The organism is Mycobacterium sp. SP-6446, assembly GCF_001954045.1.
Lineage (GTDB): Bacteria > Actinomycetota > Actinomycetes > Mycobacteriales > Mycobacteriaceae > Mycobacterium.
On the sequence record NZ_MBEM01000082.1, the window covers coordinates 1 to 42,763 of the forward strand.

The 42,763-nt window shown below is 67.5% G+C and carries 34 protein-coding genes and 1 pseudogene; 16 read left to right on the forward strand and 19 right to left on the reverse strand.

All coding sequences use genetic code 11. The features are described from left to right. Window positions 1-749, forward strand: a 749-nt coding sequence (locus A5736_RS06620) for a sensor domain-containing protein (RefSeq protein ID WP_139333169.1), incomplete at its 5' end; no start/stop codon positions are given. 30 nt (window positions 750-779) lie between these two features. On the opposite strand, the gene A5736_RS06625 is transcribed toward A5736_RS06620, so the two are convergent. Both A5736_RS06625 and A5736_RS06630 read right to left on the reverse strand, forming a co-directional pair. Then, window positions 780-1,349 (reverse strand): hypothetical protein, encoded by a 570-nt coding sequence (locus A5736_RS06625; protein ID WP_076245206.1) that lies wholly within the window; start codon window positions 1,347-1,349, stop codon window positions 780-782. A 303-nt stretch (window positions 1,350-1,652) separates the two neighbouring features. Beyond that, complete coding sequence (locus A5736_RS06630; RefSeq protein WP_254848304.1) at window positions 1,653-2,801, reverse strand: adenylate/guanylate cyclase domain-containing protein; 1,149 nt, start codon at window positions 2,799-2,801, stop codon at window positions 1,653-1,655. 25 nt (window positions 2,802-2,826) lie between these two features. On the opposite strand from A5736_RS06630, the gene A5736_RS06635 reads away from it, so the two are divergent. Continuing rightward, window positions 2,827-3,324, forward strand: a complete 498-nt coding sequence (locus A5736_RS06635; protein WP_076245240.1) for a DNA-deoxyinosine glycosylase — start codon at window positions 2,827-2,829, stop codon at window positions 3,322-3,324. On the opposite strand, the gene A5736_RS06640 is transcribed toward A5736_RS06635, so the two are convergent. After that, window positions 3,319-4,707 carry an amidase gene (locus tag A5736_RS06640; protein ID WP_076245207.1) on the reverse strand — a complete coding sequence of 463 codons (1,389 nt, stop codon included), beginning with the start codon at window positions 4,705-4,707 and terminating at the stop codon, window positions 3,319-3,321. The genes A5736_RS06635 and A5736_RS06640 overlap by 6 nt on opposite strands. A gap of 47 nt (window positions 4,708-4,754) precedes the next feature. On the opposite strand from A5736_RS06640, the gene A5736_RS06645 reads away from it, so the two are divergent. From A5736_RS06645 to A5736_RS06655, 3 genes are all read left to right on the forward strand, one after another. Then, a complete protein-coding gene (locus tag A5736_RS06645; RefSeq protein WP_076245209.1) occupies window positions 4,755-5,189 on the forward strand; it encodes an HIT family protein in 435 nt (144 codons plus the stop codon). A 4-nt stretch (window positions 5,190-5,193) separates the two neighbouring features. Beyond that, window positions 5,194-5,643, forward strand: a complete 450-nt coding sequence (locus A5736_RS06650) for a nitroreductase family deazaflavin-dependent oxidoreductase (protein ID WP_076245210.1) — start codon at window positions 5,194-5,196, stop codon at window positions 5,641-5,643. Window positions 5,644-5,757: 114 nt separating this feature from the next. After that, window positions 5,758-9,723 carry a bifunctional diguanylate cyclase/phosphodiesterase gene (locus A5736_RS06655; protein WP_083667215.1) on the forward strand — a complete coding sequence of 1,322 codons (3,966 nt, stop codon included), beginning with the start codon at window positions 5,758-5,760 and terminating at the stop codon, window positions 9,721-9,723. Between the two features lie 4 nt (window positions 9,724-9,727). Here A5736_RS06655 and A5736_RS06660 read toward each other — a convergent pair whose 3' ends face one another. The 3 genes from A5736_RS06660 to A5736_RS06670 all read right to left on the reverse strand — a co-directional run bounded on the left by A5736_RS06660 (window position 9,728) and on the right by A5736_RS06670 (window position 12,840). Next, window positions 9,728-10,759, reverse strand: coding sequence for an LLM class flavin-dependent oxidoreductase (locus A5736_RS06660; protein WP_076245212.1), 1,032 nt, complete (start codon window positions 10,757-10,759; stop codon window positions 9,728-9,730). A 138-nt stretch (window positions 10,760-10,897) separates the two neighbouring features. Further along, on the reverse strand, window positions 10,898-12,016 hold the full coding sequence (locus A5736_RS06665) for an FAD-binding protein (RefSeq protein ID WP_076245213.1): 1,119 nt from the start codon (window positions 12,014-12,016) through the stop codon (window positions 10,898-10,900). Then, on the reverse strand, window positions 12,013-12,840 hold the full coding sequence (locus tag A5736_RS06670) for a uracil-DNA glycosylase (protein WP_076245215.1): 828 nt from the start codon (window positions 12,838-12,840) through the stop codon (window positions 12,013-12,015). Before A5736_RS06670 ends, A5736_RS06665 begins: the two co-directional genes overlap by 4 nt. A 70-nt stretch (window positions 12,841-12,910) precedes the next feature. Between A5736_RS06670 and A5736_RS06675 the strand changes: the two genes are divergently transcribed. Together A5736_RS06675 and A5736_RS06680 are read left to right on the forward strand one after the other, a co-directional pair. Beyond that, window positions 12,911-14,152, forward strand: coding sequence for an MFS transporter (locus A5736_RS06675; protein WP_076245217.1), 1,242 nt, complete (start codon window positions 12,911-12,913; stop codon window positions 14,150-14,152). A 19-nt stretch (window positions 14,153-14,171) separates the two neighbouring features. Next, complete coding sequence (locus A5736_RS06680; RefSeq protein WP_076245219.1) at window positions 14,172-15,539, forward strand: FAD-binding oxidoreductase; 1,368 nt, start codon at window positions 14,172-14,174, stop codon at window positions 15,537-15,539. Window positions 15,540-15,626: 87 nt separating this feature from the next. Here the strand turns inward: A5736_RS06680 and A5736_RS06685 are convergent, their stop codons facing one another. Both A5736_RS06685 and A5736_RS06690 read right to left on the reverse strand, forming a co-directional pair. Continuing rightward, complete coding sequence (locus tag A5736_RS06685; protein ID WP_175611213.1) at window positions 15,627-16,439, reverse strand: class I SAM-dependent methyltransferase; 813 nt, start codon at window positions 16,437-16,439, stop codon at window positions 15,627-15,629. A gap of 2 nt (window positions 16,440-16,441) precedes the next feature. Then, window positions 16,442-16,912: a GbsR/MarR family transcriptional regulator gene (locus A5736_RS06690; protein ID WP_076245222.1), complete on the reverse strand. Its 471-nt coding sequence runs from the start codon at window positions 16,910-16,912 to the stop codon at window positions 16,442-16,444. A 100-nt stretch (window positions 16,913-17,012) separates the two neighbouring features. On the opposite strand from A5736_RS06690, the gene A5736_RS06695 reads away from it, so the two are divergent. The 3 genes from A5736_RS06695 (at window position 17,013) to A5736_RS06705 (ending at window position 19,611) form a co-directional block, all read left to right on the forward strand. Beyond that, window positions 17,013-18,254 (forward strand): cytochrome P450, encoded by a 1,242-nt coding sequence (locus tag A5736_RS06695; RefSeq protein WP_076245224.1) that lies wholly within the window; start codon window positions 17,013-17,015, stop codon window positions 18,252-18,254. After that, complete coding sequence (locus A5736_RS06700) at window positions 18,254-18,829, forward strand: TetR/AcrR family transcriptional regulator (RefSeq protein WP_076123763.1); 576 nt, start codon at window positions 18,254-18,256, stop codon at window positions 18,827-18,829. Before A5736_RS06695 ends, A5736_RS06700 begins: the two co-directional genes overlap by 1 nt. A gap of 236 nt (window positions 18,830-19,065) precedes the next feature. After that, a complete protein-coding gene (locus tag A5736_RS06705; RefSeq protein WP_083667217.1) occupies window positions 19,066-19,611 on the forward strand; it encodes a PPE family protein in 546 nt (181 codons plus the stop codon). A gap of 12 nt (window positions 19,612-19,623) precedes the next feature. On the opposite strand, the gene A5736_RS06710 is transcribed toward A5736_RS06705, so the two are convergent. Both A5736_RS06710 and A5736_RS06715 read right to left on the reverse strand, forming a co-directional pair. Beyond that, window positions 19,624-20,763 (reverse strand): acyltransferase, encoded by a 1,140-nt coding sequence (locus A5736_RS06710; protein ID WP_076123759.1) that lies wholly within the window; start codon window positions 20,761-20,763, stop codon window positions 19,624-19,626. After that, window positions 20,760-22,448, reverse strand: coding sequence for a DEAD/DEAH box helicase (locus tag A5736_RS06715; protein ID WP_076245226.1), 1,689 nt, complete (start codon window positions 22,446-22,448; stop codon window positions 20,760-20,762). The genes A5736_RS06710 and A5736_RS06715 overlap by 4 nt, the downstream gene beginning before the upstream one ends. A gap of 193 nt (window positions 22,449-22,641) precedes the next feature. Between A5736_RS06715 and A5736_RS06720 the strand changes: the two genes are divergently transcribed. Together A5736_RS06720 and A5736_RS06725 are read left to right on the forward strand one after the other, a co-directional pair. Then, window positions 22,642-23,235 carry an LppP/LprE family lipoprotein gene (locus tag A5736_RS06720; RefSeq protein ID WP_076245227.1) on the forward strand — a complete coding sequence of 198 codons (594 nt, stop codon included), beginning with the start codon at window positions 22,642-22,644 and terminating at the stop codon, window positions 23,233-23,235. A gap of 57 nt (window positions 23,236-23,292) precedes the next feature. Beyond that, window positions 23,293-26,697 carry a TM0106 family RecB-like putative nuclease gene (locus A5736_RS06725; RefSeq protein WP_076245229.1) on the forward strand — a complete coding sequence of 1,135 codons (3,405 nt, stop codon included), beginning with the start codon at window positions 23,293-23,295 and terminating at the stop codon, window positions 26,695-26,697. Here the strand turns inward: A5736_RS06725 and A5736_RS06730 are convergent. Next, the gene (locus A5736_RS06730) at window positions 26,694-28,526 is read right to left on the reverse strand and encodes a DHA2 family efflux MFS transporter permease subunit (RefSeq protein WP_076245230.1); all 1,833 of its coding nucleotides are present in this window, start codon (window positions 28,524-28,526) and stop codon (window positions 26,694-26,696) included. The genes A5736_RS06725 and A5736_RS06730 overlap by 4 nt on opposite strands. Before the next feature lie 251 nt (window positions 28,527-28,777). Between A5736_RS06730 and A5736_RS06735 the strand changes: the two genes are divergently transcribed. From A5736_RS06735 to A5736_RS06745, 3 genes are all read left to right on the forward strand, one after another. Beyond that, the gene (locus tag A5736_RS06735) at window positions 28,778-29,545 is read left to right on the forward strand and encodes a hypothetical protein (protein ID WP_369805050.1); all 768 of its coding nucleotides are present in this window, start codon (window positions 28,778-28,780) and stop codon (window positions 29,543-29,545) included. A gap of 173 nt (window positions 29,546-29,718) precedes the next feature. Then, a complete protein-coding gene (locus tag A5736_RS06740; RefSeq protein WP_076123747.1) occupies window positions 29,719-33,408 on the forward strand; it encodes a multifunctional oxoglutarate decarboxylase/oxoglutarate dehydrogenase thiamine pyrophosphate-binding subunit/dihydrolipoyllysine-residue succinyltransferase subunit in 3,690 nt (1,229 codons plus the stop codon). Between the two features lie 74 nt (window positions 33,409-33,482). Further along, entirely contained in the window at window positions 33,483-34,313 is an 831-nt protein-coding gene (locus A5736_RS06745; RefSeq protein ID WP_076245232.1) for an SDR family oxidoreductase, read from the forward strand. 3 nt (window positions 34,314-34,316) lie between these two features. Here the strand turns inward: A5736_RS06745 and A5736_RS06750 are convergent, their stop codons facing one another. The 3 genes from A5736_RS06750 to A5736_RS06760 are packed head-to-tail and all read right to left on the reverse strand — an operon-like array spanning window position 34,317 to window position 37,423. Continuing rightward, on the reverse strand, window positions 34,317-35,198 hold the full coding sequence (locus A5736_RS06750; protein WP_076245233.1) for a glycine betaine ABC transporter substrate-binding protein: 882 nt from the start codon (window positions 35,196-35,198) through the stop codon (window positions 34,317-34,319). Next, complete coding sequence (locus tag A5736_RS06755) at window positions 35,195-36,385, reverse strand: NADP-dependent malic enzyme (protein WP_076245235.1); 1,191 nt, start codon at window positions 36,383-36,385, stop codon at window positions 35,195-35,197. The genes A5736_RS06750 and A5736_RS06755 overlap by 4 nt, the downstream gene beginning before the upstream one ends. A gap of 48 nt (window positions 36,386-36,433) precedes the next feature. Further along, window positions 36,434-37,423 (reverse strand): malate dehydrogenase, encoded by a 990-nt coding sequence (locus A5736_RS06760; protein WP_076123740.1) that lies wholly within the window; start codon window positions 37,421-37,423, stop codon window positions 36,434-36,436. A gap of 195 nt (window positions 37,424-37,618) precedes the next feature. Here A5736_RS06760 and corA point away from each other — a divergent pair, with 195 nt between their 5' ends. After that, window positions 37,619-38,722 (forward strand): magnesium/cobalt transporter CorA, encoded by a 1,104-nt coding sequence (corA, locus tag A5736_RS06765; RefSeq protein ID WP_076123798.1) that lies wholly within the window; start codon window positions 37,619-37,621, stop codon window positions 38,720-38,722. 99 nt (window positions 38,723-38,821) lie between these two features. Here corA and A5736_RS06770 read toward each other — a convergent pair whose 3' ends face one another. The 5 genes and pseudogenes from A5736_RS06770 to A5736_RS06790 all read right to left on the reverse strand — a co-directional run. Then, window positions 38,822-39,424, reverse strand: coding sequence for a suppressor of fused domain protein (locus A5736_RS06770; protein WP_076245236.1), 603 nt, complete (start codon window positions 39,422-39,424; stop codon window positions 38,822-38,824). Continuing rightward, complete coding sequence (locus A5736_RS06775; protein WP_076245238.1) at window positions 39,421-40,590, reverse strand: ABC transporter ATP-binding protein; 1,170 nt, start codon at window positions 40,588-40,590, stop codon at window positions 39,421-39,423. The genes A5736_RS06770 and A5736_RS06775 overlap by 4 nt, the downstream gene beginning before the upstream one ends. A gap of 4 nt (window positions 40,591-40,594) precedes the next feature. Further along, a complete protein-coding gene (locus A5736_RS06780) occupies window positions 40,595-41,419 on the reverse strand; it encodes a carbohydrate ABC transporter permease (protein WP_076245245.1) in 825 nt (274 codons plus the stop codon). Continuing rightward, window positions 41,412-42,251 carry a carbohydrate ABC transporter permease gene (locus A5736_RS06785; RefSeq protein ID WP_076245247.1) on the reverse strand — a complete coding sequence of 280 codons (840 nt, stop codon included), beginning with the start codon at window positions 42,249-42,251 and terminating at the stop codon, window positions 41,412-41,414. Before A5736_RS06785 ends, A5736_RS06780 begins: the two co-directional genes overlap by 8 nt. A gap of 38 nt (window positions 42,252-42,289) precedes the next feature. Then, a pseudogene (locus A5736_RS06790) lies at window positions 42,290-42,763 on the reverse strand (ABC transporter substrate-binding protein); the annotation flags it as partial.

The window sequence follows — 42,763 nt, forward strand, 5'->3', positions numbered from 1 at the left end:
CCGGCCCCAACTGGGGCGCACCCCCGCCCCAACAATCCTGGAACCAACCACCCAAACCCAAACGCAACCCCTGGCCCATCATCGCCGCCGTCGCGGTTGTGCTCGTCGTCGCCGTCGCCGGCGTGGGTATCTGGCTGATGATCCGGCCCAAACCGGCGCCCCCGCCGCCCGACCCGATACCGGCCGACCGTCTGAGCGCGCTCCTATTGGGCCCGTCGGACATCAACTCCATCATGGGCTCGTCGACCATGGAGCCCGGCAAACCCATTCAGTCCATGGATACCTCGTCGGTGACGCTGTCGTCGCCGGACTGCCAGGGTGCGCTCTACACCAGCCAGGATCCGGTGTACGCGGGCAGCGGCTACACCGGAGTGAGCGGGCTGGTTTCCTCGGAACCGGGGGACAACTACGACCACTGGGTCAACCAAGCCGTGGTTCGCTTTCCGTCGGCCGATAAAGCCAAGTCGTTCATGCAGACCGCCGCCGGCAAGTGGAAAGGCTGTGCCGGCAAGACGGTGACTGTGACGAACAAGGGCAAGACGTACCGGTGGACGTTCGCCCAAATCAACGGCAGCCCACCGAAAATGACGGTGCTGGACACCCAGGAAGGCGCCGACGGCTGGGAGTGCGAGCGCGCGATGAGTCAGGCGAACAACGTGATCGTCGACGTCAATGCGTGCGGCTACCACATCACCGATCAGGGCGGTCAGATCACCGACAAGATCGTCGGCAAAATCGCCACCGAGTAGTCATAACGAAAAGTCATACGGCTGGGTCGATTACAGATCCGGCCCCTCCGCGCGCAGATCATCGACCGCCGACATCGCGTCCCGCAACTTGGCGAGCCACTCCTCGGTGTGCTCACCCACCAGCTTGACCGCCCAGGCCAGCGCGTCGGCACGGGACCGGGCGACACCGGCGTCGACCAACGTGTCGAGCACCTGGCGTTCCGGCTGCTTCAAGCGCGTCATCACGGGTACTGCGATGTGCGTGAACAGAATTCGCTCGCTGCCGGTCTTGGAGCCGACCTCTACGCCCCAGGAAACCTTGCGGCCGTAGCGATCCTGCGCTTCGTCGGCGATGTTCATCCGCTCGGACCGGGTCTCCTCGCGGAAGCGCGACACCCGGCCTTCGGCGCGGGCCTCGCTCTCGTCGCCCTCGGGTTCCGCCAGCTTGCCGATGACGGTGATCTCTTCCCGGTCGACGATGACGGTGGGATCGCCGTCGAACCAGCTTTCGGGTAGGCGTCCGGCGAACCATTCCGCGGCGCCGCTGGCATCCGGTTGCTGGGCTTGGTGCCAGCCCCCCGGCCGGCCGTAGCGCCGCCCGGCGGTGTGATGTGATTTCATGATTACATAATTACACGCTTACACATCTATGGGAACAGTGTTCACCCGGAGCGAACCTGAGCGAGGTTGCGGACGCCGGCGGAGGGCGGCGAGTAGCACCGACACGACGCGCTGTCCGCCGCGCGAACGATCGCGTCCCTGCGCGGGAAAAGCGTTGATATGCATCGTCGGGCGGCGTATTTTTGGGAGCGAAGCAGGCCCGGAAGCGACCATCTCGAAGCGCCGGAAGAAGGGGAAGAAACCGGCCGCGTAGGACATAGTCCAACGCCCCCCAAGAGTCGCCCGGGCCTGCCCCTATTTGCGCTATGTGCTTGAGGCTGCCCGGCTGCGCGAACGGTTGGGCTCACCGCCTCGGCGAATACGGAAGAGTTTGACCTCGTTCTTGATGCCCTTGAGGCGGCGCGCCCCGGCGAACGACCCCTCGAAATCACCGGCGTCGCCGATGGTCTCCCAGACCGAATCGGCGACCAGCACCGTGCCCGGTCGCGCCACTCCGGTGACGCGGCTGGCCACGTTGACCGGACTACCGAACCAGTCCCCGGCCCGGCTGACCGCCATCCCGGACGCCACTCCGGCCCGCAACCGGGGAAAGTCGTTGTCGGTGTCGACGGTTTCGACGAGCTTCACCACGACATCGAGCAATGGCGCCGGTTCGGGGCAGACGAACATCACCGCGTCGCCGATCGACTTGATGAACCGCACCGGCGGTGTGGTCACGTCGCGGGCGAGGTAGCCCAGCCGGGTGGCGAGCTGGCCCAGGTCTTCGGCCGGAATCGCCTCACCGAGCCGGGTGAACCCGACGAGGTCGGCGAAGGCGACGGTGACCTGGCGCGCTCCGGGCAGCGGCTTGCCCGCGGCCCGCTCCGCGGCGTTGACCGCCTCGGTTTCCATCGTGTGGCGCAGCTGCATGAACAGCATGTTCTCGACGAGCGGCCCGAGCAGCGGCGCGATCCGGCCGACCAACGCCTTGGACGCCTTGGCGATTTCCAGCTCGGTGGCGCCGGGCCGCATAATCGCCGACAGCGCGGTGAAGCGCATGACCTCGGCGGTGCGCGACAGGCCTTCGGCGAGCACCCGGACCACGAGCACCAGTTTGTCGGGATCCAGGCCTAGTTCGAGGAATCGCTGGGTCAAGGCTGCGGCCTCGCCGTCGGCGCGCATGTGCACGGCGGCGTCGGGGTCGTCGACCCGGGCCAGACCAATAGCGCGCTGCACCCGCTGGAGCAGATCCAGGTCGATGCCGTAGGTCTCGCTGATCTCCCGGGTGGACACGTACGTGCCGTCGTCGCCGATCAGGTGGCGGCTGGCCAGCAGCAGCGGCGGGTGGGCCGTCCGAATTTCTTCGGCGGTGATGCCCTGCTCGAGCAGCCACTCCACGAGCTCCGCACGCTCGGCCCGCGCGGTGCCCTCGAGACCGTCGAGCAGATCCTCGTCCACGTGGTCAACGTACAACGCCGCCGCGCGATGATGTGCGGTGATGAGTACACCGCTACTCCAGGGATTCCCGCCGGTTGTCGACGAGCGCGCCACGGTGCTGGTCCTGGGGTCATTTCCGAGTGTCCAATCGCTGGCGGCCGGCCAGTATTACGCGAACCCGCGAAACGCGTTCTGGCCAATCATCAGTGAGCTTTTCGGCGTCGACGCGACCGCGCCGTATGACTCGCGGCTGCGCGCGCTGCGATCACACGGTGTCGCGCTCTGGGATGTGCTGCACCGGTGCCGCCGGGTCGGCAGCGCGGACTCGGCGATCGACCCTAAAAGCTTGGTGGCCAACAACTTTGCCGAGCTCTTCGCCAAGTACCCGGCCATCGCGCGGGTCTACTTCAACGGTGCCAAGTCGGCCGATCTCTATCGCCGGCTGGTCCCTCCGGTCGCAGGGATCCACTACCAACGGTTGCCTTCGACCAGCCCGGCTCATGCCGTGCGCCCAGGCGTCAAACTTGCGGCCTGGCGGGTGATCTCCGCAACGTCATGAGAGCGGCGGGCGCCGGTGGGCCCACGGTCTGGCCGACTCGAGCTGGGCGGAGAGCGACAACAGCGTCGCTTCGTCGTACGGCCGGCCGACCAGTTGTATCGCCAACGGCAGTCCGTCGCCGTCGAAGTCCCACGGCACCGCCGCGGCCGGCTGGCCGGTCAGGTTCCACACCTGCTGATAAGGAACACGCTGCCCCGCCGCCAGCAGCGTCCAGGTGGCGCCGCGGCGTTGGTAGGCGCCGATCCGCGACGGGCCCGTCGCGTTGCCCGGCGTGACGACGACGTCGACATCGTCGAAGATCGACTGCACCCGATTGCTCAGCGACGCCTCCGCGGCGCGCAGCGCGGCCATCCGCCGATCGGAGAAGAACGATCCCGCCCGCGCCAGATTTCGGGTGCGCGCTTCGAGGCGTTCCGGGTGGGCCAGCGCGTCGGCGTCGTCGCATATGCCCCGCAGATAGCGCGGCAGGTAGTTCGCGTAAAGCGTCGGCGGATATTCGGGGTCGCGCGTGATGACCTCGTGGCCCAGCTCGCGAAGCAGCGCACCGGCCTCCTCGACCGCCGCGAGCTGTCGCTTCCCGACCCTGGCGGGGAACGGCGTTGGAACCTTGGTGCTCAAGGCGATTCGCAGCTTGCCGGGATCGCGAGCGGCCGCGGCCACGAACTCGCCTTCGGGTCCGGGCACGGTCGTCGTCGCGTCCAGAAACAGGGCGGCGTCCATGACAGACCGGGCGATCGGGCCGTTGACGCTCAGCCCGTACCAGGCGTCGTCATGCGGCTCCAGCGAGATCCGGTCGCGTTGCGGTTTCAGCCCGAACAGCCCACACCAGGTCGCCGGGATCCGGATGGAACCACCGCCGTCGGATCCAAGCGCGAGCGGCGCCAGCCCGGCGGCCACTGCCGCGGCGCTGCCACCGCTGCTGCCACCCGGCGTCCGCTTCAGGTTCCACGGGTTGCGGGTCGCCCCGAACGTCAACGACTCGGTGTAGGGAAACATCATCAGCTCGGGCACATTGGTCTTGCCGATGACGACCGCACCGGCGGCGCGTAGTCGGCGGACCACTTCCCCGTCGGACGTCACCGCGGGACGGTGTCCCCCGCTGCCGAAGGTCGTCACCTCGCCGGCGACGTCGACGTCGTCCTTGATCGCGATCGGCACCCCGAGCAGCGGCAAGCGCTCACCGGCGTCGAGGCGGTCCTGCGCCATCGCGGCCTCGTAACGCGCGGTGTCCGAGAGCACCACGCGGTAGCAGCGCAACTCGCTGTCCAGCCGCGCAATCCGCTCCAGGTAGACCTCGAGCAGCTCCGGGGCGGTCAGTTCACCGTCGGCCAGCATCCGGGCCTGTTCGGCCGCGCCGGCAAAGGCCACCTCGCGAGCGTCCACTGCGGCAGCGTATCGCCCCGAATGAGCCAGCCAGTACCGTAGGCGACATGTCCTGCGTGTTCTGTGCGATCGCCGCCGGGGAGGCCCCGGCCGACAAGATCTACGAGGACGACGACTACCTCGCGATCCTCGACATCCGCCCGTTCACCCGCGGGCACACCCTGGTGCTCCCCAAGCGCCACACCGTCGATGTCACCGACACCCCGCCGCAGACGCTGGCCGAGATGATCACCATCGGCCAACGAATCGCGCGCGCGGCCCGCGCGACCGAGTTGGCCGACGCGACGAACATCGGGATCAACGACGGCCCCGCCGCTTTTCAGACGGTGCGCCACATTCATCTGCACGTGCTGCCGCGGCGCAACGGCGACAAGCTTTCGGTCGCCAAGGGGATGCTGCTGCGCCGCGACCCGGACCGGGAGGGCACCGGCCGGATTCTGCGGGACGCCCTCGCCCGGATCGACGCAAGTCAGTCAGACTGAACCAATGGACAATCTGACAATGGTGGAGCGCCTGGTACTCGTCCCGTTCCTGCGCATTCACGACGCCGTCTACCGGAAGACCGACGGCCGCATCGGACACCGGATCCCGGGAATGCCGCCCAGCCTCCTGTTGCACACCGTCGGCGCGAAGACCGGTCAGCCGCGGAGCAGCACGCTGACCTACGCGAAGGACGGCGACTCGTATCTGGTCGTCGCGTCCGCCGGCGGCAACGACAAGTACCCCGGCTGGTACCACAACCTGCGGAAGCAGCCGAATGCCGAGATCAACGTCGGCTCCAGGCGACTCCCGGTCACCTCGCGCACGATCGCCCCTGACGACTCCGACTATCCGAGGATGTGGGAGCTCGTCAACAAGAACAACGCCAACCGGTACAGCGGCTACCAGAGCCGGACGTCGCGGCCGATCCCGGTCATCGCGTTGACGCCCGCATAAAAACTGCACGAGCTGCGGAAAAGCGTCAGCAAACCCTGCCGAGCGGTTTATTCTGCCCTAGCGCGGTGAAGCCGGGATGCGTTCACCGCAAAGCGCGGACCGGCTGGAGCGGCGATGACACGCTGGACGGGAAATCCCTGGCGGCGCCTCGGCCTGCCCGCGCACATCGGTTGGCTGGTCGCCGGAGGGTACGGTGTGGCGGCCCTGCTGGTCGCGGCCTCGTCGATCTGGCGCTGGCGCGGCGCGTATGCGACTCGGCCCGTCGACGAAGTCGTGTTCGCGCTGTGTCTGGTGGCGGCGGCGGCATGCGCCGGCTATGCGGCCCGTTGCTCGACGGAGCGGCGCCGCCGATTCGGCTGGCTGGCACTGGTGACCGCCCTCGTGGGCTGGGCGATCGGTGAGGTCCTCTGGTCGGTGTATGAGGTGCGTCCGGTAATCGAGCACGCCAGGCACCCCGCCGCGGCTGAGGCCGTGTTCACTTTGTATCCGATCGGGGCCCTGACTTCTTTGGTCCTGTTGTCCAAACTGTCTCGCCACAGTCCGCGCCGACTCGTGCTGGACGGTCTGATCGTGGCGACCTCGCTGTTCGTCATCTCGTGGGTATTCGTCCTCGACAAACAGCTGCGCGAGGACACCGGCTCACGGCTGGCCACGCTCGTGGAGGTCTTTGCCGATGTCGTCATCCTGTCGACGGCGATCCTGATGCTGTCACGGGCCCGTCCCGGCGAACCCCCGAGCCGGACCCTGCTGGGCGGCGGGATCGGGACGATCGCCATCTCCGACATCGCGATGGTTTTCCAAACTGGGGTGGGCAGCTATCACCTGGGCGATCTGTCCGACCTAGGGCGGGTGGCCGGCTTCGCCCTGATAGCGCTGGCCGGCCTTACCAGCGTCCGCGAGTCGCCCGTGGCGTCGCCGCCAAATCAGACACCGTTGCGCGCCCTGCTCTGGCTGCCATACCTGCCGCTGCTGCTGGCAGCCGCGGTCGGGCTGGGCCACGCACTGGGCCAGATGGCGCACGGGCCGCTGCTCGCCGCCCTCGGCATCCTCGTCGCCGGCGTGCTCGTTCGACAATTCCTGGTCCTGGTCGAAAACCAGAGATTGTTGTCCGAAGTCGCGCGGGAAGCGTTTCGTGACAGCCTGACCGGTCTGGCAAATCGGACACAGTTCCTGCGCGAATTGGAACAGGCCGTCGCTCAACGCCTTCCCGACGCGACACCCATTGCGGTGTTGTGCCTCGATCTCGACAACTTCAAGTTGGTCAACGACGCGTTGGGCCACCCGGCCGGCGACGAACTGCTGATCCGCGTCGCCGGGCGGCTCACCGCCTCGCTCGGGGAGGACGGCACCGTGGCGCGCCTGGGTGGCGACGAATTCGCCGTCCTCATGGAGGGTTCGGTCGAAGAATTGCAAGAGGCGGCGCACCGGGTTCTGCAGGCCTTCACCGCGCCGATCGTGATCGACGGTGTGCCGGTGGCGGTCCGGCCGAGCATCGGCTTCACAATGGCCACCGCAGACTCCACTTGCACCGTCGACCAGCTCATCCGGCACGCCGACTTGGCAATGTATGCCGCCAAACGCGAAGGCGGCCAACGTATCCGAAGCTTCGTGCCCGATCTGCCCCTGTCCCAGGGGTTCCAGCAGTTCAGTGACCCGCCGATGGCGGCCGTCGAAGATCGGCTAGCCGCCACCGCCGTGCACCATGAAACGGAGCCCGCGGTCGAGCCTATGGCCGAAGTCAGGGTGACCACACCGGACCAACCGCACGACAGACCCGACGGCGTTCGGTGGCCGCCGAGGTCAATCCGAATTGCCCTGGGGCTGTTGCTGGTTGGTGTGATCGCCTTCGGCGCGACGAGCATCCTCAACCCGAGCGCCGGGCACAGCGTCTTCTCCAAATCCGCGTACGCGGCGTTGAACCTTTTGGCGGCCGCGGTGATTGCCTCTCGCGCGTATCGCGTGCCGGCCGACCGTTTGGGCTGGGCCCTGATCGCGGCCGGCATGGCGGTTTCGGCGCTGGGTGACGTCATCTACGACCTACGCGTGCCGGACGGTCAGTCACCCTCGGTGGCCGACCCGGAGTACGTCCTGTTTTACCCGTTGGTTTATGCCGGGCTCGTCGTAGTCATGCGGGCGCGCCTGACGCGGGTGCCGATCCCGATCCGGCTCGATGCGCTGGTGTGCGGGCTGGCCACCGCCGCGGTGGCCGTGGCGCTGTGGACGGGACCCATCCACGCGGCCGCGACCCGCGCACCGGCAACCGTACTCATGGGCCTGATCTATCCATGCGGCGACCTGGTGCTGCTGGCCCTGGTCGCCGGCATGCTGCCGATACTCGGGTGGCGCAACGGATTGCGTTGGGGCCTACTCGTTTTGGGCTTTATCGGTTTCGCTGTCGCGGATACGGCGTATTTATTTCAGACCTCCGAGGGCACATACCGGGTCGGCAGCGCGCTCGACGCCCTCTGGCCCGCTGCGTCGCTACTGGTGGCGACGGCGAGCTGGACCCCGAGGTCGTCCGTGGTGCCGCTGCCGCGACGCGGGCTTAGCTACTACGCCATGCCGGTGGCGTGCACGGTCGCGGCGCTTGCGGTCGTCGTCTTGAGTCAGCACTCCCGCCTGGCGGCCACCCTCGCCGCGCTGAGCCTGATCGCGGTCACCGCGCGGTTTTCCGTCACCTTCCGCGACGTCAGCATGCAGGCCGAAAGCCACAAGCTGGCGATGACCGACGAGCTGACGGCGCTGCCCAATCGGCGATCGCTGGCGACGGCCCTCACCGCGCTGGCCGACTCCGTGCGGACGGGACCCCAACCGACAAACTCACCGGAACTCTCTCCTGCACTGAGAACCCCCTCACGCCAAGCGCTTCTGATAGTGAAGCTCTGTGACTTTCACAAGATCACCGGCTCGATCGGCCGCCACTTCGGCGACGAACTGTTGTGCCGCGTAGCGGATCGAATTGAGAAGAGCGTCCGCCGCGAGGACGTGGTCGCCCGCACCGGTGATGACGAGTTTGCGATTCTGCTTGCCGATGGGCCCGACGTCATTGCCGTTCGCGCACAGGCAGGTCGCTTACTCGAGGCGTTGAGCGAGCAGTTTGCGCTGGATCCGATGACCGTGCAAGTCGACGCGTGCATCGCGATCGCGCTGTACCCGGACCACTGCGACCACCCACAGGAGCTGCTGAATCGGGCGGAAACGGCCATCCCGCAAGCCAAGACCGCCAATAGCAAGATCGCGGTGTATGAGCCGGCGTTCGAGCTGTATCGCGACAACGACCCCAACCTGATCGACGAACTACGCGCGGCGCTGTTCGACGGTGACGAACTGACGCTGTATTACCAGCCGAAGATCAATGCGCGCGACGGCAGCGTGCACAGCGTCGAGGCGCTGCTGCGCTGGCACCATCCCACCCGCGGATTACTGCTACCCGAGGAATTCCTGCCCGCCGCCGACCGCGCCGGCCTGATGCGAAAGGTGGCCAACCGCACGCTCAATCGCGCCCTCGAACAGATCCGGTCCTGGCGTGGGCAGGGCATCGCGCTCGCCGTCGCCGTCAACCTCTCGACAACGAACCTGCTCGACCTCGACCTGGTCGGCACCATCGAACGGCTGCTGCAGACCTACGGCTTGCCCCCCGACGCCCTCATCATCGAGATCACCGAGAGTGCGCTCGTCGATTCGGCGCGATCCCGAAACACCGTCGCCGAGTTGCAACGCCTCGGCGTTCGCATTTCGATCGACGACTACGGCACCGGGTGGTCGTCGCTGGCACGCCTGCAGGACGTCTCGGTCGACGAGCTGAAACTCGACCGGATATTCGTGGCGCGGCTGGCCCAAGACCCGCGATCGGTCGCCATCGTGCGCTCCACGGTGGCCTTGGCGCGCAGCCTCGGAGCCGACCTGGTCGCCGAGGGAGTCGAAGACGAGATCACGCTCAGCGCGCTGCGGCGGTATGGCTGCACGATCACGCAGGGCTTCGTCCACAGCCCGCCACTGCCCGCACCCGAATTGCGGCGGTGGATCGCCAGCCACGCACCCGGTTCGGATTCGAAATCCGAAGCGGGAGTGAGCGACTGATCGGCTAGAAGAGCTCCTTCGCCAGCAATTCCAGGGTCGCCACGCGCGCCGGCGCGGTCTTGGGATCGGTACCGCGATGGGCCGAGGCGACCGGGTTGACCATCACCTCGTCGACGCCGAACCGTTCGGCAAATGCCCGCACCTGTTCGGCGGCCTCTGCGGGCGCACCCAGCACGGCACGCTGCAGGCCGCTTTCCACGATGCGCTGCTGCTGCGGTGTCAGCTCCGCGACTTGAGCTTCCTCGACCAGGGGCACCGGCCCGAGCGGCTGCCCGGTCCGTAGCTTCGCCATCATCTGGAGGTTGGGCAGCATCAACGCCGTTGCCTCGTCGCGTGTTTCGGCGACCGCGGCGTTGACCGTCAGAAACGTCACCGGCTCCGCCGCGAGGTCGCTGGGCCTGAACCGGGAGCGGTAGAGCTCGAGCGCCTCTTCGGTTCCCTTGCCGGAGAAGTGATGGGCGAACACGTACGGCAGCCCCTTGGCGGCGGCCAAATGCGCCGAGTACATCGACGATCCCAGCAGCCACAGTCGCGGTTCGGTGGCGGCGGCCGGGGTGGCCTTCAGCGTGTAGTCCCCGGAACGCAGTGGCACCCGCACTCCGCGCGCACTCATCAGTGCCGCCACGTCGTCGAGGTATTCGGGGAAGTGCTCGATGTCTTCCTCGCCACGGCCGCCGCGCAGGGCATACGACGTCACTGGGTCCGACCCTGGCGCCCTGCCGATGCCTAAGTCGATCCGACCCGGGGCGGCCGCCTCCAGCAGCGCGAACTGCTCGGCCACCGCCAGCGGCGCGTGGTTGGGCAGCATCACGCCACCCGACCCGAGCCGCATCTGTGAGGTCTGCGCGGCCAGGTAGGCGATCAAGACCGGCGGGCTGGTGGCCCCCACCGACGGCATGTTGTGGTGTTCGGCGACCCAGTAGCGGGTGAAACCCAGACGATCGGCGGACTGCGCCAGCGCCACGGTGGCCGCCAGCGCATCGGAGGTCGTCTGATCGGTGCGCACCGGGACGAGGTCAAGGACGGAAAGTCGCACGATGGCGTCAACGCATGCGGGCCGGCGAACGTTCCCGGCTCAGGGCTGTTGGGTGTGAACACAGGGCGGGATTTTGGCCGATTTGTCGCCCAGGCTGCACACTCAACGCCGTCAGCGGAGATCGTTGACGTCGCACGCTCAGTAGTCCTTGAGGGTGAGCGAGTTCACGATGTTGTCGAAGACGTCCTGCGGGATCGGCGCACCGCCGGGGATGTTGTCGATCACCAGCCACTGGTTGCGCTTGACGTAGTCGTGAAACTCCTTGTGGTAGTTGGCAAAGCCGAGTTCGTAGTCCTCGCCCGCCGCGGCGAGCTCACCCGCCAGGACGTAGGCGCCCAGCAGCGCGACGCTGGTGCCCTGGCCCGACAACGGCGAGCAGCAATACCCGGCGTCGCCGACGAGGGCCACCCTGCCCTTCGACCAGCGGTCCATCTTGATCTGCGCCATCTCGTCGAAGTAGAAGTCCGGAGCGCTCCGCATGTACTCCAGCAGCTGCGGGCGCACCCAGCCGTCGTCGGCCATCCGCCGTTCCAACTCGACGAGCTGGGCCTCGGTGTCGCGGTAATCGATCCGCAGGTCGGGATCCATGAAGCCGACCATGGCCCGGGCCTCGGAGTTGTCGCGCGCGCTGTAGAGGCCGACCATGGTGGAGTCGCCGTAATGCCACCGCTGCCAGTAGTCGAGGTCCAGGAAGTTGGGCACGGTGAAGATCGCCGCGTGGGTACCCAGCCGCTCGATGAATTGCTCCTCCGGGCCGAAGGCCAGTCGGCGCACGTTGGAGTGCAACCCGTCGGCGCCGATCACCAGGTCGAAGCTGCGCGCGGCGGCGCGCTCGAACGTCACCGCGACCGAGGTGCCGTCGTCCTCCAACGCGACGATGCTGTCGTCGAACAGGTATTCGGTGTTCAGTTGGGTTGCCTCGTAAAGCAATTCGACGAGATCGTCACGCAGCAGTTCGATGTCGGGGTTGGCGATGAGCCCGCCGGTCGGCGTCGATTCGGTGTCCTGGGACAGCTCGTTGCCGTCGCGGTCGACGACGGACGCGCCCCTGATGCGGGTGCGGCGGTGATCGGCGGCGGCCCGCAGCGCCATGCGTTCGAGCACGCTCAGGGCCGGGCCCCGCACGTCGATGGCCTGACCGCCCGGCCGCAGCCCAGGATGGCGTTCCACCACGGTTACCGAATAGCCATGGTGCGCAAGCCAATACGCCGCAGTCGTGCCGGCCACGCTGGCGCCGGACACCAGAATATCGGTCACTTGATTCCTGCCAGCCTCTTCGCGTGGGTGAAGACGTCGTCGAGCATTACCGGAGTCAACCTACCGGTGAACATGTTTTGCTGGCTGGGGTGGTAGCAGCCGAGCAGACGCACGCCGGACGGCAGCGTCGCGACGGCCCCATGCCCGAACCGCGGTTTGCGCATTCCGGCCACGCCGGGTAGCCGCAGCGCGATCTGCCAGGCGAACCCGCCCAGGGCGACGACGACGCGCACATGGTCGGACACCAATCGCCATTCGGCATCCAGCCAGGGCCAGCAGGTGTCCCGTTCCGCGGTGGTCGGCGCGTTGGCCGGAGGTGCGCAACGCACGGGTGCGGCGATCCGAATTCCGTTGGCCCGCAAGCCGTCCGCGGCGTCGACGCTGGTCGGTGAATTCACCAGCCCGGCGCGATAGAGCGCCGCGTAAAGCTGATCCCCGGACCTGTCGCCGGTGAACATGCGGCCCGTCCGGTTGGCGCCGTGCGCGGCGGGCGCCAACCCGACGATCAACACCCGCGGGCGTTCGGATCCCCACCCCGGCACCGGGCGCCCCCAATAGGGCTGGTCGGCAAAGGCTCTGCGCTTGATGACGGCGACATCTTCCCGCCAACTGACCAGCCGCGGGCAGGCACGGCACACGCTGACCACCGCATCGAGCTCCGGTATCGAAGCGGCCCAGGCGGCCAGCGCCGAAACCTGCGCGGCGTCGGCGGCCACCGGGGTCTGCGGGGTGGCCGGGTCGCCCGGCCAACCGCTGCCGGGCGCGACGGGAGAGCCGAACGCCTGGCCGGTATTCGGATGGGCGAGCACATGAACATCCTGCATTCACGCGGTGCGACCGAAAAATTCGGTCGCCCTAAATGCGGCTTTGGCATAAATTCAGCCGCGATATCCCATGAAAAGCACCGGCCCCGCGGTTCTGATCCTGTTCGCCACGCTGATGGCGGCGGCGGGAACCGGCATCTCGATCGTCGCGTTCCCCTGGCTGGCGTTGCAACACAACGGCAGCGCGCGGGAGGCGTCCATCGTGGCGGTAGCGATGACGCTGCCGCTGGTGCTGTCCACGCTGGTCGCGGGCACGGCCGTCGACTCGTTCGGGCGGCGCCGGGTGTCGCTGGTCTCCGATTCGCTGTCCGGCACCGCGGTGGCCGCCGTGCCGCTGATCGCCTGGTTTTTCGGTCCGAGAGCGATCAACGTCGTCGACCTCGCGGTGCTGGCCTTCTTCGCGGCCGCTTTCGACCCGGCGGGGACCACGGCGCGGGAGTCGATGCTGCCCGAGGCCGCCGGCCGGGCGCGCTGGTCGCTGGACCGGACCAACAGCATCTACGAGGCGATTCAGAACCTCGGGTTCATCGTCGGTCCGGGTATCGGCGGTTTGATGATCGCCACGGTCGGGGGCGTCAACACGATGTGGCTCACCGCCGGGTTGTTCGGGTTGTCGATCCTTGCGATCGCGGCGCTGCGGCTCGAGGGTGCCGGCAAGCCACATCACGCGACCCGGCCCACCGGGCTGGTGTCCGGCATCGCCGAGGGGCTGCGATTCGTCTGGAACCTGCGGGTGCTACGGACGCTCGGGGTGATTGACTTGTTCGTCACCGCGCTGTACTTGCCGATGGAAAGCGTGCTGTTTCCAAAGTATTTCGCCGACCGCCACCAACCGGCGCAGCTGGGTTGGGCGTTGATGGCGCTGGCGATGGGTGGCGTGGCGGGCGCGCTCGGCTATGCGGTGCTGTCGAGATTCATGCGGCGACGCGCGGCCGTGCTGACCGCGACCCTCACCTTCGGTGCGGCAACGGTCGGAATCGCGTTCCTGCCGCCGTTGCCGGTGATCCTGGCGCTGTGCGCGGTGACCGGCGTGGTCTACGGGCCGATTCAGCCGATCTACAACTACGTGATGCAGACGCGGGCGCCGCATCATCTGCGCGGTCGAGTGGTCGGCGTGATGACGGGGCTGACCTATGCCGCCGGCCCGTTGGGCCTGCTGGTGGCGGGTCCCCTGGCGGACGCCGCCGGACTGAAGGCCACGTTCTTGACGCTGGCGGTGCCCATCCTGTTGATCGGGCTCGTCGCCTGCGGGCTGCCGTCGCTGCGCGAACTGGACCGCGCGCCGAAGTTCGCTGTCGAACCCCGACCTTGAAACGGCCTAGGATCGGGCCGTGAACTCGGATGCGCTGGCCGGCCTGATCGCCGGGCTGCCCGACGGGACCGTCGTCACCGACCCCGCGATTACCGAGGGCTACCGCCAAGACCGCGCCTTCGACCCATCGGCCGGCAAGCCGCTGGCCGTCGTCCGGCCACGCACCACCGAAGAGGTCCAGACGGTGTTGCGCTGGGCCACGACCAACCGGGTGCCGGTGGTGCCGCGGGGAGCCGGCAGCGGGCTGTCGGGCGGAGCGACGGCGCTGGACAACGGGATTGTGCTGTCGACGGAGAAAATGCGCGACATCACCGTCGATCCGGTCACCCGCACCGCGGTATGCCAGCCCGGGCTGTTCAACGCCGAGGTGAAGAAGGCCGCCGCCGAGCACGGCCTGTGGTATCCGCCGGATCCGTCGTCGTTCGAGATCTGCAGCATTGGAGGCAACATCGCGACCAATGCGGGCGGACTGTGCTGCGTGAAGTACGGCGTCACGACCGACTACGTGCTGGGCATGCAGGTGGTGCTCGCCGACGGCACCGCGGTGCGCCTGGGTGGCCCGCGTTTGAAGGACGTAGCCGGCCTCTCGCTGTCCAAGCTGTTCGTGGGCAGCGAAGGCACGCTGGGCGTCATCACCGAAGTGACGCTGCGGCTGCTGCCCGCCCAGAACGTGTCGAGCGTGGTGGTAGCCACCTTCGCGACGGTGGAGTCGGCGGTGGACGCGGTCCTCGGGGTCGCCGCGCGGCTGCGCCCGTCGATGCTGGAGTTCATGGATTCGGTGGCGATCAACGCCGTCGAGGACACCCTGCGCATGGACCTCGACCGCGGGGCGGCCGCCATGCTGGTGGCCGGCTCCGATGAAAGGGGGCGCGCGGCGTCCGACGACGCCGAGGTGATCGCCGCCGTGTTCGCGGAAAACGGTGCAACGGAGGTGTTTTCGACCGACGACCCGGACGAGGGCGAGGCCTTCGTCGCCGCTCGCCGGTTCTGCATCCCGGCGGTGGAGGCCAAGGGCTCGCTGCTGCTCGAAGACGTCGGCGTGCCGCTGCCGGCGCTGGGCAAGCTGGTCACCGGGATCGAGCGCATCGCCGCCGAACGCGAGTTGATGATCTCCGTGATCGCGCATGCCGGCGACGGCAACACCCACCCGCTGATCGTGTACGACCCCGCCGATGCGGCCATGACAGAGCGCGCGCACCTCGCATTCGGCGAGATCATGGACCTCGCCGTCGGCCTGGGCGGCACCATCACGGGTGAGCACGGTGTCGGCCGGTTGAAGCGGCCGTGGCTGGACGGCTACCTCGGGCCCGAGGCAATGGAACTCAACCGGCGCATCAAGAAGGCGTTGGACCCGCTTGGCATCCTGAATCCCGGTGCGGCGATTTAGCTTTCGGTGTACCGACTGTGAATCTGGCGACGCGTTCGCGGCGTGTCGCGTCGTGAAATTCACGCTCGGCGGTTGGGGCGGCGTGCCTTAGAACGCGAAGCGGTTCAGCACGTCGTAATTGCCCAGCGGCGTGGCGTTGACCAGCCGCCACAGCAGGCGCAGCGGTGCCGACGGTATGCGCTCGTAGAGCGCCCCCACGGCGGACTGCTCGAGGAAGCGCAGCCGCGGGTTCCAGCGCTCGAGTTCGCGGGCGTCGCGGATGCCCCACTTGGTGATGCCCTTGGTGAGCACCTTGGACAACCGCGGCCCCATCGGCGAGGTCGTGTCGAAGAGGAGCTCGCCGCTGCCGAACCGGTCCGTGAGGCTCTGCAGCAGCATGCGCACCTGGGGCTCGGTGAGGTACATGACGAGACCCTCGGCGATCATCAGCATCGGGCGATCCGTCGGTATCTCGCCGAGCCAGTCGTCGGTCACCGACGAGCCGATCATCCGGTAGCCGTCGCGGTCGTCATACAGCTTGCGCCGCAACGCGATCACGTCGGGCTGGTCGACGTCGAACCACCGCACGGTTTCCGGCGGGTGCAGCCGGAACGCCCGGGTGTCCATGCCGCACCCGAGGTGCAGCACGACCGCGTCGGGATGGCGGCGCAAGAAGTCGGCGCTCCAGTCGTCGAACTGTTTGGCGCGCATGGTGACCAGGTACTGATTCGATCCGGGGTGCATGGCGCGGCGCATGCGGGCCCAGTCGTATTCGATGCGGTCCATGGCCTCAGCGGCCGCCGTGTCACCCAGAATCGGTGCTGGCGAACGGCTTTCGTATGCCCGCAGGTACAGCGTGCACAGGTTCGTCCATTCCACCGACCCCCACCGCACGTCGCGGAAGTCGACTTTGTCCGTCATCGTCATGACTTTCTCTTTCCCTCCCGATACTCGGTCCACATCCGCATCAACTGGTCGCGATAGTCCCGGGTGCAGAACTCGCAGAAATCGCGGAAGTCCTCTACGCGCTCCCGCTGCTCGGCGCGGTCCTCCCCCAGCACCGACAGCGCGAACTCGGCCGGCTCGATACCCAGACGCATCAGTGATAGCTGCGTTTCCATCACGCTGGTGAACCCGCCCGGCGTGACCCGGTAGAGGTGTTGACGGTTGGGGCTTGGCAACCGCTCGACCATGCCGCCTTCGAGCAGCTGCCGGGCGACGGTACTGATCGAGGCCTTGCTCACCGACAACGCATCGGCCAGCTGGCCCAACGACTGCTGCGGTGGATCGCAGATCAGTAGCCATCCGTATATCCGGCCCATGGTGCGGGTGGCGCCGAGGAGCTCGAAGAACAGCCCCATGCGGTCGACGAACTCGGCCTCTTCCGGTGACATCGGACTCCTACTTTTGTTCAGTACGAACTGAACGTACTGTACATGGTTTGCCACTGACCGGCACGTTGACATCAGCGCTGGAATGCCTTACATATAAGACATGTCGCTTGATCTGTCTCATAACGCGCCCGCTGCGTTCCGGCTCGCCACCGCCGACACCTGGCCCAACCCCTGGCCGATGTACCGCGCGCTGCGCGACCACGACCCGGTGCATCACGTCGTCCCCGAAGGCAGACCGGATCGCGACTACTACGTGCTGTCCCGGCACGCCGACGTCTGGGCGGCGGCCCGCGACCACGAGACGTTCTCGTCGGCGCAGGGACTGACGGTCAACTATGACGACCTGGAAATGATTGGGCTGCAGGACAATCCACCGTTCGTTATGCAGGACCCGCCGGTGCACACCGAGTTTCGCAAGCTGGTGTCGCGCGGTTTCACGCCGCGGCAGGTCGAGGCCGTCGAGCCCAAGGTGCACGAGTTCGTCGTCGAGCGCATCGAGAGGCTCCGCTCCGACGGCGGCGGCGACATCGTCACCGAACTGTTCAAGCCGCTGCCGTCGATGGTCGTCGCGCACTATCTCGGCGTGCCCGAGGACGATCGGGCCCAATTCGACGGCTGGACCCAGGCCATCGTCGCGGCGAACACCACCGAAGGCGGCGTCAGCGGCGCGCTGGAAAGTGCCGGCGATGCCGTCGGGTCGATGATGGCCTACTTCACGCGGCTGATCGAACGGCGGCGGACGGAACCCGAGGACGACACCATCTCGCACCTCGTCGCCGCCGGAGTCGGCGCCGACGGCGACATCTCCGGCACGCTGTCGATTCTGGCCTTCACGTTCACGATGGTCACCGGAGGCAACGACACCGTGACGGGGATGCTGGGCGGGTCGATGCCCTTGCTGCACCGGCGCCCCGACCAACGGCGACTTTTGGTCGCCGACCCGGCGCTGATCCCCGACGCGGTGGAAGAACTGCTGCGGCTGACCTCGCCGGTGCAGGGGCTGGCGCGCACGGCCACACGGGACGCGGCGATCGGTGACACGACCGTCCCGGCCGGCCGCAAAGTGTTGCTTCTCTACGCGTCCGCCAACCACGACGAACGCCAATACGGTTCGGACGCAGGCGAACTCGACGTGACCCGCCGCCCACGCAACATCCTGACTTTCAGCCACGGGGCGCACCACTGCCTGGGCGCGGCGGCGGCGCGGATGCAATCGCGGGTCGCGCTGACCGAACTGCTGGCCCGCTGCCCGGATTTCGAGGTGGACGAGTCCGCAATCGTCTGGTCCGGCGGCAGTTACGTCAGGCGCCCGCTGTCGGTGCCCATCACGGTGAAATCCTGATGCCCGACTGGCTGGCCTCGCACCGCAGCGAGGCGGCGGCGGACCGGATACTCGATGCCGCCGAGGAGCTTTACACGGTGCGCGACCAGGCATCGATCGGCATGAACGAAATTGCCCGTGCCGCAGGCTGTTCCCGCGCGACGCTATACCGGTACTTCGAGAACCGCGACGCCCTGCGCACCGCCTACGTGCACCGCGAGACCCGCCGGCTCAGCCGCGCGATCGCCGACGAGATCGACGGCATCGAGGATCCGCGCGAACGCCTGATTGCGAGCATCACCGCCACGTTGCGGATGGTTCGCGACAGCGCGGCATTGGCGGCGTGGTTCGCCGTCACCCGCCCCCCGATCGGCGGCGAGCTGGCCGAAAAGTCGGAGGTGATCACCGCGTTGGCCGCCGCGTTCGTGAGCTCGCTCGGTCCCGAAGAGCCCGCCGTCGTCGAACGCCGGGCCCGATGGGTGATTCGGGTGATCACGTCGCTGCTGATGTATCCGGGCCGCGACGAGGCGGACGAACGGGCGATGATCGAGGAGTTCGTCGTCCCGATCGTCACGCCGGTCGGCGCCCGTCACTAGTCGTCCACCCACGCGAGGACGCGGCGCCGCGCAACTATACCTATGTCTACTAGGGCTTTTTCGTCCAAACCGCTTTCTTGGGCGGCGCCGCAGCGCTATGTTATGGCCCATCGAGTTGTCGCAGAGCGATCGGTGGGGAGCAGACCAGGAGTCGAAGCGCGGGTGTCCGTGTGCGCACACGACGACGCGCTGCTACCGATAGCCAGCCAGCCGGCGCCACTCAGGAAGGATCGATAGTGACTTACCCGTGTTTGCCGCCCGAAATCAATTCGGCACGGATGCAAACCGGTGCGGGGCCGGGGCCCATGCGCGCGGCCTCATCGGCCTGGAGTGGGCTCGCCGGCGAATTGCGGTCGGCGGCGGACTCGTTTGCGTCGGTGACGTCGAACCTGTCGAGTGAGACGTGGCAGGGACCCGCGGCCGCAGCGATGGCGGCCGCAGCCGCGCCCTATGCCGCGTGGCTGAGCGCGGCGGCCGGGCATACCGAACGGGCCGCCGCCCAGGCCGCGGCAGTGGCGGCCTCGTTCGAGACGGCACACGCCGCCACCGTGCCCACGCCGGCGATCGCGGCCAATCGCGCTCTATTGGTGACGCTGGTGAGCACGAACTTTTTGGGGCTGAACACCCCGGCGATCGCGGCTACCGAATCCCATTACGACGAGATGTGGGCCCAGGACGTGACCGCCATGGCCCATTACCACGCCGGTGCGTCGTCGGCCTGGGCCGGGATGGCTCCGCTCACGCCGCTGCAGGCGAGGCTCCCGCAACTCGTCGCCACCTAATACCTAACCCGGTCAGTCGCGCACCCGGGTGAAACGGTGCAGCAGCCAGGCCAAGGGGATGGTCAGGGCCAGCGTCGCGACGTAGAGATACAGCATCGAGCCGGTGTAGACGTGGGCCCGCACCACATAGTCCATCGCGAACTCCATGGTCACCAGGTGGATAAGGAAGATCTCGTAGGAGATCTCGCCCAGCCACACCATGGGCCGGCTGGCCAGCAGCCGCGCATACAACCCCTGGTTACCGAGGGCCAACGGTGCCACCGCCAACACCGCGATCACGGCGTAGAAGCACGTCTTGTACAGCGCCTCCCCCAACGTTGCCGGTGAGGTGGTGGGCGCCCCCGCGATCGGGGTCGAGACTATGAAGTAGCAGATGACCGCCAGCGGTATTGCCACGAACGCATAGCACCGCACACCCATCCGCTGCAGCACCGTCAGCAGCATGCCGCCCAGGAACCAGGCCAGGTAGGTCGGTAGCCACAGCCGGGCGCCGTCGGGAAACCAGTGATCGGTATGCACCAGGACCAGCCATGCCGGGCTGAGCAACGCCATCGCCGCCAGCGCGCCGACAACCAGCCTCGGCTGCCAGCGCCGCCGCGAGACGAGCACCAGCAGCACGTAGGCCAGCAGGGGCAGCACCACGTAGAAGGCCGCCTCCACCGCCAGGCTCCACATCTGGGTCAGGCCCTGATGCAGGTACTTGCCGAGGTAGCCGTCGGTGTAGATCTGCGTCAGGGTGAGATTGCGCACCAGGCCCGTCCACGAGTGCCCGGGATTCGGTCCCGCCTCCCGGAAGTGGTACAGCACATAGGCAATCAGCACGGTGATGACGTAGGCGGGCATGATGCGCCGAACCCGGTGCCAGGCATAGCGACTCAGCGAGGGCGGCGGGCCATCGGTGGCGGCCGATTTGACCCACGGGCGGAACAGCAGGAAGCCGGACAGCACGAAGAAGATCGGAACGCCGATCTCCATCCGCGAGCCGACCAGACCCCAGTACCCGTGGGTGTACTTGCCGGTGGTGTAGGCGGCGTGGGTGCCGACGACCAGGAGGGCGGCGACCGCGCGGATGCCGGTCAGCGACGCGACTCGGTCCACATGGGCGACCTGCTCGAGCCCGCCCTGGGCGTCCCTCTCCTCGGACAGCGTCATCCGGCGCGTTTCTTGCGTGGTTTGGTCTTGCCGGAACCTCGATCCGGCCGCAGGTCGATCAGCACGCCCGAGATACGCGTGCGTTCAAGCTTTTTCACGGTCGCCTTCGGCAATTTGGCCGGAAGCTCCACCAGGGAGAAATCCGGGCCGATCGCGATGTGGCCGAAATCGCTGCGGTGCAGTCCGCCCTCGTTGGCGATGGCGCCAACGATCGCGCCGGGGCCGATCTTGTGACGCTTGCCCACGGAGATGCGATAGGTGGCGAAATCCCGTGTCTGCCGTGGCTTTTCGCGGCGTTCCCGACGCTCCTGACGCTCGCGCCGCTCGGGCGGCGGTTCGGGTGCCATCAGGAACTCCTCGCCGTCGCGCGACTGCAGGGCCAGCGCGGCGGCGATGTCGGCCATCGGGACGTCATGCTCGCGTTCGTAGTCCTCGACCAGCTTGCGGAACAGCTCGATTTCCGGACCGCCGAGGGCGCGGGTGATGGAATCGCCGAATTTCGCTACGCGCTGCGCGTTGACGTCCTCGACGGTGGGCAGCTCGGTCTCGGTGAGCGTTTGGCGCGTTGCCTTTTCGATCGCCTTCAGCAGGTGGCGTTCGCGCGGCGCGACGAACAACAGCGCGGTTCCCGAACGCCCGGCCCTGCCGGTGCGTCCGATGCGGTGCACGTAGGACTCGGTGTCGTGCGGGATGTCGTAGTTGAGCACATGCGATATCCGCTCCACGTCCAACCCGCGCGCCGCCACATCGGTGGCGACCAGGATGTCGATGCCCTTGGGGCCCCCGTCTCGCAACGCGGCTATCGTCCGCTCGCGCTGCCCCTGCGGGATGTCGCCGTTGATGGCGGCCGCGGAAAAGCCTCGGGCGCGCAGCTTTTCGGCCACCTCCTCGGTCGCCTGCTTGGTGCGCACGAAGACGATCATCGCCTCGAACGGCTCCACCTCGAGCACCCGGGTGAGCGCGTCCATTTTGCGTGGCCCGGCCACCTGGATGTAGCGCTGCGAAATGTTCTCGGCCGTAGCGGTTTTCGCTTTGGTGGTGACTTCGAACGGATCGTGAAGGTACTTGGCGGTGAGCTTGCGGATCGGGGCCGGCATGGTCGCCGAAAACAGCGCGACCTGTTTATATTCCGGCGTTTCGGACAGGATGCGCTCGACGTCGTCGGCAAAACCCATGGCGAGCATCTCGTCGGCCTCGTCGAGCACCAGGTAGTCCACCCGCGACAGGTCGAGCGTGCCGCGTTCGAGGTGGTCGATGATGCGGCCTGGCGTTCCCACCACCACGTGCGCGCCGCGCCGCAGTCCGGCCAGTTGCACGCCATAGGACGACCCGCCGTAGATCGACAGCACGTTGATCTTGGGCAGCTGCGCCCCGTAGCGGCTGAACGCCTCGGCCACCTGCAGCGCCAGTTCCCGGGTGGGCGCCAGCACGAGGGCCTGGGTCGCGTTGCTGGTCACGTCGATCTTGGACAGGATCGGGATTGCGAACGCCGCCGTCTTGCCGGTGCCGGTCTGCGCCAGCCCCACCACATCGGAACCGGCCATCAGCGCCGGAATCGTCGCCGCCTGGATGGCGGTCGGTGTCTCGTAGCCGACGTCGGCGATCGCCCGCAAGACGGAGGGATGGATCTGCAGGTCGGCAAACGTCGTAGAAACAGCCTCGGGCGAGCTGTCGGGGAGGGTCATCGTCCCTGAAGTCTAGTGGTGACCGCGAGCTCAGCAGCGCTGAGCGTGGCGGGTCAGCACCAGCCAGCACTGTGGTGACCGCGAGCTCAGCAGCGCTGAGCGTGACGGGTCAGCACCAGATAGCGGCATGTGAGGGCGAGGTCAACCTTGGGCGCGGCATGCCTGCCACACCGTCGAGCCCGATGACGGTACGGTGCGCGATGTGTGGTCGCTACCCTGCCCTGCCGAGCCGCTGTCCGCCCTGTCCGTCGCGGTGCTGCTCGGCGCGGCGTTGACGGGCTGCGGCACGGGCGACTCCACGGTCGCCAAGACCCCGCAGGCAACTACAACCACGCCGGCGGCACCCTCTACCGCACCCGGCCAGGCGCCAGGGGCGGCAGCGTCGCCCGGCGGCGCACCGGCCGACCCGTGCGCGGTCAACCTGGCGTCGTCCACCATCGCGAAGGTGGTCTCCGAGTTGCCTCGCGATCCCCGCAGTCAACAGCCCTGGAGCCCGGAGCCGCTGGCCGGCAACTACAACCAGTGCGCCCAGCTGTCGGCGGTGATCATCAAGGCCAACACCAACGCCATCAACCCCACCACCCGGGCGGTGCTGTTCCATCTCGGTCAGTTCATCCCGCAGGGCGTGCCCGACACCTACGGTTTCAACGGCATCGACGCGGCGCAGACCACCGGCGACACCGTCGCGTTGACCTATCCCGGCGGCATCAACGGCTTGAACACCGACGTGCGATTCCACTGGAACGGCAACGGCGTCGAGCTCATCGGGAACACCCCCGGCCACTAGGCAGATCGCTAGCCCGGCACCGCCGGATTGTCGGTCGCCTCACCTACAGTTGCTGCTGTGTTCGTCACCGGCGACAGCATCGTCTACAGCGCATCGGATCTCGCGGCCGCCGCTCGCTGCGAGTACGCATTGCTGCGCGATTTCGACGCGAAGTTGGGCCGCGGCCCCGCCGTCGTCGTGGAGGACGAGCTGCTCGAACGCACGGCCGCGTTGGGCCAGCGGCACGAGCAACGCGAGCTCGACCGCCTGCGCGCGGAGTTCGACGATGCGGTCGCGATCATCGGCCGTCCGGCCTACACGCTCGAAGGGCTGACCGCCGCGGCCGAGGCGACCCGGCGCGCGATCGCGGACCGCGCCCCGGTGGTGTATCAGGCCGCGATGTTCGACGGCCGCTTCGTGGGATTCGCCGACTTCCTGGTCTCCGACGGCGAGCGATATCGCCTCGTCGACACCAAGCTCGCCCGCTCCCCCAAGGTCACCGCGCTGTTGCAACTGGCCGCCTACGCCGACGCGCTGACCAGCATGGGGGTCTCGGTCGCGCCGGACGCCGAACTGCGGCTGGGCGATGGGTCTGTCGTGCGCTATCGCATATGCGATCTGATCCCCGTCTACCGGTCCCAGCGCGCCCTGCTGCAACGCCTGCTCGACGAGCACTACGCCGCGGGCACCGCGGTGCGCTGGGAAGACGAACGGGTGCGGGCATGCTTTCGTTGCCCGCTGTGCGAAGAACAAGTGCGCGCCACCGACGACCTCCTGTTGGTCGCCGGCATGCGAGTAAGCCAGCGGGACAAGCTCATTGACGCCGGCGTCACCACGGTCGCCGAGCTGGCCGAGCACCGCGGGCCGGTGCTCGACCTGGCGCCCGGCGCGCTGGCCAAGTTGACCGCCCAGGCCAAACTGCAAGTCCTGCAACGCGACACCGGCATACCGCGATTCGAGATCGCCGATCCCCAGCCACTGGCGCTGTTGCCCGAGCCCGACCCCGGCGATCTGTTCTTCGACTTCGAGGGCGATCCGCTGTGGACCACCGACGGGCACGACTGGGGTCTGGAATACCTCTTCGGAGTCCTGGAAGCCGGGCCCACCGGCACGTTCCGGCCGCTGTGGGCGCACACCCGGGTCGACGAACGCAAGGCACTGACCGATTTTCTGGCGATGGTGGCCAAGCGCCGCAAGCGTCGCCCCAACATGCACATCTACCACTACGCGCCGTATGAGAAGACCGCGCTGCTGCGGCTGTCCGGGCGGTACGGAGTCGGCGAGGACGAGGTCGACGAGCTACTGCGCAGCGGGACGTTGGTCGACCTGTATCCATTGGTGCGCAAAAGCATTCGGGTGGGCGCTGAATCGTTTGGCCTGAAGGCGCTGGAGCCCCTCTACATGGGTGCGCAGCTGCGCTCCGGAGATGTCACCACAGCCGCGGATTCGATCACGTCCTATGCCCGGTACTGCGAGCTGCACGACGCCGGCCGCGTCGACGAAGCCGCAACCGTGCTCAAGGAGATCGAGGACTACAACCACTACGACTGCCGGTCGACACAGGAATTGCGCAACTGGCTACTCGTCCGCGCGTGGGAAGCCGGCGTCACACCCGTTGGCGCGCAACCCGTTCCCGACGGCGCCGCCGTCGAAGACCACGACCAGTTGGCGGTGGCTTTGTCGGCATTCGCAGGCGACGCCGCCGTCGGCGACCGCACCCCGGAGCAGACCGCGGTCGCGCTGGTCGCCGCCGCACGCGGCTACCACCGGCGCGAGGACAAGCCGTTCTGGTGGGCGCATTTCGACCGGTTGAACTTCCCGGTCGAGGAGTGGGCGGACAACACCGACGTCTTCGTCGCCGACCACGCGGCGGTGGACGTCGACTGGCACCTGCCCCCTCGCGCGCGAAAACAGCAACGACGAGTCCGGCTGCGCGGCGAGCTCGCACGCGGCGACCTGATGACCAATGTCTTCGCCCTCTACGACGCCCCGGCCCCGCCGGGCATGACCGACAACCCCGACCGACGGGCGGCCGGGCGGGCCGAGGTCGTCGAGGCCGACGATCCCGCGCTGCCCACCGAAGTGGTCATCCTCGAGCGAGTGGGCAATGACGGCAACACCTTTCACCAACTGCCCTTCGCGCTCACCCCCGGCCCACCTGTTCCCACCGTGGCGCTGCGCGAATCGATCGAATCGAGCGCCGCCACGGTGGCCGCCGGGCTGCCGCGACTGCCGCGCACCGCGATGATCGACGTCCTGCTGCGCCGCGCGCCCCGAACCCGCAGCGGCGCCCCGCTTCCGCGTGGCAACGACACCGCCGCCGACATCACCGCGGCGGCGCTGGACTTGGACGCGTCGTACCTCGCGGTCCACGGGCCGCCGGGGACCGGCAAGACGTACACCGCCGCCCAGGTGATCAAGCACTTGGTGACGCACCATTCCTGGCGCGTCGGCGTGGTGGCGCAATCGCACGCCACGGTGGAGAACCTGCTGGACGCCGTGATCGACGCCGGGCTGGAGCCCACCCGGGTCGCCAAGAAGCGCTATGACCGCCACGCCCCGCGCTGGCAGGAGATCGACAGCGGCGGCTATGCGGCCTTCGTCGCCAGCTCCGCGGGATGCGTGATCGGCGGCACCGCATGGGATTTCGCCAATCCCGCTCGGGTCCCCCATGGCGGCCTGGATCTGCTGGTCATCGACGAGGCGGGCCAGTTCTGTTTGGCCAACACCATCGCCGTGGCACCGGCGGCCGCCAACTTGCTGCTCCTCGGCGACCCGCAGCAGCTGCCCCAGGTCAGCGAGGGCACGCATCCGGAGCCGGTCGACACGTCGGCGCTCGATTGGCTGGTCGACGGCCATCGCACGCTGCCCGACGAACGCGGCTACTTCCTGGACCGCTCGTACCGGATGCACCCGGCGGTCTGCGCCGCGGTCTCGGCGCTGTCCTATGAGGGCCGGCTGCATTCCCACGCCGAGCAAACCGCCGCGCGGCGGCTGGAGGGATATCAGCCCGGCGTCCATGTGCTTCCCGTTGCCCACCAAGGAAACTCGATCGAAAGCCGCGAGGAGGCCGACGCGATCCTCGCCGAGATCCAGCGTCTGCTCGGGGCCGCGTGGACCGACGAGCGCGGCACCAGGCCGCTGAGCGCCGCCGATGTGCTGGTGCTCGCGCCGTACAACGCCCAGGTGGCGCTGGTGCGCCGGCGGCTGGCGTCGGCCGGTATGGGAGCGGTCCGGGTCGGAACCGTTGACAAGTTCCAGGGCGGGCAGGCGCCGGTGGTCTTCATCTCGATGACGGCCTCATCCGTCGACGAAGTGCCGCGCGGAATCTCGTTCCTGCTCAACAGGAATCGGCTCAACGTCGCCGTCAGTCGGGCACAGTACGCGGCTGTGATCGTGCGCTCGGAGCAGCTGACCGAGTACCTGCCCGGCACGCCCTCCGGCCTGATCGACTTGGGCGCGTTTCTGGCCCTGACGGGCTAGCGACCGGACGAATGCCGACCGTAGCCGGTGGGGTCGTCGTCCCGATCGGGACGGTAGTGCTGTCGTCGCGGGGCCTCGCCGGCGGACTCGAACGGCCCGGACTCGAATGGCGCAAACTCGGCGACGGGACGGAAGCTGCGTCCGATGTCAGAGCCGTTGTGCGCGAAGCCGATAGGTTGTGCGCGCGGCGCAGCTATCGGCGCCTCCGGCGCGGGCGTGATGCCCGGCTCGCGGCGAAGGATGAACTCGACGTAGTCGTCGTCATCGTCGTCGTAGTCGTGGTCGATGAGGTCCTCATCGGCCAGTGCCGGCGACGCGAAACCGGCCAGGAACAGCGCGGCAACGATCCCGAACAACGCGATGAACGCGGGCAGCAGCAGCGATTGCGACATCGCGGCGGAGAACGGCTCGCGGAGGAAGCCGGGCAGCTGCAGGGTGATGGCACCCTCCGAGGCATCACCGGTGGTTGCCCGCGCGGGCATCTGGGCACTGATCCGCCACGTCATGAATGCGGCCATCGCGGCGCTGCCGAGCACGGCGCCGAGCTGGCGCACCGAGTTGTATACGGCGGAGCCCGCGCCGGCCAGATGCCCCGGCAGGTTGCGCGTCGCGGTGGCGGTCAACGGCGACCACACGAACGCGCTGCCGATGCCGATGACGCCGAACGGCAACAGCAGCCGCCAGATCGGCGTGTCTGGGGTCATCTCGAACACCAGCCACGTCAGCCCGATCGCCACCATCGAAAAGCCGAAGCCGAGCACGGGCCGCGGGTGATATCGGTCGACCATCACGCCCGCGAACGGCGCCAGCACGCCGTTGGCGATCGCCACCGGCGCGATCACCAACGCCGAGCGCGTGGGCGAGAGCCCGCACACCGCCTGCGTGTAGAACATCAGCGGCAGCATCGTGGCCGTCGACGCGAACGCGATGACGGCCGCCCCGGCGTTGCAGAGGCTGAAGTCGCGGTCGGCGAAGATGTCCAGCGGTATCAGCGGCTCGCGCGTGTTGACGGCCTGCCAGTAGACGAAGACCGACATGCATCCGACACCGGCGACGATCGTCGCCCAGATCCACGGTTGCCATCCCGCGGCCTGGCCCTCCTGCAGGCCGAAGACGATCAGGAACATGCCGATCCCGGACAGCGCGACACCGATCAGGTCGAATCGATGCGCCTCGGTCGGCAACGCGGGCACCAGCCACAGCGCCATGCCCAGCCCGATGACCCCGATCGGGACGTTGACGAAGAAAATCCACTCCCACCCCAGGCCGCCGACCAGCACTCCGCCGGCCAGCGGGCCCACCAGCGTGGCGACGCCCGCGGTGGCGCCCCAAAGGCTGACCGCGACACCGCGCCGCTCCGGCGGGAAGATCCGGGTGATCGCCGACAAGGTCTGCGGGGTGAGCACCCCGGCGCCGATGCCCTGCACCACGCGGGCGGTGATCAGCATGGCGACGCTGCCGGACAGCCCGCACCACAGCGACGCCGCCGTGAACAACGCAAGACCGGCCAGGTAGAGGTTTTTGGTGCCGAACCGGTCCCCGAGCCGGCCGGCGACCAGCAACACCACCGCATAACCCAGCAGATAGGCGCTGGTCACCCAGACCACGGAGGCGTACCCGGTATGTAAGTCGGCCATGATGGTCGGGTTGGCGACCGCGACGATGGTCGAGTCGACCATGATCATGAAAAAGCCGATCATCATCGCCCAGAGCGCGTTCCACGGGTTGGCGTTTGACGGGATCGTAAATTTCCAGCCCCCAGTGGGCCTGGCACGACGAGGCCCCGCGCGCCGGGTTTCCCCGGCCCACCTGGGCGACGCCGTGGTCATGCCCTCACCTCGCTTCAGCTCCCGACGATGCTCTCCGGTCTATTCGGGCCCTGCATGCCCGAACTGCTCGACCGGCGTGCCCCATGAGCGGGGTGCTACAACCCTGTATCCAGCGTGCATTATTCCGCGCGAGGCAATTAGCGGCAGCCGCGGATCGAATGCCGGGCGAAAAAGGCGCGCTTTTCGGCCCGGCCCGTGTGCAGCAAAATGCGCGTTAGCCTGAAAGGACGCAATAGGTCAGGGAGTTGGTCTTGAAAAGATCCGAGAGAAGGTCCGAGCGCGGGTTTGCGCCGGATGCGTTGCCCGCCGCGGGGGGCGGTCGGCCCAAGGCATCCGCGCGGGCATTGGCGCAGGTCATCGAGCGTAGCTCCCGGCTCCAGGGCCCGGCCGCGACGGCCTATGTGGCCCGGCTGCGGCGGGCCCACCCCGGTGCCAGCCCGGCCGAGATCGTCGCCAAGCTGGAAAAGCGCTACCTGGCCGCGCTGACGGCCAGCGGCGCGGCGGTGGGTTCCGCCGCCACATTCCCCGGGGTCGGGACGCTGACGGCGATGACCGCCGGAGCCGGCGAAACGGTGTTCTTCCTCGAGGCCACCGCGGTGTTCGTGCTGGCGAACGCCGTGGTGTACGGCATCCCGGCCGACCACCGCGAACGGCGCCGCGCGCTGGTGCTTTCCGTGCTGGTCGGAGACGACAGCAGGCGCGCCATCGGCGAGTTGATCGGACCCGGGCGCACCAACGGTGGCTGGCTGGCGGAGGGCATGGCCACGCTGCCGCTGCCGACGTTGTCGCGGTTGAACACCCGGATGCTCGGATATTTCGTCAAGCGGTACACAGTGCGGCGTGGCGCGCTCATGTTCGGCAAGATGCTGCCGGTCGGCATCGGCGCCGCGGTCGGCGGCGCCGGCAATCGCATGGTGGGCAAGAAGATCGTCCGCAACGCCCGTCAGGCGTTCGGCGCCCCGCCGGCCCGCTGGCCGGCCCCCCTGCGCGTGCTGCCGCCCGTCCACGAAGCCGGCTAGCCGCCAAGCCTGGATGGTCCGTCTGTCGAATTGCCGGGGAAGCGATAGCCTTTATGGGTCGGAAACGTCGAGGAGCGCCGCGGGTGTGAAGTGACGGGTCAACCGAGGTGCGAGAAGTCGCAGGCGCCGCGCAATGCGCTTGCAAAACAAAGGAATTGAGGCGAACAGCGGCCGTGAGCAACATAAGTTCACCATTCGGGCAAAACGAATGGCTGGTCGAGGAAATGTACCGCAAGTTCCGCGACGACCCGTCGTCGGTGGACCCGAGCTGGCATGAGTTCCTGGTCGACTACAACCCCGAGCCCGCCTCCGACACACCCCCGAGCGCCCCGGCCGACGGGCAGGCCGCCCCCGAACCAAAGACCGCTGCGCCAGAAGCCAAGCCGGCTGTGCCAGCAGCCAAGCCCACGCCACCCGCGGGCAATGGCGCCGCCGTGGCCGCGGCACCGGCCAAGGCCCCTACTCCCCCACCGGCCGAGGGCGACGAGTTGCAGGTACTGCGCGGCGCCGCCGCGGCCGTCGTCAAGAACATGTCCGCGTCCTTGGACGTGCCGACGGCGACCAGCGTGCGGGCCGTTCCGGCCAAGCTGATGATCGACAACCGGATCGTCATCAACAACCAGCTCAAGCGCAATCGCGGCGGCAAGATCTCCTTCACCCACTTGCTGGGCTATGCGCTGGTGCAAGCGATCAAGAGTTTCCCGAACATGAATCGCCACTACGCCGAGGTCGACGGCAAGCCCACCGCGGTCACGCCCGCCCACACCAACCTGGGCCTGGCGATCGACCTGCAGGGCAAGGACGGCAAGCGCTCGTTGGTGGTCGCCGGCATCAAGGGTTGCGAAAACATGCGGTTCGCGGAGTTCGTCTCCGCCTACGAGGACATCGTGCGGCGCGCCCGCGACGGCAAGCTCACCGCCGAAGACTTTGCGGGAGTGACGATTTCGTTGACAAACCCCGGCACCATCGGCACGGTGCACTCGGTGCCCCGGCTGATGTCCGGGCAGGGCGCCATCATCGGCGTCGGCGCGATGGAATACCCCGCCGAGTTTCAGGGCGCCAGCGAGGAACGCATCGCCGAGCTGGGTATCGGCAAGCTGATCACGCTGACTTCGACGTATGACCACCGCATCATCCAGGGCGCCGAATCCGGCGACTTCTTGCGCACCATTCACGAGATGCTGCTCTCGGATGCCTTCTGGGACGAGATCTTTCGCGAGCTGAGCATCCCGTATCTGCCGATCCGGTGGAGCACCGACAACCCCGACTCGATCGTCGACAAGAACGCCCGCGTCATGGAGTTGATCGCGGCCTACCGCAACCGCGGGCATCTGATGGCCGACATCGACCCGCTGCGGTTGGACGGCAGCCGGTTCCGCAGCCACCCCGACCTCGAGGTGCTGACCCACGACCTGACGCTGTGGGACCTCGACCGGGTGTTCAAGGTCAACGGCTTCGCCGGGGCCGAGTACAAGAAGCTGCGCGACATCCTGGGCCTGCTGCGCGACGCCTACTGCCGCCACATCGGCGTGGAGTACACCCACATCCTCGAGCCCGAGCAGCAGGCATGGCTCGAAGAGCGGGTCGAGACCAAACACGTCAAACCGACTGTGGCCGAACAGAAATACATCCTGAGCAAGCTCAACGCGGCCGAGGCTTTCGAAACATTCCTGCAGACAAAGTACGTCGGGCAGAAGCGATTCTCGCTGGAGGGCGCCGAAAGCGTGATCCCGATGATGGACGCGGCCATCGACCAGTGCGCCGAGCACGGCCTGGACGAAGTGGTCATCGGGATGCCGCACCGCGGCCGGCTCAACGTGCTGGCCAACATCGTCGGCAAGCCGTACTCGCAGATCTTTTCCGAGTTCGAGGGCAACCTGAACCCGTCGCAGGCGCACGGCTCCGGCGACGTCAAGTACCACCTCGGCGCCACCGGCGTGTACCTACAGATGTTCGGCGACAACGACATTCAGGTGTCGCTGACCGCCAACCCGTCGCACCTGGAGGCCGTCGACCCGGTGCTGGAAGGCCTGGTCCGCGCCAAGGAGGACCTGCTGGACAAGGGCGACAGCGAAGACGGCTTCTCGGTGGTGCCGATGATGCTGCACGGGGACGCCGCCTTCGCCGGCCAGGGCGTGGTCGCCGAGACACTGAACATGGCCCTACTGCCCGGTTATCGCGTGGGCGGCACCATCCACATCATCGTCAACAACCAGATCGGCTTCACGACCGCGCCGGAGTACTCCAGGTCCAGCGAGTACTGCACCGACGTCGCCAAGATGATCGGGGCGCCGATCTTCCACGTCAACGGCGACGACCCCGAGGCGTGCGCCTGGGTGGCGCGGCTGGCCGTGGACTTCCGGCAGAAGTTCAAGAAGGACGTCGTCATCGACATGCTCTGCTACCGGCGGCGCGGCCACAACGAGGGCGACGACCCGTCGATGACCAACCCGATCATGTACGACGTCGTCGACACCAGGCGCGGCGCGCGCAAGAGCTACACCGAGGCCCTGATCGGCCGCGGCGACATCTCGATGAAGGAGGCCGAGGACGCGCTGCGCGACTACCAGGGCCAGCTGGAGCGGGTCTTCAACGAGGTCCGCGATCTGGAGAAGCACGGCGTGCAGCCGAGCGCCTCGGTCGAGGCCGACCAGATCGTCCCCGCGGGGCTGTCCACCGCTGTGGACAAGTCGCTGCTGGCCCGCATCGGCGACGCGTTCCTGGCGGTACCGGAGGGCTTCTCCGTGCACCCGCGCGTGCAGCCGGTGCTCGAGAAGCGCCGCGAGATGGCCTACGAGGGCAAGATCGACTGGGCCTTCGGCGAGCTGCTGGCTTTGGGGTCGCTGGTGGCCGAGGGAAAGCTGGTGCGGCTGTCCGGTCAGGACACCCGGCGGGGCACCTTCTCCCAACGGCATTCGGTGATCATCGATCGCTACACCGGCAAGGAATTCACGCCGTTGCAGCTGCTGGCGACCAACCTCGACGGCAGCCCGACCGGCGGCAAGTTCCTGGTCTACGACTCTCCCCTGTCCGAGTACGCCGCCGTCGGTTTCGAGTACGGCTACACCGTCGGCAACCCCGACGCCGTGGTGCTGTGGGAGGCGCAGTTCGGCGACTTCGTCAACGGCGCGCAGTCGATCATCGACGAGTTCATCAGCTCCGGGGAGGCCAAGTGGGGCCAGTTGTCCAACGTGGTGCTGCTGCTGCCGCACGGCCACGAGGGGCAGGGACCCGACCACACCTCCGCCCGGATCGAACGCTTCCTGCAACTATGGGCGGAGGGTTCGATGACGATCGCGATGCCCTCGACGCCGTCGAACTACTTCCACCTGTTGCGCCGGCACGCGCTCGACGGCATCCAGCGTCCGCTGATCGTGTTCACGCCGAAGTCGATGCTGCGCAACAAGGCCGCGGTCAGCGACATCAAGGACTTCACCGAGATCAAGTTCCGCTCGGTGCTGGAGGAACCCACCTACGAGGACGGCGTCGGCGACCGCGGCAAGGTCCGGCGGATCCTGCTGACCAGCGGGAAGATCTACTACGAGCTGGTCGCGCGCAAGGCCAAGGACAACCGCGACGACGTCGCGATCGTGCGCATCGAGCAGCTGGCGCCGCTGCCGAAACGCCGGCTGGGCGAGACCCTCGACCGCTACCCGAACGCCGGCGAGTTCTTCTGGGTGCAGGAGGAGCCGGCCAACCAGGGCGCCTGGCCGCGGTTCGGCCTGGAGCTGCCCGAGTTGCTGCCGAACAAGCTGACCGGCATCAAGCGCATCTCCCGCCGGGCGATGTCGGCCCCGTCGTCCGGGTCGTCGAAGGTGCATGCCGTCGAGCAGCAGGAGATCATCGACACCGCGTTCGGCTGACCCGTTCGCACCCGAAGAGAGCGATACCCCGGGTACCGGTTAACCTCAACGGGAGCCGACACGAGGAGGTGCTCATGCAGGGATTCGCCGGCAAGGTCGCGGTGGTGACCGGCGCGGGTTCGGGTATTGGGCAGGCGCTGGCCATCGAGCTGGGACGTTCGGGTGCCAAGCTGGCGATCAGCGACGTCGACACCGAGGGACTGGCGCAGACCGAGGAGCAGCTGAAGGCGATCGGCGCGCAGGTCAAATCCGACCGGCTCGACGTGACCGAGCGCGAGGCCTTCGTGGCCTACGCCGAGGCGGTCAACGAGCACTTCGGCAAGGTCAACCAGATCTACAACAACGCCGGCATCGCCTTCACCGGTGACATCGAAATCAGTCAGTTCAAGGACATCGAACGGGTGATGGACGTCGACTTCTGGGGAGTCGTCAACGGCACCAAGGCATTTCTGCCATACGTGATCGCGTCCGGGGACGGCCACGTCGTCAACGTCTCGAGCGTGTTCGGGTTGTTCTCGGTGCCAGGCCAGGCGGCCTACAACGCGGCCAAGTTCGCCGTCCGCGGCTTCACCGAGGCGCTGCGACAGGAGATGATCCTGGCTCGCCACCCGGTGGCGGTGACGACGGTGCACCCCGGCGGCATCAAGACCGCGATCGCGCGCAACGCCACCGCGGCCGAGGGCCTCGACCGCGACGACCTGGCCAAGCTGTTCGACAAGCGGCTGGCCCGGACCAGCCCGGAACGCGCGGCGAAGATCATCCTCGACGCGGTCCGCAAGAAGAAGGCCCGGGTGCTCGTCGGCACGGATGCCAAGCTCCTGGACGTCATGGTGCGGGTCGCGGGCCCGTACTACCAGCAGGTCTTCGGGCCCGTCCTGGGCCGGTTGATGCCGCCCAAGCGCTGACGCTCAGCGGCCCAGCGGGTGTTCGGCCAACCACCCGCCGGCCACCGCACGCGGGTCGGCGCCGCCGTCCACCTGCCGGCGCATGTCGGCCAGGGCCGCGGTGTCCAGCACGCCGGCCACTTCGTTGATCGCGAGCAATTGCCGGTCTTTGAGCGCGTTGCGGCGATACAACGGCACCACGTTCTCGGCCTGGATCAGTGCGGGCTTGCGGTCGGCCAGCGCGACGAGGTCGCCGGGAATGGCCGGGTCGGCGGTGGTGGTCCATCCCGCGGTCAGCTGCCCGGCCCGCACCGCGGCGAACATCGTTGTGTCATCCGGGAATTCGCGTGGCGCCGGAAGCCGGCACGTGCCGACCGACGTGGGCGCATGGCGGCGGGCGACGATGCCAATACTCAGCCCGTCGCAGTGCTTAGCCAGTGCGCTCAGGTCCGCGCTGAGATCGGTTCCGGCCCAAGCCTTCGCGGTGGATTGACTCACCAGCAGCACGGGTTTGTCCTCGGCGGCGGTGGTGTAGTCGCCGGCCAAGACGCCCTCGGGCAACGCCGCGATCATCGCTCGGTAGACGGCCGCGTCGGAGAGCACCGCCGCGCCTGGCTGCAGGGTCCGCAGCACCTCACCGGTCAACGCGGGGACGATCGTGACCGCGCCGGAGTCCAGTCGCGCCATCGGGTCGTCGGCGGTCTCGGTTCGCGCGCCGAAGCCGTAGGAATGCAAGGCGGCGGCGTAGACGGCGGCCAGCAGCACCGACTGGGAGTCGCGGCCGGATCCGACCACCAACTCCGGCGCGGGGCGGTGGTCCTGGTTGTGGGTCGCGCAGCCGGCCGCCCAGAGAACCACAGCGAGTGCGGCGGCGATCAGCGGCGCCACCGGCCGGCTAGTTCTCACCCCGGGCTGTCAGCGGCGGTGGCCACCGCGGCCGAAACCGCCTCCCCGACACGCAGATCCAGCGGACTCGGGACGATCCGGTCGGGCGCCAGGTCGTCGCTGACCACCGAGAAGATCGCCTCGGCCGCGGCGATCTTCATGCTCTCGGTGATCCGGCGAGCGCCGGCGTCCAGCGCGCCGCGGAACAGGCCGGGGAAGGCCAGCACGTTGTTGATCTGGTTGGGGAAGTCGCTGCGGCCGGTGGCCACCACCGCCGCGTACCTGGCGGCGACGTCGGGGTGAATTTCCGGGTCGGGATTCGACAGCGCGAACACGATCCCGCCGGGCGCCATGGTGGCGATCAGTTCCTCGGGAACCACACCCGCGGACAGCCCGAGGAACACGTCGGCCCCGTCGAGCGCTTCGACCATGCCGCCGGTGAGACCGTCGGGATTGGTGCATCGCGCCAGATCGGCCTTGACGACGTTCATGTCGTCGCGGCCGGTGTGCAGGATGCCGCGCGAGTCGAGCACTGTGATGTCCGAAACCCCCGTTGCGAGAAGAAGTTTCGAGCAGGCCACGCCGGCCGCCCCCGCGCCCGATACCACCACGCGCAGGGTCGACATGTCGCGGCCCAGCACCTTGCTGGCGCCCATCAGCGCCGCGAGCACGACGATCGCCGTGCCGTGTTGGTCGTCGTGCATCACCGGGCAATCCAGCGCTTCCACGGCGCGGCGTTCGATCTCGAAGCAGCGGGGCGCGGAGATGTCCTCCAGGTTCACCGCGCCGAACGTCGGGCGCAGTCGCACCAGGGTGTCGATGATCTCGTCGGGGTCCTTGGTGTCCAGCACGATCGGGATCGCGTCCAGCCCGGCGAACTCCTTGAACAGCCCGCATTTGCCTTCCATCACCGGCAGCGACGCGGCCGGTCCGATGTCACCGAGGCCCAGTACCGCGCTGCCGTCGCTGACAACGGCCACCAGTCGGCTCGCCCACGTGTAGCGCGACGCCAGGGTGTGGTCGGCGGCGATCGCACGACTGACTTGCGCGACGCCCGGAGTGTAGGCGATCGACAGCGCGCGCTGCGTGTCCAACGGAGTCGTCAGGCCTACGGAAAGCTTGCCGCCTACATGTGCCTCGAAGATGTCCGCGTCGGTGATGACGCCGTCCTCGGAGCGAGTCTGTATCGATTCAAGCAATTCGGACACGGGCCCAGGGTACTGACTACCCGTTAGTAGGCCTAATTGGGATCCGGGTCAGATCAAACCAAGCTCGGTGACCGCCTTGCGCTCGTCGACCAGTTCGGCAGTGGTCTTGTCGATACGGCTTTGAGAGAACTCGTCGATCTCGAGGCCCTGCACGATCGACCAGTCGCCGTCTTTGGTGGTCACCGGGAAGGACGACACGATGCCCTCGGGCACGCCGTAGGCGCCGTCGGAGAAGACCGCCATGGAGACCCAGTCACCGTCCGGGCTGCCCAACAGCCAGGACCGGGCGGCGTCGACGGTCGCCGACGCGGCCGAGGCCGCCGACGAGGCTCCGCGGGCGTCGATGATCGCCGCGCCGCGCTTGGCGACGGTGGGTATGAAGTCGTTCTCGATCCAGTTCTGGTCGTTGACGACCTCGGCGGCGTTCTTGCCATTGACCTCGGCGTGGAAGATGTCGGGATACTGGGTGGCCGAGTGGTTGCCCCAGATGGTCATCTTCTTGATGTCCGTGACGGCCGCGCCGGTCTTCTTGGCCAGCTGCGAGATCGCGCGGTTGTGGTCGAGGCGGGTCAGCGCGGAGAAGCGCTCCTTCGGGATGTCGGGTGCGTTGCTGAGCGCGATCAGCGCGTTGGTGTTGGCCGGGTTGCCGGTGACGCCGATGCGGACGTCGTCGGCGGCAACCGAGTTGAGCGCCTTGCCCTGCGCGGTGAAGATCGCGCCGTTGGCCTCCAGCAGGTCGCTGCGCTCCATGCCCGGTCCGCGCGGACGCGCGCCGACGAGCAGCGCCAGGTTCACGCCGTCGAAGATCTTGTTCGGGTCCGCGCCGATTTCGACGCCCGCCAGCAGTGGGAACGCGCAGTCGTCGAGTTCCATCACGACACCCTCGAGCGCCTTGAGCGCCGGCTCGATTTCGAGCAGCCGCAGCTCGATCGGGCGCTCGGGCCCCAGCAGCGAACCGCTGGCCAGGCGGAACAACAGGCTGTAGCCGATCTGGCCGGCGGCGCCGGTGACGGCGACCTTCAGAGGACTTGCACTCACTTCTGGTACTCCTATGGAGAAAGTCGGTTTGTAGGTATTTCGGTCCGCGTCGAAACTAGCGCACCCCCGCGCGGCGGCAGTCATGCACCCGCGGCTGCCAGGCACTTTTCCCGCCTTGTCTTCCTGCCTTGTCGTGCCCGGACGCGTAGCATTGACCACCGCTCGCCCAGGCCTGCGCAGTGATTGGAGGTTGAGGTGTTCCAGGGATTCGACGCGTTGCCGGAAGCGCTGAGACCGATCGCGAAGCCGCGACCGACACCGCAGCACGCGCACCCCGAGCCCCGGCCCGCCGAGCCCCTGGTCGACTGCGGCGTCTACGTCGAAGGGCACCGGATAGCGGGCAAGTACAGCTACACCGCCGCGCTGGACAAGGTCCGCGAAATCGAAGTCACCGGCCAGTCGGCGTTCGTCTGGATCGGGCTGTATGAGCCCGACCAGACCCACATGCAGGAGATCGCCGACGTTTTCGGGCTGCACCCGTTGGCGGTCGAGGACGCGGTGTGTGCCCAGCAGCGACCCAAGCTGGAGCGATACGACGACACGATGTTCCTGGTCTTGAAGACGGTCAACTACGTGCCGCACGACTCGGTGGTGCTGGCGCGCGAGATCGTCGAAACCGGCGAGGTGATGATCTTCGTCGGCAAGAACTTCGTGATCACCGTCCGCCACGGCGAGCACGGCGGCTTGTCGGACGTGCGCAAGCGATTGGATGCCGAGCCCGAGCATCTGCAGTTGGGTCCCTTCGCGGTGATGCACGCCATCGCCGACCACGTCGTGGATCACTATCTCGAGGTGACCGCGCTGATGGAGACCGACATCGACAGCATCGAGGTCGTCGCGTTCGCCCCGGGCAGCAAGCTCGATGTCGAGCCGATCTATCTGCTCAAACGGGAGGTCGTCGAGCTGCGCCGGTCCGTGAACCCGCTGTCCGCCGCGTTCCAGCGCATGCAGACCGAGGGTAAGGACCTGATCTCGAAGGAAGTCCGGCGCTACATGCGCGACGTCATCGACCACCAGACCGCGGCCGCGGATCAGATCGCCAGCTACGACGACATGCTCAACTCGCTGGTGCAGGCGGCGTTGGCCCGGGTCGGCATGCAGCAGAACAACGACATGCGCAAGATGGCCGCCTGGGCCGGTATTTTGGCGGTGCCCACGATGGTCGCCGCGATCTACGGGATGAATTTTCATTTCATGCCCGAGCTGAACTGGACGTGGGGTTATCCGGCCATCATGGCCTTGATGATCGTCTCCTGCCTGGTCCTGTACTTCCAATTCCGCAGGAACAACTGGCTTTAGCTGCTTAGTGCCCCGCACCACTGCGTCGAGTGTGTTTACAGGGCTGCGAGTGTGCGTCCAGGTCGCCGTGGGCGCACACTCGATGAAGCGTTTCGGCGATCAGTTGGGTTGTGCCGCAGGGCGATTCGGATCCAGCACATTCACGCCGTCGTTCTGCCAGGCCTGCCGCATGGCCTCGGCGCCTTTGAGCCGCACCCAGGCCGCTTCGGTCGCGGTGATGGGGGTCGCCGACAAGAAGTTGACCGGGTCACGCGGCGGCTCCAGCGACAGATCCGGAATGTCGCTGCGGCCCAACAACACCGCGGTGAACGGCGCGCGCCCCGAGGGTCGCGCCCACAGCGGCGAGCCCAGGTCGATCAGCGCGTCGGCGGCCAGTATCACGCCGTCGACGGCGGGCGTCGCAGCAAGGATGGCCAGGCTGCGGGCGATGCCGGTGACCGGACCGGGATCTTGCAGCCGCAGCACGATCTCGGCGCGTGGGCCACGCAGTTGGTCGACGAGGATTTCGGTCGGGTCGCCCATCGGGTGGCGTGAACAGCCCAGCGACACATAGTGCATCAATCCGTCGCCCCGGAACCGCAACACCTCGATGGTTTCGGTGCCCAGAAAAGTCACGCTCGCCGTATCGGGCTCGGACTCGATCCCGGCTTCGGCGAAGTAGCGGCGCAGGTGCGCGCGCACGTGGTCCAGATGCTGTGTCACTCGGGTGGGATGGTCAGGTTGACCCCGGAGTCCGCATCGAAGAGCGCGAGTTTGGTGGTGTCGAACGCCAACTCGATCGAACGCCCGACGGCCGCCTTCGACTCCGCGGGAACCCTTGCCACGAACTGGTTTTCGTGCACTTCGCCCTGCGCCTCCAGCTCGTCCAGCTGAGCCGCGTGCACGGCCGGGCCCGTGGTGGTGAAGTACAGGTACTTGTCGGCGCCCAGCGATTCGACCAAGTCGACCTTGACCTCGAAGGTCAGCGCCCGGATGCGTTGGTAGGCGTCGATCAGCGCGGCATCGGCCAGATGCTCGGGTCGCACCCCGACGATGACGTTCTCCGGCGTCGGGTGCCCTGCGATCACCTCCAAGACCTCCGGCGCCAGCATGACCTCGCCGAAGGGCAGGGTCAGTCCCGTCGGCGTCAGGGTGGCGGGGAAGAAGTTCATCGCCGGCGAGCCGATGAAACCCGCGACGAACAGATTGGCCGGGCGCTCGTAGAGCTCGTCGGGGGTGCCGATCTGCTGGGCGACACCGCCGTGCATCACCACCACGCGGTCTCCCAGCGTCATCGCCTCCGTCTGGTCGTGGGTGACGTAGACCGTGGTGGTGCCCAGCTTGCGCTGCAGTCGGGCGATCTCGCCGCGCATCTGCACCCGCAGCTTTGCGTCCAGGTTGGACAGCGGCTCGTCCATCAGGAAAGCCTTGGGATGGCGCACAATTGCCCGGCCCATCGCGACGCGCTGCCGTTGCCCACCCGACAACTGGGACGGCTTGCGGTCCAGGAGGTCGGTCAGGTCAAGGATTTTGGCGGTCTCGGAGACCTTCCGCGCGATCTCGGGCTTCTTCATCTTCGCCAGCGTCAGCGGGAAGGCGATGTTCTGCCGCACGGTCATGTGCGGGTAGAGCGCATAGGATTGGAACACCATTGCGATGTCGCGGTCCTTGGGCGCTTTTTCGTTCACCCGCTCGCCGTCGATGCGCAACTCGCCCGACGAGATATCCTCAAGCCCGGCAATCATATTCAGCGTCGTCGTCTTGCCGCAGCCCGAAGGCCCGACCAGAATCAGGAATTCGCCGTCGGCGATGGTGACGTTCAGGTCCTGAACCGCTATTGCCCCGTCGGCGTACGTCTTGTTCACGTGCTCCAGCACAATCTCGGCCATCGCGCTATCCCTTCACAGCGCCAGAGGTCAACCCGGCGACAATCCGTCGTTGGAAGATTAGAACAAAGACGATGATCGGGATCGTGATCACGACGGCGCCTGCCGCGATCGATCCGGTCGGTTCCTCGAACTGTGAACTGCCGCCGAAGTTCACGATCGCCACCGGCGCGGTGATCGCCGCCTTGGTGGCGGTCAGCGACAGCGCCAGCAGCAGGTCGTTCCACGCGAAGATGAACACCAGGATCGCCGCGGTCACCAGCCCGGGCGCCGCCAGCGGGACGATGACCTTGCGGAAAGCCTGCCCCGGCGTCGCGCCGTCCATCTTGGCCGCCTTCTCGAGATCCCAGGGCACCTCCCGGAAGAACGCCGACAGCGTGTAAATGGCAAGGGGCAACGCGAAAGTGATGTAGGGCAGGATCAGCCCCGGCCAGGTGTCGAACAGGCCGAGGAAGCGCTCGATGTTGAACAACGGCGTCACCAAGGAGATCGCCGGGAACATGGTGATCAACAGCGCGGCGCCGACGAGCGCGCGCTTGCCGGGAAAGTTCAACCGGGCAATCGCGTAGGCCGCCATCGCACCCAGCACGACCGCGATCATGGTGGTGATCAATCCGATCCCGATGGAGTTGATCAGTGCCGAACTGAAGAAGTCGCCCCGGAAGATGCCGCGGTAGTTGGCCAACGTCACCGACGACGGAATCAGCTTGCCGTCCTTGACCGTTGACGTCGGTTTGAGCGACAGGCCGAGAATCCACAGCACCGGAAGCAGCGCGTACACCACCACGACCGTGTCGACGACCGCCCACACGGCGGTGCGGCGCCTATCCATCGACGCCACCGCCCGGTGCCGCGGCGCCGAAGACCTTGATATAGACGAGCGCGATGACGCCCACGCAAATGAAGATCAGCACGCTGATCGCCGAGCCGATGCCCACGTTGAAGCCTTTGAAGAGGTTGTCGTAGCCCAGGATTGACACCGACCCGGTGTTGTTGGCGCCGTTGGTCAACACGTAGATGTTGTCGAAAATGCGGAATGCGTCCAGCGTCCGGAATAGCAGCGCCACCACGACCGCGGGCTTGATGATCGGCAGGGTGATCCTGGTCAGTCGCCGCCACGCGCCCGCGCCGTCGACCTGGGCCGCCTTCAGCAGATCCTCGGGTACCAGGGCCAGGCCGGCCAGCAACAGCAGCGATAGGAACGGCGTGGTCTTCCAGACCTCGGCAATGACGACGATGCCCAGCGACAGGATGCGCTCGGTCAGCGGCGCACTACCCTGCGGCAGCAGGTTGGCCAGATATCCGGTGCCCGGCGTCCAGGCGTAGTACCAGCTGTACGACGCGACCACCGTGACGATGCCGTACGGGATGAGCACCGCGGTGCGCACCACGCCCTTGCCGACCAGCGTGCGGTGCATCACCAGCGCCAGCGCCAGGCCCAGCACGAACTCGATCGACACGGACACCACCGTGATCGCGAGCGTCACGGCGAGCGCCGTCCACCAGTACCGGTCGCTCAAGATCGTTTGGTAGTTGCCCAGGCCGATGAACGCGGTGTCGTTGGGGGTGGCCAGGTTGTTGCGCTGCAGGCTCAGCCAGATCGCGTAGCCGATCGGATAGGCGGTCACCGCAACCATCAGCACCGTCGCGGGTGCGACGAGCATGAACGCCAGTCGCCGTTCCGAGGTCGCGACAGGAGGGGTCACGGCAGCAGCCCCTTCCCGTCGATGGCCTTCTGCACCTGGGCGGTGAGCCGGTCGGCCGTGGCGTCCGGGTCGATCTCGGTGATGGGGCTCAGCGTCGACGCGAGCCGGATGGCCACGGCCTGGTAGGCCGGCGTCGCCGGGCGGACCGCGGCATCGGTGAGCTGCTGGCGAATGACGGTGTACATCGGGTACTTGGCCTGGAACTGCGGATCGGAGTACAGCGAGGTCCGCACGGCGGGCAGGCCGCCCGCGATTGCGACGTACTTCTGGCTCTGCAGGCTGCGCAGGCAGCGGACGGCTTCGAACGCCTCGGCGCGGTGACGGGTGGTGCTGGCCACCGCCAGGTTGAGCCCGCCGATCGTCACCCGGGCCGGCCGGCCCGGCGCGACGCCGGGGTAGGGCGCGAAACCGAACACCTTCTGGCTGGCGTCGTAGGCGATGCGGAATTGCTCATCGTTGGGCACGAACGC

Bases quoted from the DNA above. Each gene is read 5' to 3' on its own strand.
- A5736_RS06625 (WP_076245206.1), bottom strand. From the start codon at position 1,349: ATGAAATCACATCACACCGCCGGGCGGCGCTACGGCCGGCCGGGGGGC.
- A5736_RS06635 (WP_076245240.1), top strand. From the start codon at position 2,827: ATGAGTACACCGCTACTCCAGGGATTCCCGCCGGTTGTCGACGAGCGC.
- A5736_RS06645 (WP_076245209.1), top strand. From the start codon at position 4,755: ATGTCCTGCGTGTTCTGTGCGATCGCCGCCGGGGAGGCCCCGGCCGAC.
- A5736_RS06650 (WP_076245210.1), top strand. From the start codon at position 5,194: ATGGACAATCTGACAATGGTGGAGCGCCTGGTACTCGTCCCGTTCCTG.
- A5736_RS06655 (WP_083667215.1), top strand. From the start codon at position 5,758: ATGACACGCTGGACGGGAAATCCCTGGCGGCGCCTCGGCCTGCCCGCG.
- A5736_RS06670 (WP_076245215.1), bottom strand. From the start codon at position 12,840: ATGCAGGATGTTCATGTGCTCGCCCATCCGAATACCGGCCAGGCGTTC.
- A5736_RS06675 (WP_076245217.1), top strand. From the start codon at position 12,911: ATGAAAAGCACCGGCCCCGCGGTTCTGATCCTGTTCGCCACGCTGATG.
- A5736_RS06685 (WP_175611213.1), bottom strand. From the start codon at position 16,439: ATGACGGACAAAGTCGACTTCCGCGACGTGCGGTGGGGGTCGGTGGAA.
- A5736_RS06690 (WP_076245222.1), bottom strand. From the start codon at position 16,912: ATGTCACCGGAAGAGGCCGAGTTCGTCGACCGCATGGGGCTGTTCTTC.
- A5736_RS06695 (WP_076245224.1), top strand. From the start codon at position 17,013: ATGTCGCTTGATCTGTCTCATAACGCGCCCGCTGCGTTCCGGCTCGCC.
- A5736_RS06700 (WP_076123763.1), top strand. From the start codon at position 18,254: ATGCCCGACTGGCTGGCCTCGCACCGCAGCGAGGCGGCGGCGGACCGG.
- A5736_RS06710 (WP_076123759.1), bottom strand. From the start codon at position 20,763: ATGACGCTGTCCGAGGAGAGGGACGCCCAGGGCGGGCTCGAGCAGGTC.
- A5736_RS06715 (WP_076245226.1), bottom strand. From the start codon at position 22,448: ATGACCCTCCCCGACAGCTCGCCCGAGGCTGTTTCTACGACGTTTGCC.
- A5736_RS06730 (WP_076245230.1), bottom strand. From the start codon at position 28,526: ATGACCACGGCGTCGCCCAGGTGGGCCGGGGAAACCCGGCGCGCGGGG.
- A5736_RS06745 (WP_076245232.1), top strand. From the start codon at position 33,483: ATGCAGGGATTCGCCGGCAAGGTCGCGGTGGTGACCGGCGCGGGTTCG.
- A5736_RS06775 (WP_076245238.1), bottom strand. From the start codon at position 40,590: ATGGCCGAGATTGTGCTGGAGCACGTGAACAAGACGTACGCCGACGGG.
- A5736_RS06780 (WP_076245245.1), bottom strand. From the start codon at position 41,419: ATGGATAGGCGCCGCACCGCCGTGTGGGCGGTCGTCGACACGGTCGTG.
- A5736_RS06785 (WP_076245247.1), bottom strand. From the start codon at position 42,251: ATGCTCGTCGCACCCGCGACGGTGCTGATGGTTGCGGTGACCGCCTAT.